Raw genomic sequence first — 56,778 nt, 5'->3', positions numbered from 1 at the left:
GGCGGTGCGGTCTATTCGCCCGCGATGACCGACTTCATCTTCATGGTGCGCGACACGTCCTACATGTTCGTGACCGGCCCCGACGTGGTGAAGACCGTGACGAACGAGGTCGTCACCGCCGAGGAACTGGGCGGCGCCAGCACGCATACCAAGAAATCCTCGGTCGCGGATGGCGCCTTCGAGAATGATGTCGAGGCCCTGTCGGAAATCCGCCGCCTGTTCGATTTCCTGCCGCTGAACAACCGCGAAAAGGCGCCGACCCGGCCCTTCTTCGACGATCCGAGCCGCATCGAGCCCAGCCTCGACACGCTGATCCCCGACAACCCGAACCAGCCCTATGACATGAAGGAGCTGATCGCCAAGGTCGCGGATGAGGGGGATTTCTACGAGATCCAGAAGGATTTCGCGGGCAACATCATCATCGGCTTCATCCGGCTGGAGGGGCAGACCGTCGGCGTTGTCGCCAACCAGCCGATGGTGCTGGCGGGGTGCCTGGACATCGACAGCTCGCGCAAGGCCGCGCGTTTCGTGCGCTTCTGCGACGCTTTCGAGATCCCGATCCTGACGCTGGTGGACGTGCCGGGCTTCCTGCCGGGGACGGGCCAGGAATATGGCGGCGTGATCAAGCACGGGGCGAAGCTGCTTTTCGCCTATGGCGAGGCGACGGTGCCGAAGGTCACGGTCATCACCCGCAAGGCCTATGGCGGGGCCTATGACGTCATGGCCTCGAAGCACCTGCGTGGCGATTTCAACTATGCCTGGCCCACGGCGGAAATCGCGGTGATGGGCGCCAAGGGCGCGGTCGAGATCCTCTATCGCAGCGAATTGGGCGACCCCGACAAGATCGCGGCCCGCACGAAGGACTACGAGGACCGCTTTGCCAACCCCTTCGTCGCCGCCGAAAAGGGTTTCATCGACGAGGTGATCCAGCCCCGTTCGACGCGCCGCCGGGTGGCGCGGGCCTTTGCCTCGCTCAGGGGCAAGCGGCTGAGCAATCCGTGGAAGAAGCACGACAACATCCCGCTGTAAGCGACACCGACCATGCGCCCCCACCCCAAGCACAAATGCGTGAATGATGCAGCCGCGCCACAGCCTCGCCGGGGCGACCTGCCCGGCCGTGGCGGCGACTGTCTGAAATCGGGGCGCGCCGCTATCATGCCGACCGGGCCGGTTCGAACCGAAACCGGCCTCAACCCGAGCAGCAGGGCGCCACGCCGCCCGCATCACAGGAGTGCATGTTCATGTCGAAGAAAATCATCCTCGGCCTCGTTCTGGTTTCGGCCTTCGCGGCCTGCCAGCGTCAGCAACCCGATGTCTTCGTGCCGACCGCGCCCGCAGCGCCCGTCGCCAATCCGGTCACGACCGAGCCCGTCTTCCGCGGCAAGTTCTGATACGATCTGCCCGATCAGACCGTGCGGGCGGCCCGTCTGCCCGCACGCAGAAACAGCCCCCGCAGGACACATCCTTGGGGGTTATCCATGCTGAAACACCGTGGTTTTCCGGGCCGCCTGCCCGGCACCGACTTTCAATTCGTGATCCGGCGCGAGAATCGCAAGGCCGGGGCTACGCCCATCACCCGCCGCGAACGGTTCAAGGACCGCAGGCCCGCCGACAAGCGCGCCGACGAGGGCTTTCTGGCGGCGCTCATCGAACATTTCGGCGACCAGCCCTTTGAGCGCGGCAATCTGGATGCCGGGCGCCTGTCCTGGCTGATCGGCCGCGAGGTCAAACCCGTGGGCGAGTTCGACCCTGCCGATTACGACCAGCTTCTGCAGGTCGATATGGCGGTGGCGCAGGCATCCTTTCCGCAATTGTTCCAAAGCGACGACCCCGAGGACGGGGATGACGACGACTGGTCCGACGATTGGGACGATGACACTGACGCGGATGACGACGACGAGGGCGACCGCTGATGCGCGAAACGCTGCTGATGGGAACCGCGTCACGGGCATGTCAGTTTGACCTTCGCAAAGGTCATGCGATAACGCACGCCCATCAACAACCGGTCCCGCAGCGGATCATAACAACAGGCAGCATATCATGCAAAAATCCGTTCTCTTCCGCATCGGTGGCGTCTCGGCCCTGGTCCTCGGCCTGGCGGCTTGCGACCCGAACATGCAGACCGGTCTCAGCCCCGATGCGCAGCGTGCGGCCGGTGGTGCCGTTGCAGGTGCGGTCGTCGCCCGCGCTCTCAACGAAGACGTCGCAACCGGCGCGGCGCTCGGTGCTGCGGGCGGGGCGCTCTGCGACGATCTGGGCGTGTGCCAGCGTCGCTACTGATAGCCTTGCAGCCGCACAGGGAACCACCGCGTCCCCTGCGCGCCAGACAGGATTAGAGCCATGTCCAAGATTCTCGCCATTGCCGCCGTCATCAGCGCGACCGCTGTCGCCGGCTGCACCCAGAACATCAACCCGACGGATGCCGACCGCGCCATCATCGGCGCCGCGACCGGCTACACCGTGCAGACCGTCCGCGGCCGCGGCGGCAGCGACCGCCTGCGCGGCGCGGCCATCGGTGGCGCGGCAGGCGCGCTCTGCGACGATTTCCGTCTCTGCCAGTGATGATCTGACGCGCGGCGCTTGCCGCGTGCCAAACAGGATTGAGACCGTCCCCGGCCTTGCGGCCAGGGGCGGTTCTTTCATGTCGACCGGTCGGGAGGGGCCATGTTCAAGAAGATTCTGATCGCCAACCGGGGCGAGATCGCCTGCCGCGTCATCAAGACCGCGCGCCGCATGGGCATCGCCACCGTCGCCGTCTATTCGGATGCCGACCGCAATGCCCTGCATGTCAAGATGGCCGACGAGGCCGTCCATATCGGCCCTCCGCCCGCCAACCAGTCCTATATCGTGATCGACAGGATCATGGAGGCGATCCGCCAGACCGGCGCCGAAGCCGTGCATCCGGGCTATGGCTTCCTGTCCGAAAACATGAAATTCGCCGAGGCGCTCGAGGCCGAGGGCGTCTTCTTCATCGGCCCGCCCTCGGGCGCGATCGAGGCGATGGGCGACAAGATCACCTCGAAGAAGATCGCCGCCGAGGCCGGCGTCAGCACCGTTCCGGGCTATATGGGCCTGATCGCGGATGCCGACGAGGCCGCACGGATCAGCACCCAGATCGGCTATCCGGTGATGATCAAGGCCAGCGCGGGCGGCGGCGGCAAGGGCATGCGGATCGCCTGGTCCGAGGACGAGGCCCGCGAAGGCTTCGAATCCTCGAAGAACGAGGCCGCCAGCAGCTTTGGCGACGACCGCATCTTCATCGAAAAATTCGTGACGCAGCCGCGCCATATCGAGATTCAGGTTCTGGCCGACAAGCACGGCAACGCGGTCTATCTGCACGAACGCGAATGTTCGATCCAGCGCCGCAACCAGAAGGTCATCGAAGAGGCCCCCTCGCCCTTTCTCGACGAGGCGACGCGGGCGGCGATGGGTCAGCAGGCCGTCGCGCTGGCCAAGGCCGTGGGCTATTCCAGCGCCGGCACCGTCGAGTTCATCGTGGACGGCGACCGCAATTTCTATTTCCTCGAGATGAACACCCGGCTTCAGGTCGAACATCCCGTGACCGAATTGATCACCGGCGTCGATCTGGTCGAGCAGATGATCCGGGTCGCTGCGGGCGAGCCGCTGCCCTTCGCGCAATCGGACCTGAAGATCACCGGCTGGGCGATGGAAAGCCGCCTCTATGCCGAGGATCCCTATCGCAACTTCCTGCCCTCGATCGGGCGGCTGACGCGCTACCGGCCCCCGGCCGAGGTCGCCTCGGGGCCGATGCTGGCCAATGGCAAATGGCTGGAACAGGCCCGTCAGGGCGATCAGGCGGTCCGCAACGATACCGGCGTCTATGAGGGCGGCGAGATCAGCATGTTCTACGACCCGATGATCGCCAAGCTCTGCACTTGGGCGCCCTCGCGCCCTGAGGCGATCGAGGCGATGCGTCTGGCGCTGGACGAGTTCGAGGTCGAGGGGATCGGCCACAACCTGCCCTTCCTGTCGGCGGTGATGGACCATCCGCGCTTCGTCTCGGGCGAGATCACAACGGCCTTCATCGCCGAGGAATATCCCGAGGGCTTCCAGGGCGCGACCCTGCCCGACGCGGACCTGCACCGCATCGCCGCCGCTGCCGCCGCGATGCACCGCGTGGCCGAGATCCGGCGCACCCGCATCACCGGGCGGCTGGACAACCACGAACGCCATGTCGGCGAAAACTGGGTCGTGTTCATCGGCGATCAGGAACATCCCGTCCGCATCCGCGCCGACCGCGACGGCTCGACCGCCAGCATCGCGGGACAGGATCTGCGCGTCGAAAGCGACTGGAAGCCGGGGCAGAGCCTTGCGCGACTGATGGTCGATGACCGCCCGCTGGTCCTCAAGGTCGAGCGCATCGCGGCTGGCTACCGGCTGCGGACGCGCGGCGCCGATCTGCGCGTGCATGTGCGCCGCCCCCGCGCGGCCGAACTGGCGCGGCTGATGCCGGTCAAGCAGGCGCCCGACACGTCGAAACTGCTGCTGTGTCCGATGCCGGGGCTGATCGTGAAGATCAACGTGGCCCCCGGCGACGAGGTGCAGGAGGGTCAGGCGCTGGCCACCGTCGAGGCGATGAAGATGGAGAACATCCTGCGCGCCGAGCGCAAGGGCGTCGTCAAGTCGGTCAATGCCGAGCCGGGCCAGAGCCTCAAGGTCGATGAGATCATCATGGAGTTCGAATGATCGGCCTGCTGCCGTCCCTGTTCCTTGCGGCTCTGCCCGCGCTGGCGGCGGGGGCGGGCGCGGTGCTGGCTTTGGGGGGCGAGACCTTCCCGGCAGGCCCGACACGGCTGCCGATGGTCTATGTGCTGACGCCGCTGGCGGTGCTGGCGGTGTTCCAGATCGTGTTCGGCGCGCTGACCGGGCGCTGGCGGGGCTGGCGCTTCTGGGCACTGGCCCTGCCGGTCAGCGCGATTCTCTGGGGGGCGGGGCTGATCCTGTTCCTCGACGGGCGCGCCGCGCCCCTGCCGCTGCTGGTGTCAGAGGCGGTGGCGCATCTGCTGGTCGCAGTCATCGCGCTGGTTGCGCTGGAGCGGATGCGGCTGTCATGACGCACCAGCCGCGCGCCGCCGTCTTCAATCGCAAGGGCCTGGCGCCGCGCCGTGCCAGGGCCTGGTGGATGGCACCGATGCTGCCCGGCCGCGCCTATCGCTGCGCCGCGCGGCCCGTTTCCTGGCGTCTCAGCGGAAAGCGGTCGATGGCGCGGGCGATCTCGCGCACGCTCCAGGGGAAGGGCTTGCGCTGCTTGACCTGCCCGTCCTTGTCCAACACCACCAGCGAAAAGCCCGAGGGGCGGAGTTGCTGCCGCCAGATACTGTTGGCGCGCGGATCGGTATCGACGATCACGATCACGTCGCGCTGGACCAGCATCGAGGCACCCTCGTTCAGCATCCGCATCTGGTCGGCCACCGCCGGATCGCCGGGCGTGTCGGCAAAGACCACGATGGGCCGCCGCGTCCACAGGAACTGCTCGGGCGTGACCTCGTCGAAGCCCACGACCTCCAGCGCGGGGGCCGTCTGCGACGACATGTCCCGGGTTTCGGGCAGGATTTCGGGGGCCGCGCGCTCGGCCACGGGCGGCAGGCGGGCGGGATTGCGCTGCTGGCCCCGGTCTGGGGCGGTGCTTTCGGCCTGGGGCAGCGCGTCCGGGTCGGGCGGCGGCGCGTCGCGGCCGGGTCCCATCGCGCCCAGAACCATGGCGAATATCAGGAATTTCAACTTCATCGGCACCTCATCCTTGTCTGAATATAGGGCAGGACGTGCCGTGGGAAAGGACGGATCATGACAAAACCCACGCTTCAGGATTGGCGCAAGCTGGCCGAGAAGGAGTTGAAGGGCCGCGATCCCGACAGCCTGACCTGGCAGACGCTGGAAGGAATCCCGGTCAAGCCTCTCTATACCGAGGCCGATACCGAGGGGCTGACCCATCTGGGCAGCCTGCCCGGCCTTGCGCCCTATACGCGCGGCCCCCGCGCCACGATGTATGCGGGCCGGCCCTGGACGATCCGGCAATATGCGGGCTTCTCGACGGCCGAGGAATCGAACGCCTTCTATCGCAAGGCGCTGGCGGCGGGGCAGCAGGGCGTCTCGGTCGCCTTCGATCTGGCGACCCATCGCGGCTATGACAGCGACCACCCGCGCGTCGTGGGCGATGTCGGCAAGGCGGGCGTGGCCATCGACAGCGTCGAGGACATGAAGATCCTGTTCGACGGCATCCCGCTGGACAAGGTGTCGGTCTCGATGACGATGAACGGCGCGGTGATCCCGATCCTGGCAAACTTCATCGTCACGGGCGAGGAACAGGGCCATGACCGCGCGGTCCTGTCGGGCACGATCCAGAACGACATCCTCAAGGAGTTCATGGTCCGCAACACCTATATCTACCCGCCCGAGCCTTCGATGCGGATCATCGCGGACATCATCCAGTATACTTCGGACGAGATGCCCAAGTTCAACTCGATCTCGATTTCCGGCTATCACATGCAGGAGGCCGGGGCGAATCTGGTGCAGGAGCTGGCCTATACGCTGGCCGACGGGCGCGAATATGTGCGCGCGGCCATCGCGGCGGGCATGGATGTGGACGCCTTTGCGGGGCGGCTGTCCTTCTTCTTCGCCATCGGCATGAACTTCTTCATGGAGATCGCCAAGCTGCGCGCCGCCCGCCTGCTGTGGCACCGCATCATGACCGAGTTCGAGCCGAAGAAACCCGGCAGCCTGATGCTGCGGACGCATTGCCAGACCTCGGGCGTCAGCTTGCAGGAGCAGGACCCCTACAACAACGTCATCCGCACCGCGTATGAGGCGATGTCGGCGGCGCTTGGCGGCACGCAGTCGCTGCACACCAACGCGCTGGACGAGGCCATCGCCCTGCCGACCGAATTCAGCGCCCGCATCGCGCGGAACACGCAGCTGATCCTGCAGGAGGAGACGGGCATCACCCATGTCGTCGATCCGCTGGCGGGCAGCTATTACATCGAGAGCCTGACCGCGCAGCTGGCGGACGAGGCCTGGAAGCTGATCGAGGAGGTCGAGGCGATGGGCGGCATGACCAAGGCCGTGGCCTCGGGCATGCCCAAGCTCAGGATCGAGGAGACCGCCGCCCGCCGTCAGGCGCTGATCGACCGGGGCGAGGATGTGATCGTCGGCGTCAACAAGTACCGCAAGGACAAGGAAGACCCGATCGACATTCTCGATATCGACAATGTCGCCGTGCGCGAGGCGCAGATCGCGCGCCTGTCTCGCATCCGCGCCAGCCGCGACGCGGGCGCGGCCCAGGCCGCCTTGGCCGAGATCACCCGCCGCGCCCGCGAGGGCGGCAACCTGCTGGAGGCCGCCGTCGAGGCCGCCCGCGCCCGTGCAACCGTCGGAGAGATCAGCATGGCGATGGAAGAGATCTTCGGCCGCCACCGCGCCGAGGTGCGCACCCTGGCGGGTGTCTATGGCGCCGCCTACGAGGGCGACGAGGGCTTCGCCCAGATCCAGCGCGACGTCGAGGCCTTTGCCGAGGAAGAGGGCCGCCGCCCCCGGATGCTGGTCGTCAAGATGGGCCAGGACGGGCATGACCGGGGCGCCAAGGTGATCGCCACGGCCTTTGCCGATATCGGCTTTGACGTGGATGTGGGCCCGCTGTTTCAGACCCCCGAGGAAGCCGCGCAGGACGCCATCGACAATGACGTGCATGTGGTGGGCATCAGCTCTCAGGCGGCGGGTCACAAGACGCTGGCGCCCAAGCTGATCGAGGCGCTCAAGGCGCAGGGTGCGGGCGAGATCCTGGTGATCTGCGGCGGGGTGATCCCGCAGCAGGATTACGATTTCCTGCGCGCGGCGGGGGTCAAGGCGATCTTTGGCCCCGGCACCAACATCCCGCAGGCCGCCGCCGAGATCCTGACCCTGATCCGCGACGCACGCCGCGACTGATGGCGCAGGTTGCGTCCCGCGACGCCTTGGGGGGCCTTCGGCGGCCCCCAAAACCCCCTGCCCCGGACCCGGCGCGGACCGGGTCGCCCATAGGCCTGCGTCATGCCTCTGCCCCGCGCGCCTGACCGGCTGTCCGACGAGATGGCCGTGGCCCTCGGCCATGCGGTGTCGGGCTTCGGCTTTCTGGAAGAGGCCCTGAAGCGGGCGATCTTTTCGCTGTCGCGTCAGGGCCTCGGCGAAAGCGCGGACGAACGGGCGCTGACCCGCTGGCTGCGGCGCATGGAGGAAATTGCCGATGACAGCCTTGGCACGCTGATCGACAGCTTCATCGCCGCCGCGCGGCAGGCGGGCGTCGATGACTGGCGCGATCTGGAGGCCGAGCTGAACCGCATCCGGCTGCTGCGGAACCTGCTCTGCCATGCCTCGTGGCGACCGGGGCAGCGCGGCGGGCAATGGTATCCGGGCTTCATCAACACCCGCGGCGAGCGCTATCCCGATGACATGGGGACCGCCGATCTGGAGGCGATCCATGCCCAGACCCTCGCCCTTGCGCGGCGAGTCGTGTCGATCATGCGCGCCACCGGGATCGACGGGCGCTGGCTGGGCTATCCCGACGGCCGTTCCGAGGGTGGCGACTGAAAGCCACAACCGCACGGCCTTTGCCGCTTCGCGCGTTGCATGAAGGGCCAAGCCGCGCTAACACCCGCGAAATCTGGAAGCGAGGAAGCTCATGTCGTCCCCTCTCCGCCTGGGTATTGCCGGGCTTGGCACCGTCGGGATCGGTGTCGTCAAGATCGTGCAGAAACATGCCGACCTGCTGGCGCTGCGGGCGGGACGGCCCATCACCATTACCGCCGTGTCGGCCCGCGATCCGCTGAAGAACCGCAGCGCCGACATCTCGACCTACCGGTTCGAGACCGACCCCGTCGCCGTCGCCACCGCCGATGACGTGGATGTCTATGTCGAACTGATCGGCGGCGAGAATGGCGCGGCGCGCGACAGCATCGAGGCCGCGCTGCGCGCGGGCAAGGATGTGATCACCGCGAACAAGGCGCTTCTGGCCGTGCATGGCGCGGAACTGGCCGCGCTGGCTGAAAGCCTGGGCCGCGTGATCCGCTTCGAGGCGGCCGTGGCGGGCGGCATCCCGGTCATCAAGGCGATGACGGAATCGCTGGCGGGCAATGCCATCACCCGCGTCATGGGCGTGATGAACGGCACCTGCAACTACATCCTGACCCGGATGGAAAGCGCGGGCCTGCCCTACGAGGCCGTCTTCGAAGAGGCTCGCCAACTGGGCTATCTGGAGGCCGATCCGACGCTGGACGTGGGCGGCATCGATGCCAGCCACAAGCTGGCCATCCTGTCCTCGATCGCCTTCGGCACGCGGATCGATTTCGGTTCGGTCGAGATCGAGGGGATCGAGCGCGTCAGCATCGACGACATTCGCCGTGCCCGCGATCTGGGCTACCGTATCAAGCTGCTGGGCGTCGCTCAGATGACCGCACGCGGGCTGGAACAGCGCATGTCGCCCTGCCTTGTGCCCGCGGACAGCCCGCTTGGCCAGCTGGTCGGCGGCACGAACATGGTCGTGATCGAGGGCGACAGCGTGGGCCAGATCGTGCTGCGCGGCGCGGGTGCGGGCGAAGGCCCGACCGCCAGCGCCGTCCTGTCGGACTTGGTCGAGGTCGCGCGCGGCGTGCGCCTGCCGGTCTTCGGCCAGCCCGCCGAGACGCTGGTTGCCGCCCTGCCCGCCCGCACCGCCGTGCCTGCGGCCTATTACATCCGGCTGGAACTCCAGGACAAACCCGGCGCGCTGGCCAAGGTGGCCACGGTTCTGGGCGATGCGGGCATCTCGATCGACCGGATGCGGCAATACGGGCAGCACAGCCCCGCCAGCGTCCCGGTTCTGGTCGTCACCCACAAGACCACGCCCGAGGCGATCGACTTCGCGGTTGAGGCCCTGCCCAGGACCGGGGTTCTGGTCAGCGACCCGGTCGAGTTGCGGATCGAGGAGGTCTGAGGCCGCAAGGCCCCGACCTGTCGGACATGAGAAAGGCGCCGGAGGTTCCCCTCCGGCGCCTTTGCCGTTTTCACGACGCTCAGCCCAGACGGTAATTCGGGCTTTCGCGGGTGATCTGCACGTCATGGACGTGGCTTTCCTTGAGGCCCGCGCCGGTGATGCGGACGAACTGGCAATTGCGGCGCATCTCGGGGACGGTGGCGCAGCCGGTATAGCCCATGGCCGCGCGCAGGCCGCCGACAAGCTGGTGGATCACGTTGCCAGCCGGGCCCTTGTAGGGGACCTGCCCCTCGATCCCTTCGGGGACCAGCTTGTCGGTGGCGGCGTCCTTCTGGAAGTAGCGGTCAGCCGAGCCGCGCGCCATCGCGCCGAGGCTTCCCATCCCGCGATAGGATTTGAAGCTGCGGCCCTGATAGAGGATCACCTCGCCGGGGCTTTCATCCGTGCCGGCGATGGCGCTGCCCACCATCGCGCAGCTTGCGCCCGCCGCGATGGCCTTGGCGAAATCGCCCGAGAACTTGATGCCGCCATCCGCGATGACCGGTACGTCACCGGCCGCGCCCGCGGCGTCCATGATCGCCGTCAATTGCGGCACGCCCACGCCCGCCACAATCCGGGTGGTGCAGATGCTGCCCGGCCCGATCCCGACCTTGACCGCATCGGCCCCGGCCTCGATCAGGGCGCGGGTCGCCTCGGCGGTGGCGACATTGCCTGCCACGACCTGAACGTCGGGGGCGAATTCCTTGACGCGCTCGACCGCGCGGGCGACGCCCGCCGAATGGCCATGCGCGGTATCGATCACGACCATGTCCACCCCGGCCTCGATCAGGGCACAGCTGCGCGCGAAGCCCTCATCCCCCACGGTCGAGGCTGCCGCGACGCGCAGGCGGCCCAGATCATCCTTGCAGGCCAGCGGGTTCAGCACGGCCTTTTCGGTATCCTTCAGCGTCAGAAGGCCGGTCAGCTTGCCCGAGGAATCGGTGACAAGCAGCTTCTCGATCCGGCGGGCCTTCATCAGGCTGATCGCCTCGGACCGGTCGGCGGGCTCGTGCAGGATGGCAAGGTTCTCGGCCGTCATCATCGCGCGCACCGGGGTGCGGTCATCGCTGGCAAAGCGCATGTCGCGGTTGGTCACGATGCCCAGGACGCGGCCATCCTCGTCCACGACCGGAAAGCCGGTGACGTTGTAGCGGTCCTGAAACGCCTTGGCGTCGGCCAGGGTCTGATCGGGGGTCAGCGTGATCGGGCTGTAGACGATGCCGCTTTCGAAACGCTTGACGCGGCGCACCTCGGCGGCCTGCTGGTCGATGGTCAGGTTGCGGTGGATCACGCCCATGCCGCCCGCCTGCGCCATGGCGATGGCCATGCGGCTTTCCGTGACCGTGTCCATGGCCGAGGACAGAAGCGGGATGTTCATGCGGATGGTCCGCGTGACATGCGTGGTCACATCCGCCGTCGAGGGCATCACCGTCGAGGCGGCGGGAACCAGAAGCACGTCGTCGAAGGTCAGGGCCTCACGAATCTGCATGGGAGATCATCCTTGCGGCAATGTCGTTTGGCAGTTTCCCCTTTCACGGGCGGGCGCATTTGTCCAGCCCGCCTGAAGCCGTTGCGACGATGTCACGGCAAGGCATTGACGGTTACGTGAACGTCACGTCATCTGCTGACGGGAATTGATTGTGCGACTCCCGCTGCTAGGCTCATTTCGGGGCAAGTAGGCTTGCCAAGGGAGGATGACATGAAAAAGACCATCGGCGGCCTTGCCGCACTGATGCTGACCACCGCGCCGGCCTTTGCCGGTGGTATCGAGCGCGCGCCGCAATCGCTGGCCGTGCTGTTCGAGCCGGGCAACTACGTCGAACTGAGCTTCGGCGGCGCCAACCCGACCGTCAGCGGCCGCGACGTGGCGGGCTTTCCGACCGGCGATGTGGCGCAGGGCTACGGCTTCGTGGGTCTGGGCTACAAGCAGCAGATCAACGAGAACCTGTCGGCGGGCCTGATCATCGAACAGCCGTTCGGGGCCGATGTGCGCTATCCGACGCAGCCCGGTGTGCCGAACCCGGCCGTTGACGGATCGGTCGTGCTTGGCGGGACCTTCGCCACGGTGAACTCGACCACGGTGACGGCGCTGGCGCGCTACAAGCTGGACAACAACATCTCGTTCCATGGCGGGATCCGCGCCTCGCGCGCCGATGCCGAGGTCGGGCTGAACGGCGCGGGCTATGGCGCCATCTCGGGCTACAACGTCCGGATGGATGCGGCCTGGGGCACGGGCTACGTGATCGGCGCCGCCTACGAGATCCCCGAGATCGCGGGCCGCATCTCGCTGACCTACAACAGCAAGGTCACGCATGAATTCGACACGCGCGAGAACATCAACCCGGGCGCTGTGACCACGACCTCGGTCGATACGCCGCGTTCGATCACGCTGGAGGGCCAGACCGGGGTGGCAGCCGACACGTTGGTCTTCGGCTCGATCCGGTGGGTGAAATGGTCGGAATTCCTGGTCGAGCCCGCCCGCTTCACCGCAGCGACGGGAAATGGCCTCGTTTCGCTTGAGGATACCACCACCTACACGCTCGGCGTGGGCCGCCGATTCACCGATAATTGGTCGGGCTCGGTCTCGGTCGTCTACGAGCCCGAAAACGACGACCTCGTGTCGCCGCTGGCGCCGACCAATGGGCGCAAGGGGATCACGTTGGCGGCCGTCTACACGATGGACAATTTCAAGGTCACCACCGGTATCAATTATTCGAAGCTGGGCGATGCCCGTCCGCAGACCGCCGGCCAGCCGCGCGCGCAGATGGAAGACAGCGATCTCTGGGGCATCGGCATCCGGGTCGGCTACAGTTTCTGATCGCGTTGATCTGATCCGAAAGGACGGCCCTGCCCTCGCGGCGGGGCCGTTTTTTCGTTTCGGGCGGCGGACCTTGCCGGGGGCGGTGGCCGGGGGAGTTCGCTCCCCCCGGACCCCCTGCGGGGGCGCACCCCTTGACCATCCGCGCTGCAGAGGGGGGTCCGGGGGGCTGGCCCCCCGGCGGTCGCGGGACGCAGGGACCCGGCCGCAGGGGCGCGCCCACCCCTTTTCTTGGCACGCCCGCGCGGTTAGCTAGAGGGCAGGCGGCGAAAGGGGCGGCGGATGATCTATGGCAGCGCGGATGAATGGCACTCTGCGCCCTCGAAGCGGATCGTGCTGTTCGGGATGTCGGGCCTTGGCAAGACCTATCTGGCGACGATGCTGCGCGAGACGGGCGACTGGTTCCATTACAGCGTCGATTACCGCATCGGCACGCGCTACATGGGCGAATACATCGCCGACAACTTCAAGCGCGAGGCGATGAAGGTCCCCTTCCTGCGCGAATTGCTGATGTCGGACAGCGTCTACATCGCCTCGAACATCACCTTTGACAATCTGGCGCCGCTTTCGACCTATCTGGGCAAGCCCGGCAGCCCCTCGCGCGGGGGTCTGCCCTTCGATCAGTATTGCCTGCGCCAGGACCAGCACCGCCGGGCCGAGATCGCGGCCCTGCTGGACACGCGCCACTTCATGGACCGCGCCGCCCAGATCTACGCCATCCCGCATTTCGTCTGCGACAGCGGCGGCTCGATCTGCGAGGTGGTGGACCCCGACAACCCCGACGACCCGGTCCTGACCGCGCTGGAACGCGACCTGCTGATGGTCTGGATCAAGGGCAGCGACGCCCATACCGCCGAACTGGTGCGCCGCTTCGACCGCGCGCCCAAGCCCATGTATTACCAGCCGCAATTCCTGGAGCGCGCCTGGATCGACTATCGCGTCGAGAAGGGCCTGACCGAGGACGAGGTCAATCCCGACGATTTCATCCGCTGGACCTATGCCCGCGCCCTGGCCCACCGCCAGCCCCGATACGAGGCGATGGCGCGCCGCGGCGTCACCATTCTGGCCGAGGAAGTGGCCGAGATCCGCAGCCCGGCCGATTTTGACGACCTGATCGCCCGCGCCATCGCGCGCAAGAAAGACTGAGCCATGCCGATCACCCTGAACGAGAACCTGCCCGCCTATCGCATCCTGTCCCAGGAAGGCGTCATGGTCATGTCGCCGGGCCGCGCCGCGACCCAGGACATCCGGCCCCTGCGGATCGGCCTTCTGAACCTCATGCCGAAGAAGATCCAGACCGAGAACCAGTTCGCCCGGCTGATCGGCGCCACGCCCCTTCAGATCGACTTTCAGCTGATCCGCATGTCGGATCACGAAAGCCGCAACACCGCCGCCGACCATCTGGAAAGCTTCTACCGCCCCTTCCGCGAGGTCGAAGCCACGGGCGAGAAATTCGACGGCCTGATCATCACCGGCGCACCGATCGAGCACCTGCCCTTTGACCAGGTCACCTACTGGGATGAACTGACCCGCGTCTTTGCCTGGACGCAGACGCATGTGCATTCGACTTTTGGCGTCTGCTGGGGCGGAATGGCGATGGCGTGGCATTTTCACGGCCTGCCCAAGCACATCCTGCCCGCCAAGGCCTTCGGCTGCTTCCGCCACCGGAACCTGGCCCCCGCCTCGCCCTATCTGCGCGGCTTCTCGGATGACGTTCTGGTCCCCGTCAGCCGCTGGACCGAGGTGCGACAGGACGATGTCGATGCCCGCCCCGCGTTGACGACGCTGCTGGCCAGCCCCGAGGTCGGGCCCTGCCTGCTGGCCGATCCGGGGCACCGGGCGCTCTATGTGTTCAACCATTTCGAATATGACAGCACCACGCTCAAGGACGAATACGACCGCGACGTGGCGGCCGGTAAGCCCATCGAGGTGCCCGCGAACTACTACCCGGACGACGACCCCGCGCAGATGCCCGCGAACCGATGGCGCAGCCACGCGCATCTGCTCTACGGTAACTGGATCAACGAGATCTACCAGACGACATGGTATGACATGTCCCGCATCGGAGAGACCCAGCCATGACCCGCCCCGCCCCCATCGCAGAACTGCCGCTGGTCGGGCGGATCTCGGATTATCTGGAAAACGACGCGCCCGCCGCGCTGCGTCAGGCCGTGACCGAGAGCGGGCGCCGCGAGATCCTCGACGCATCGTTCCCCTATCAGCGGATGATGGACAAGGCGGAATACGAGGCCGCGATGGAGCGGTTGCAGCTGCAGCTTGTGCGCATGATGCATGACGTGATCGCCACGAAAAAGCGCGTCGTGGTCCTGTTCGAGGGGCGCGACGCGGCCGGCAAGGGCGGTGCCATCGAACGGGTGCGCGCCAATCTGAACCCGCGTTCGGCCTATGTCGTGGCCCTGCCCAAGCCCACCGACCGCGAGGCCGGGCAATGGTATTTCCAGCGCTATGTCGATTGGCTGCCCGCCTCGGGCGAGATCGCGCTGTTCGACCGCAGCTGGTACAATCGCGGCGTGGTCGAACGGGTCTTCGGCTTTTCCTCCGAAAGCCAGCGCGAGGCGTTCTTTCGCCAGCTTCCCGGCTTCGAGCAGATGCTGATCGATGACGGCGTGATCCTGGTGAAACTGTGGCTGAACGTCGGCCGCGCTGAACAGTTGCGGCGGTTCCTTGCGCGCGAATGCGACCCGCTGAAGCAGTGGAAGCTGAGCCCGATCGACGTGGACGGACTGTCCAGGTGGGACGATTACACCCAAGCGATCCGCGACACGCTGGACCGCTCGCATTCCGACATCGCGCCGTGGACGGTCGTGCGGGCCGACGACAAGCGCCGTGCCCGGATCGCGGTGATCCAGTCGGTCCTGCACGCCGTCGATTTCGCGGGCCGCGACCTGTCCGCCATCGGCACCCCCGACCCCGCCATTCACGGCGGCCCCGAGATGCTGCGCGGCTAGCCCCTCTTGGCGGCTCAGGGCGCGCATGGCAGAACGGAGCCGTTCAGCCAGAGAGGGGGAGAACATGGAACTCGCACAAAGCCGCGCCATCGTGACCGGGGGCGCCTCGGGTCTGGGTCTGGCCACCGCGCGCCATTTTCGCGAGGCGGGGGCCGAGGTGATGATCCTCGACATGGCAGAAGCCGGACAGGCCGAGGCTGACCGCATCGGTGCGGGCTTCCAGCGCACGGACGTCACCGACGAGGCCAGCGCCGAGGCCGCCATCGCAGCCTCGGTCGCGCGGATGGGGGGCATCGACATCTGCCTGAATTGCGCGGGCATCGCCACGGGCGAGCGCGTGCTGGGCCGCGAGGGGCCGCACCGGCTGGACAGCTTCCGCCGCACCATCGAGATCAACCTGATCGGCAGCTTCAACATCATGCGCCTGGCCGCCGCCGAAATGGCCCGCAACGGGCTCGACGAGAACGGGGTGATCGTCAACACGGCCTCGGTCGCGGCGTTCGACGGGCAAAAGGGTCAGGCGGCTTATGCGGCCTCGAAGGCGGCGATTGCGGGGATGACGCTGCCGCTTGCGCGCGATCTGGCCAGCCAGCGCATCCGCGTCTGCGCCATCGCGCCGGGCATCTTCGGCACGCCCATGCTGCGCGGCCTGCCGCAAGAGGTGCAGGACAGCCTGGCCGAGGAGGTGACCTTTCCCAAGCGTCTGGGCGAGCCCGAGGAATATGCACGCCTTGCCGCTTTCATCGTTGCCAGCGGCTATCTGAACGGCGAGGTGATCCGCATGGACGGCGCGCTGCGGATGCGCTGATACACGGCCACGCGAGCCGCTTGCGCGCCTTGGTTCGCGCGGCTAGCCTCTGGCAAACTGCAACAGGAAGGCCTGCTTTTCATGCGTCTGCTGACAACCACCATTCTGGCCGTCTCGGCCCTTCCCGCCTTTGCCGCCGATCCCGAACTGACCGTCTTTGACTGGGCGGGATTCGAGGTCCCCGAGATCTTTCAGGCCTATGTGGACAAGCACGGCCAGTCGCCCACCTTCGCCTTTTTCGGCGATGACGACGAGGCGTTCCAGAAGGTCTCGTCGGGGTTCCGCGCCGATATCGTCCATCCGTGCAGCCAGATGGTCGGCAAATACCGCGACGCCGGCCTGATCGAGCCCTGGGACACCAGCCGCATCCCGAATTTCGACAAGATCGACGAGCGTTTCCTGGACAGCGAGGTGTTCCGCGACGATTCCGGCGTCTGGTTCATCCCGACCGATTGGGGCGCAACCGCCATCGCCTACAACACCGAAACCGTCCCGGCCGAGGACGTGGCCAGCCTTCAGGTCTTCGTGGACCCGGCCTATCAGGGGCGCACCTCGCTGCCCGACAGCGCGGATGACGTCTGGGCGCTTGGCTATCTGGCGACCGGCACGGCGGATTGGACCAACGTCACCGACGAACAATTCCAGGCCGCCGCCGACTGGCTGCGTCAGGCCCATCAGAATGTCGCGGCCTATTGGTCCGACCCGTCCGAACAGGCGCAGCTGATGGCCTCGGGGCTGGTGGATGTGGCCTGGTCGTGGAATGACGGCGTCGTCTATCTGCAAGGCGACGATTATCCCGTGGGCTTTCAGCGCGCCGCCGCCGAAGGCTCGTCAACCTTCTTCTGCGGTTTCGTGAACGTGAAGAACGGGCCGGGCAGCGAGGACAAGCTTTATGACTTCATCAACGCCTGGCTTGAGCCTTCGGCGGGTCGCGCGCTGCTGGACGCGATCGGCTACGGCCATACCTCGGTCGAGGCCATGGCGACCATCGCAGACGATCCGGCCGTGATCGAGGGGCTGGGCGATCTGGACGTTCCGGTTCTGGCGCAGACCCCGAACGACCCGCAGCAGCGCATCCGCCAGCTGGCCGAATTCGAGCGGATCAAGGCCGGGTTCTGATCCCGGAACACGACCGGACGGGGGCGGGGGCGCAGGCCACCGCCCCTTTTTCATGGGGCGCAGAGTTGCACGCGTTTCATGATCTTCTCCAGAAGTATGAATTTGCGGACAGGGGCGCGTGCAGTTATATCACGGGCTTCAATCACGAGGCCTGCCCCATGTCCCTGACCCCGTCCCCCGTCTTCAAGGCGCTGAACGACGCCGCGCGCGACCGCATCCTGATCCTCGACGGGGCGATGGGCACGCAGATCCAGAACCTCGGTCTTGGCGAAGAGGACTATACCGGCCACGGGTCGGGCCATGCCTGCCGCCACCACACGGATCACCCGCAAAAGGGCAATAACGACCTGCTGATTCTGACCCAGCCCGAAGCGGTCGAAGAGATCCATTATCGTTACGCCATCGCGGGCGCCGACATCGTCGAGACGAACACCTTTTCCGCGACCACCATCGCGCAGGCCGATTACGGGCTGCAACAGGCCGTGACCGACCTGAATGTCGAGGGCGCGCGCGTCGTGCGCCGCGCGCTGGACCGCGCCACGGCCCAGGATGGGCGCCCCCGCTTCGTCGCGGGCGCCATCGGGCCGACGAACCGCACGGCCTCGATCAGCCCGGACGTGAACAACCCCGGCTACCGCGCGACCAGCTTCGAGGAATTGCGCGCGGCCTATCTGCAGCAGGCGCGCGGCCTGATCGCGGGCGGCGCCGACATCCTGCTGATCGAGACGATCTTTGACACGCTTAACGCCAAGGCCGCCATTTTCGCCTGCCAGCAGGCGATGGAGGAACACGGCCTTGCGCTGCCGCTGATGATCTCTGGGACGATCACGGATGCCTCGGGTCGGACGCTGTCGGGGCAGACGCCCACGGCCTTCTGGTATTCGGTGCGCCATGCCCGGCCCTGGACGATCGGCCTCAATTGCGCGCTTGGCGCCGAGGCGATGCGCCCGCATCTGGCGGAACTCTCGGGCGTGGCCGAGACGCTGATCTGCGCCTATCCGAATGCCGGCCTGCCCAACGCCTTCGGCCAATATGACGAGGGGCCGCAGGACACCGCCCGGCAGGTCGCCGAATTCGCCCGCGAGGGCCTTGTGAACGTCGTGGGCGGCTGCTGCGGCACGACGCCCGACCATATCCGCGCCATTGCCGAAGCCGTCGCGGGCTTCGCCCCCAGAAAGGTGCCCGCCTATGCCTGACCGTCTTCTGCGCCTCTCGGGTCTGGAACCCTTCACGCTGACGCCCGACATTCCCTTCGTGAACGTGGGCGAGCGCACGAACGTCACCGGCAGCGCGCGTTTCCGCAAGCTGATCAAGGAACGCGACTACGCCACCGCGCTGGAAGTCGCCCGCGATCAGGTCGAGAACGGCGCCCAGATCATCGACATCAACATGGACGAGGGGCTGATCGACAGCCGCGCCGCCATGGTCGAGTTCCTGAACCTCGTCGCCGCCGAACCCGACATCGCCCGCGTGCCGATCATGATCGACAGCTCGAAATGGGAGGTGATCGAGGCCGGGCTGCAATGCGTGCAGGGCAAGCCGGTCGTCAACTCGATCAGCATGAAGGAAGGCGAGGACCAGTTCCGCCATCAGGCCCGCCTGTGCCTGGCCTATGGCGCGGCGGTCGTGGTCATGGCCTTCGACGAACAGGGCCAGGCCGACACCGCCGCCCGCAAGATCGAGATCTGCCAGCGCGCCTACAACATTCTGGTCAACGAGGTGGGCTTCCCCCCCGAGGACATCATCTTCGACCCCAATATCTTCGCCGTGGCGACCGGGATCGAGGAACACGACAATTACGGCGTCGATTTCATCGAGGCCACGCGCTGGATCCGCCAGCACCTGCCCCATGCCCATGTCTCGGGCGGGGTCTCGAACCTCAGCTTCAGCTTCCGTGGCAACGAACCCGTGCGCGAGGCGATGCATGCGGTGTTTCTCTATCACGCCATCCAGGCGGGGATGGATATGGGCATCGTCAATGCCGGCCAGCTGGCGGTCTATGACCGGATCGACCCCGACCTGCGCGAGGCCTGCGAGGATGTCGTCCTGAACCGCAAGCCCCGCGCGGGTGGCACCGCGACCGAACGCCTGCTTGAGATCGCGGAACGCTTCCGGGGCGACGGCGCGGGCGCGAAACGCGAAAAGGACCTGTCCTGGCGCGAATGGCCGATCGAAAAGCGCCTTGAACATGCGCTGGTCAATGGCATCACCGAATATATCGAGGCCGACACCGAGGAAGCCCGCCAACAGGCCGAACGCCCGCTGCACGTCATCGAAGGCCCGCTGATGGCGGGGATGAACGTCGTCGGCGATCTCTTCGGCGCAGGCAAGATGTTCCTGCCGCAGGTGGTGAAATCGGCCCGCGTGATGAAACAGGCGGTCGCCGTCCTTCTGCCCTATATGGAGGAGGAAAAGCGCCTCTCGGGCGGCGAGGGGCGCGAGACGGCGGGCAAGGTGCTGATGGCCACGGTCAAGGGCGACGTCCATGACATCGGCAAGAACATCGTGGGCGTCGTGCTCGCCTGCAACAATTTCGAGGTGATCGACCTTGGCGTGATGGTGCCGCCGCAGAAGATCCTGCAGGTCGCGCGCGACGAGAAGGTCGATATCATCGGGCTTTCCGGCCTCATCACCCCGTCCCTGGACGAGATGGTGCATCTGGCCAGTGAGATGGAGCGCGAGGGCTTCGACATTCCGCTGCTGATCGGCGGTGCGACAACCTCCAAGATCCATACGGCGGTCAAGATCGCGCCGCGCTACACGCGCGGCCAGACGGTCTATGTGACCGATGCCAGCCGCGCGGTGGGCGTGGCCTCGGCGCTGATGTCGCCCACGCAGCGCGCCGATTACGTCGCGGGCATCCGCGCGGAATATGCCGACGTGGCCGAACGCCATGAACGGTCCGAGGCCGCGAAAAGCCGCCTGCCGTTGGCCGCCGCCCGCGCCAATGCCATCCGCCCGGACTGGGCGGCCTATGCGCCGGTCGCGCCTTCCTTCACCGGCACCCGCGTGATCGACGATTGGGACCTGGCGGAAATCGCGCGCTACATCGACTGGACGCCCTTCTTCCAGACATGGGAGCTGAAAGGCGTCTATCCCCGGATCCTCGACGACGAAGCCCAGGGCGCCGCCGCCCGCCAGCTTTTCGCCGAGGCGCAAGAGATGCTGTCGCGCATCATCGAGGGCAAGTGGTTCCGCCCCCGCGCGGTGGTGGGTTTCTGGCCCGCCAATGCCGCAGGCGACGATATCCGTCTGTGGTCCGACGCCGACCGCACCACGCCCCTGGCCACGCTGCACACGCTGCGCCAGCAGGTGACCAAGCGCAACGGCCGCCCGAACGTGGCGCTGTCCGATTTCGTGGCCCCCGAGGGCATCGCCGATCATGTCGGCGGCTTCGTGGTGACGGCCGGCCCTGAAGAGGCCGAGATCGCCGCCCGCTACGAACGCGCCAATGACGATTACGGCGCGATCATGGTCAAGGCGCTGGCCGACCGCATCGCCGAAGCCATGGCCGAGATGCTGCATGAACGCGTCCGACGTGACTACTGGGGCTACGGCGCGGACGAGGCCTTCACCCCCGAGGAACTGATCGCGGAACCCTACAAGGGCATCCGCCCGGCCCCGGGCTACCCGGCCCAGCCTGACCATACCGAAAAACTGACGCTGTTCCGGCTGCTCGATGCCGAACAGGCGACGGGCGTGACGCTGACGGAAAGCATGGCGATGTGGCCCGGCTCATCGGTCTCGGGCCTCTATATCGCCCATCCTGACAGCTATTATTTCGGCGTCGCCAAGATCGAGGAAGACCAGGCCCGCGACTATGCCGCCCGCAAGGGCTGGAGCCTGGAGGAAACCGAACGCTGGCTGGCGCCCGTCCTTAATTACGACCCCGCCCGGCGTGCGGCTGAAGAGGCGGCCTGACGCCCCTTTGCCTTGGAAAAATATCCTCGGGGGGTGCAGGGGGGCAGACAGCCCCCCTGCCCTTGCCCAAGGGGCACTCAGTCGGCGCTGCTGCGCGAATAGACATCCTCGTAGCGGATGATGTCGTCCTCGCCCAGATAGCTGCCGGTCTGCACCTCGATAAGCACCATCGGCACCTTGCCCGGATTCTCCATCCGGTGAATGGCGCCAAGCGGCACATAGATCGACTGGTTCTCGGTCACCAAGGTCACCGTGTCATCCACCGTTACCCGAGCCGTGCCCGACACGACGATCCAGTGTTCCGACCGGTGGACATGGCTTTGCAGCGACAAGGCCGCGCCGGGCTTCACCACGATGCGCTTGACCTGAAAGCGGTCGGCCAGGGCCAGCGTCTCGAACCAGCCCCAGGGGCGGTGATCGCGCGGAAAGGCCTCGGCCTGCTTGGCGCGGCGCGTCTTCAGCGCGCTGACCGCGTGGCGCACATCCTGCGCACGGTCCTTGTCGGCGACCAGAACCGCATCGGACGTTGCAACGACCATCACGTCGCGCAGGCCGATGCCCACCACCTCGACCTCGTCGCTGTCCGAACGCAGCAGCACGTTCTCGCAGTCGATGGCGGTGGCATGGGCTTCGGCCAGAACACCATTGTCCGAGGGGTTGCGCGACAGGCCCTCGCGCCAGACGGCATCCCAGCCGCCCAGATCCGACCAGCGGCCCGAATAGCGCACCACGCTTAGATTGCCGGCCTTTTCCATCACGGCATAGTCGATGGAATTGTCCTCCAGCCCCTCCCACGGGCCGCGCGCAAGGCGCAAGAAGCCCAGATCGCGTTGCGCACCATCCACGGCGGCCTGCACCGGCTCCAGATACGCAGGCGCGTGCTGGCGGAAGGCGTCGATCATCGCATCGGCGCGGAAGAGGAAGATCCCGGCATTCCAGAGGAAATTGCCCGCCTCGACCATCTGCGCGGCCCGCACGGCATCGGGCTTTTCGACGAAACGCGCCAAAGGCTGCGGACCCTCGCCGTCCGAGGCGAGTTCGAGATAGCCGTAGCCAGTCTCGGGGCGGTCGGGCGTGATGCCGAAGGTCACGATCCGCCCCGCCTGCGCGGCGACCGCACCCTGCGCCACGGCGGCGCGGAAGGCCGCCGCATCGGGAATCACGTGATCAGAGGGCGCGACCAGCACCAGACCCGAAGGGTTCCCGGCCGCGACCATCAGCGCAGCGGCCAGGATCGCGGGGGCGGTGTTGCGGCCGGTGGGCTCTATCACGATGGACCCGGCCTCGATGCTCGCCTGTTCAAGCTGTTCGGCCACGATGAAGCGGAAATCCGAATTGGTCATCACCATGGGCGCGGCGAAATCATCGCCGCAAAGGCGCCGGGCCGAGGCCTGAAACAGCGTCTCGTCGCCGACAAGCTGCGCGAACTGTTTGGGGAAGCTCTTGCGCGAGACGGGCCACAAACGCGTGCCGGACCCGCCCGCCATCAAGACCGGAGTAATCTGAACCATGACAATCCTCTTGGCGCGCAGCGCCGCCTTTTCATCTGATGCGGGCAGCATCCGCCCGCCTGCGGCCAGTCAAATGACGAACCGCGCCCGGCGTCAACCCGTCGGGCCATCCTTGGCGCCCTCAACAGCCCGATTGCCACGCATTTGCAGCGTTTTCCCCGCCTTCATTACCCGCCCGCCTTCATCGCCCGCCCGCCTTCATCGCCCGCCCGCCTTCATCGCCTGTCCGGCGACATAGGTCTGGGCGACCGCGCGATCATCGCCCATGATCTGGAGGATGAACAATTCCTCGGCCAGGGTGGTCGCGCGTTCGGCCCGCAGCGCCATGGCGGGCGTCGCGCGCGGGTCCAGCACCACCAGATCGGCGGCGCTGCCCGGCGTCAGGGTGCCGATTTCGGCCTCGAGGCCAAGGGCAAGCGCATTCCCGCGCGTGGCCCAGTGAAAGGCCGCCAGCGGGTGCAGCTTCTGGCCGCGCATCTGCAGGACCTTGTAGCCCTCGTTCAGGGTCTGAAGCATCGACCAGCTTGTGCCGCCCCCGACATCGGTGGCGATCCCGCTGACGATCCCCGCCGCCCGCAGGCCGTCTGCATCGAACAGCCCCGAGCCCAGAAACAGGTTCGAGGTCGGGCAAAAGACCGCGCGGCTGCCCGTCTCGGCCATGCGCGCGATCTCTCGCGGCTCCAGATGGATGGAATGGCCCAGCAGCAGACGCGGCGACAAGAGGCCGTGGCTTTCGTAGATGTCCAGATAGTCGCGCGCCTGCGGATAGAGGCTCAGCGTATAGGCGATTTCGTCCAGGTTCTCGGACAGATGGGTCTGGATGTGGCAATCGGGATGCTCTGCCGCAAGCGCGCCCGCCGCCGCCAGTTGCTCTGGCGTCGAGGTGATCGCGAAGCGCGGCGTGATCGCGTAACGCTGGCGTCCCTTGCCATGCCATGCCGCGATCAGCGCGCGGCTGTCGTCATAGGACGACTGCGCCGTGTCCTGCACCGCCGGGATGGCGTTCCGGTCCATCATCACCTTGCCCGCGCTCATCGCCATGTTGCGGGCATGGGCGGCGGTGAACAGCGCATCCGCGCTGGCCTTGTGGCTGGAGCAGAAGGCAACGGCGGTGGTCGTTCCATGCGCCGTCAGCTGGTCGAGAAACAGCCCCGCCATCCGCGCGGCATGGTCGGGGTCCGCGAATTCGGCCTCTGCCGGGAAGGTATAGGTGTTCAGCCAGTCCAGAAGCTGCGCGCCCCAGCTTGCGACGACCTGAAGCTGCGGAAAGTGGATATGCGGGTCGATGAATCCCGGCAGGATCAGATGCGGGCGGTGGTCGATCTCCTCCAGCCCCTCACGAGCCAGATCGGCGTGATCGCCCACGGCCAGGATGCGGCCGTCCTGCACCAGGATCGCGCCGTTTTCCCAGTAGCGGTGATTGTCGGTGGTCTCGGCGGGGTCTGCATGGAAATCGAGGACGCGGCCCCGGATCAGCTGTTGCATGGGTCTGTCTTTGCTGGGGTCGTGGTCAGCCGCGCCATGAGTTCGGCGGCGGTGAAGGCGGCGATGATCTCGGGGCGCTTGTCGCGCGAGAACCCGGCTCCGATGGGACAGGTCAGAGCGGAGGGATCGACGCCGCGCCCTGCCGCGAAACGGCTGAATTGGGCGCGTTTCGTGGCGCTGCCGATCATGCCGATATAGGCCAGATCGGCCCGCGCCAGCGCCTCGGTTGCCAGCAGGAAATCCAGCGCGTGGTCATGGGTCAGGATCACCACCGCACTGCCGGGGCGGGCGGCGCGGATCTCGGCCTCGGGGAATGCGGTCAGGAGCGTCGGGCCGGTGGCGCGGGTCAGTTCGGCCTCGCGGCTGTCGATGAGGAGCGCGTTGACTGGCAGGGGCGCCAGCGCGCGGGCGAGGGCGCGGCCGACATGACCCGCGCCGAAGATCAGCACGTCGGGATGATCCTGCGGGGTGGGCGCGTTGCGGTCCAGTTCCAGCACGACCCGGCCGCCGCAGCATTGCCCGATCTCGGGGCCGAGAGGGATGTCCATGCGCGCCGCACCTTCGCCCCGCGCCAGCATCTGCCGGGCGCGGTCGATGGCCATGTATTCAAGCTGCCCGCCGCCGATCGTGCCCTGGATGGCATCAGGGGTCACGATCATCTCGGCCCCTTCGTCGCGCGGGGTCGAGCCGCGCGCCGCGATGACGCGGACCCGGATCATCCGCGCAGCCGCTCGGCCGCCATCAGCACGCGCTCGGGCGTGGCGGGGGCGTCGATCCGCGCAGGTTCCCGGTAATCGGCCAGCGAGGCCACCGCCATATTGATCGCCTCGAAGACGCTGATGCCCAGCACGAAGGGCGGCTCGCCCACGGCTTTCGATCGTTTGATCGTGCGCTCGGCGGCCTCGGACCAATCGGCCAGAGCCACATTGAAGATGCGCGGCCTGTCCGAGGCCAGCGGCACCTTGTAGGTCGAGGGCGCATGGGTCCGCAGCCGGCCCTGCGTGTCCCACCACAATTCCTCGGTCGTCAGCCAGCCCGCGCCCTGGACAAAGGCGCCCTCGACCTGGCCGCGGTCCAGCGCGGGGTTCAGGCTGCGGCCCACATCATGCAGGATGTCGGCCCGGTCGATCACGTATTCCCCCGTCAGCGTATCGACCGAGACCTCGGCCACCGCCGCGCCATAGGCGAAGTAATAGAAGGGCCGGCCCTGCCCCGTCGCGCGGTCCCAGTGGATCTTGGGCGTCTTATAGAAGCCCGCCGCCGACAGATGGATGCGCGCCAGATAGGCCGCGCGGATCACCTGATCGAAAGGGATCATGTGATCGCCCGCCCGCAGATGGCCCGGCGCGAAGGCCACCTGATCGCGTGCGACCTGCCAGCGTTCGGCCACGAAATCGACCAGCCGCGCCTTGATCTGCTCGGCCGCGTCCAGCGCCGCCATGCCGTTCAGATCGGTCCCCGACGAGGCCGCCGTGGCCGAGGTGTTGGGCACTTTCTCGGTCGTGGTGCGGGTGATCTTGATGCGGCTGATGTCGCATTGGAACGCCTCGGCCACGACCTGCGCGACCTTGGTGTTCAGGCCCTGGCCCATCTCGGTGCCGCCATGGTTCAGCTGGATCGAGCCATCGGCATAGACATGGATCAGTGCGCCCGCCTGATTGAAGGCGGTGTTGGTGAAGCTGATCCCGAACTTGACCGGCGTCAGCGCGATCCCCTTGCGGATGACGCCATCCTGCGCGTTCCAGTCCAGCACCGCGCGGCGGCGGGCCTGATAATCGCTGGTCGTCTCCAGCTCGGCGATCAGGCGGGGCAGGATCTGGTCCTGCACCGGCTGATGATAGGGCGTCAGCTGGCCGTTTTCGTAAAGGTTGCGCTTGCGGACCTCCAGCGGGTCGAGGCGCAGCGCATAGGCGATTTCCTCGATCACGCGTTCGGCCATGATGCAGCCCTGCGGCCCGCCAAAGCCGCGAAAGGCCGTGTTGCTGACCGTGTTCGTCTTCATCGGATGGCTCGATACGCGCACATCGGGGTAGTAATAGGCGTTGTCGGCGTGAAACAGCGCCCGGTCCGTGACCGGGCCCGACAGATCCGCCGAGAAACCGCAGCGCGCGATGAAATCGCCCTCCAGCGCGGAGATACGGCCCTGATCGTCAAAACCCACCTGATAATCGATGACGAAATCATGCCGCTTGCCGGTCGCGCTCATGTCGTCGTCGCGGTCGGGCCGGATCTTGACCGCCCGCCGCCAGCGCCGCGCCGCGACCGCCGCGATGCAGGCAAAGAGGTTCATCTGCGTTTCCTTGCCGCCGAAGCCCCCGCCCATGCGCCGCACATTCACCACGATTGCATGAGAGGCCACGCCCAGCACATGCGCGACCATGTGCTGCACCTCGGAAGGGTGCTGGGTCGAGACATGCAGAACCATGTCTTCGTCCTCGCCGGGGATGGCCAGCGCGATCTGACCCTCGAGGTAGAAATGGTCCTGCCCGCCCACCGCCAACCGCCCGTCGATCCGGTGGGGCGCGCGGGCCAGCGCGCCCGCCGCATCGCCCCGGCGCAGGGTCAGGGGTTCGGTGACATAGGCGCCACCCGCCTCGCGCGCGGCGACCGGGTCAAGGATCGCGGGCAGCGGGTCATAGCTGATGCGCGCCTTGTGGGCGGCGCGGCGGGCCTGATCGCGCGTCTCGGCGATCACCGCAAAGACGGGCTGACCCCAGAACTCCACCAGCCCGTCAGCCAGGATCGGATCATCGCCCCGCCCCGAGGGCGAGACATCGTTCACACCCTCAAGATCGGCTGCCGTAAGGACGCCCAGAACCCCCGGCTGGGCCAGGGTCACGGCGAAATCCATCGCCGTGATGCGCCCATGCGCGCAGGTCGAAAGGCCCAGATAGGCATGCAGCGTGCCGACGGGTTCGATCAGGTCGTCGGTGTAATCGGCCCGGCCCTTGACATGCTTCACGGCGCTGTCATGGGTCATGTCCTGATGCGCCTGACCGCGCAGCACGGGGCTGTCATCCTTCATGGCTCAGGCCTCCTCGGGGTGGCGCAACCGCAGGGGCAGGCCGGGTTCGGATTGCTCCAGCCAGAAGCGGCGGATCAGGTTGCGCGCGACGGTCGCGCGGTATTCGGCGCTGGCGCGCATGTCGGACAATGGCTGAAAATCATGCGCCAGCGCGCGGCCGGCCGCATCGAACGAGGCTTCGGCAAAGGGCTGGCCCAGCAGCGCGGCCTCGGCCAGGGTGGCGCGGCGCGGCGTGCCCGCCATGCCGCCAAAGGACAGCCGGGCGCGGGTGATGCGCCCCTCCTCAACCCGGATCGCAATGCCGGCGGCGACCGCGGTGATGTCGCTGTCGCGGCGCTTGCTGATCTTGTAGGCGGCGATGCGGTCGCCCGGCTCGGGCAGAGGGATCAGCACGGCCTCGACGAATTCGCCGGGCTGGCGGTCCTGCCGCCCGTATTCGACAAAGAACGCCTCCAGCGGGATCTCGCGGCGGGCATCGCCCCGGCGCAGGACCAGCCGCGCGCCAAGCGCGATCAGCAAGGGCGGCGTGTCCCCGATGGGCGAGCCATTGGCGATATTCGCGCCGATCGTGCCGGCATTGCGCACCTGCCAGCCACCGATCCTCGACCAGTATTCGGCGGCCTGCGGCAGGTGGCGGGCGATCAGCGGCATCGCCTCGGAATAGGTGACGCCCGCGCCAAGGCGGATCATGCCATCCTGAACCTCGATCTCCTTCATCAGATGGCCGATGAAGATGGCGGGGCTGATGTCGCGCATGAACTTCGTGACCCACAGGCCGACATCGGTCGCCCCCGCGACCAGCGTCGCGCCCGGCTCCTCCAGCAGGGCTGCGGCCAGATCATCCGTGTCGGCCGGGATCAGCGCCCGGTCGCCCCCGCGCGCAAGCGAAACGCGCGCCCCCCGCATCGACCTCAGGCGCGCGGCCACCGCCAGACGCTCGCGCGCCAGCGCGTCCTGCGTCTGGCCGCCAGCCGCCCCCACCGCCAAGGCCGCCCGGATGATCGGCGCATAGCCCGTGCAACGGCAGATATTGCCCTGAAGCGCGGTCTCGATCTCGGCCTCGCCCGCGTTCGGGTTCGTCATCCACAACCCGTAAAGCGCCATGACGATACCCGGCGTGCAGAACCCGCATTGGCTGCCGTGGTGATCGACCATCGCCCGCTGCACCGGATGAAGCCCGCCATCGGGGCCGCCGAGATGCTCGATCGTCACGATATGGGTCGCGTGGCAGGAGGCCATCAGCCGAATGCAGGCATTGATCGGCTCGTAGATCAGGCCATCCGGCGTCAGCCGCCCCGACAGGACGGTGCAGGCGCCGCAATCACCCTCGGCGCAGCCCTCCTTGGTGCCGGTCAGCCGCCGCGTCAGCCGCAGGTGATCCAGCAGCGTGTCAGAGGCGCCGACCTCGGTCAGGGCGATCTCGGTATCGTTCAGAAGAAAGCGCAGCTGGGTCATTCTGGTCCGTCCTTGCCTGCCCCCGATGCTAGGCCCGATCTTGCAGGGGGGAAATCGCCCGTGGCATAGAAGACTTTACACGATCCATTGAAAGCGGGCCAAGCACATGTCCTATCTGGAAAGCCTGCGCGTCTTTGTTCGGGTGGTCGAACTGGGCTCGATCACCGCCGGAGGCAGGGATTTGCGGCTTTCTCCGGCAGTTGCCTCCAATCGCATCAAGGATCTTGAAAATCGCTTTGGGCTGCGGCTTCTGAACCGCACCACCCGCAAGCTGACGCCAACCGAGATCGGGCGCGCCTTCTATGACCATGCCCGCCGCGTGATCGAGACGCTGGACGAGGCCGAGGCCCTCGTCTCAAGCTATTCGGGCAAGCCGCAGGGGGTGATCCGGCTGACCGCGCCCCTGGGTCTGGGGCGGCGGCTGATCGCGCCGCTGATCCCGGTCTTCTGCGCCGAAAATCCGGGCGTCGAGATCAGGCTGCGCCTGTCCGACCGCAACGTCAATATCGTCGAGGACGCGATCGACCTGGCCTTCTTTCTGGGCGAGCCTGCCGATTCCGCGCTGAAATGGCGCAAGATCGCGGATTGCCCACGCCTGCTGGTCGCCGCACCCGCCTATCTCGCGGCGCGGGGGATGCCCGAGGGGCCGGACGATCTGTCGGATCACAATTGCCTGCTGCTGCGCTATCCGCGCAGCCCGGAATATTTCTGGGTGCTTCAGACCGAGGACGGCCCCCGCAAGCTGGGCTTGCAGGGGCGGTTCGACACGGATGACGGCGATGTGCTGCGCGACTGGGCGCTAGGCGGGCATGGCATCGCCAACCGCCCGCTTTACGAGGTGGCCGATGATCTTGCGGCGGGGCGTCTGGTCGAGGTCCTGCCGCAGAACCGGCCCCTGCCCGCGCAATTCGGCTGTCTGACACCGCATCGCCGCCTTCAGGACCCCAAGGTGCGGATGTTCGCCGATTACGCGACCCGCGAATTGCGCCCGCTGTTTCAGGAATGATCCGGGCGGGCCGTGCCGGGGCTTGGGCGGCGCAACCGTGCCGGACACGCCTCGAACGGCCGTTCTGCGGCGACGGGGTACCCACAGCCTGCAAGCCGCGATCAGAGACCCGCCACCCCGAAGGCGCCGACCTCGCGGAACCAGCCCATGATCTGGGCGCGCTCATCAGGCTGCATGTCGGTCAGGTTGGCGGGCGGCATGGCATCGGTCAGGCCCGATTGCACATAGATCTCGCGCGCGGCGCGGGCGATGTCGGCGGGGGTTTCCAGCACCACGCCCTTGGGCGGGACGCGGATGCCGTCCCAGACCGGCTCGCGCGCATGACACATCGAGCAGCGCCCGATCACGGTCTGCGTCACCGCGTCAAAGCCGGGGGCGTGGGCAAAGCGCGCCTCGACCGGGGTCAGGGGGCGGGCCATCGCGTCGTCATAGCTGTCCTGGTTCACGCCAAGCGCGGACAGCCACATCACCCCGATGAACAGCATCACCGTCACCGCCCAGGTCCACCATTGATAGCCCTTGCGGGCATGCATGGTGTTGAAGAAATGCCGGATCGTCACGCCCATCAGGAAGATCAGCGCCGCGATCAGCCAGTTGTATTCGCTGGCGAATGCCAGCGGATAATGGTTCGACAGCATCAGGAAGATGACGGGCAGCGTCAGGTAGTTGTTATGCGTCGAACGCAGCTTGGCGATCTTGCCGTATTTCGGATCGGGCGCGCGCCCGGCCTTGAGATCGGCCACCACGATACGCTGGTTCGGCATGATGATCAGGAAGACGTTCGCGGTCATGATCGTCGCCGTGAAGGCGCCCAGATGCAGCAAGGCCGCACGGCCCGTGAAGATCTGATCATAGGCCCAGCCCATCGCCACCAGCGCCACGAACAGCAGAAGCATCAGCACCGTCGGGCGGTTGCCCAGAGGCGATTTGCAGAGCCCGTCATAGATCAGCCAGCCAAGCGCCAGCGATCCGGCCGAGATCGCGATCGCCTGCCAGATCGCCAGATCGGCCTTGGAGGGTTCGATCAGGTAGAGGTTCGCCCCCGCCCAATAGGTCACCATCAGAAGCGCCGCGCCCGACAGCCAGGTCGAATAGCTTTCCCATTTGAACCAGGTCAGGTGCTCGGGCATCCGCTCGGGCGCGACCAGATATTTCTGGATGTGGTAGAAGCCCCCGCCATGGACCTGCCATTCCTCGCCATGGGCGCCCTTGGGCAGATGCGGCGCCTTTTGCAGGCCCAGATCCAGCGCGATGAAATAGAAGCTGCTGCCGATCCAGGCGATGGCGGTGATGACATGGATCCAGCGGACCGCAAAGGCCAACCATTCCCACAGGATGACGGTTTCCGGGATCATTTCAGCTGCCCCGATAGGTCGAATAGCCGAAGGGCGAGACCAGCAACGGGACGTGGTAATGATTGTCCTGCGACATGCCGAAGCGGATCGGGATCACGTCCAGAAAGCGCGGTTCCTCGGGCGGGATGCCGGTGGCGTCCATCCAGGCGCCTGCGTGGAATTCCAGCTCGTAGCGGCCGGTGGCGAAACCTTCGGCCGGCAGGATCTGGCGGTCGGTGCGGCCGTCCGCATTGGTGATCAGCCGCGCAAGCTCGGTCCGGGTGGCACCGTCGAGGCGGTAGAGAACCACCTCCATCCCCTCGGCCGGGCGGCCGCGTGCGGTGTCCAGAACATGGGTCGTCAGATAGCCCGGCATCCATTCCTCCGTCGGCAGGTCCTGCCCCTTGATACCCCATGCCGCCCGCCATTCGAGGGGCGGCATGGGCAAGGCAGTCTTAACATCCCGTTTATAATCACGCGCAAGCCCCGGCGGTGCTAGTGCCGCCCCTCGCGCGGCTTCAGCCCCTTGCCATGACCCTTGAGCCCGCCCGAGACCTGTTCGGTGGCCTCGGCGGCCAGTTCGCGGGGCAGGACAAGGTTCAGCACGATGGCGATCAGCGCCGCAGGCAGGATGCCCGAGGCGCCCAGGATCCGCAGCGTCTCGGGCAGGTGCTGCAGCGCATCGACCCCGCCCGGCGCGGTTCCCATCGCCTCGAGCTGCAGGCCAAGGCCCACCGACAAGGCGACGGCAAAGATCACCATGTTGCGCCGGTTCCAGTCCACATCCGACAGCATCGAGATCCCCGCCGCGACCACCATGCCGAACATGACGATGACGCCGCCGCCCAGAACCTCGATCGGGATGGTGCGGATCAGGCCGCCGATCTTGGGGACCAGCCCGCACAGGATCAGGAACAGCGCGCCAAGCGTCACGACATGGCGGCTCATCACGCCGGTCATGGCGATCAGGCCGACATTCTGGCTGAACGAGGTGTTGGGCAGCCCGCCGAACACGCCCGCCACCGCCGTGCCGATCCCGTCGGCATAGGTCGCGCCCTCGATCTCGCGGTCGGTCGCCTCGCGGCCCGCGCCGCCCTTGGTGATGCCCGAGACGTCGCCCACCGTTTCCACCGCCGAGACAAAGGCCATCAGGCAAAAGCCGATCACCGCCGCGGCAGAGAACTCGAACCCGTAGCGGAACGGCATCGGCAGCGCGAAAGCGGCCGCCTGGTTCCACGACCCGGTGATCGCCGCGACCGGCAGCTTGCCCGTCATTAGGCAGAAGGCATAGCCCGCCGCAATCCCGATCAGCACCGCCGAGATCGACAGCATTCCGCGTGCGAAGAATTTCAGCGCCAGCGTCACCACGATCACGACCAGAGCCGCCGACCAGCTGGCCCAATCCCCATAGGCCGCCGAGCCCTGCGCCTTGAGCGGCACGCCCCCGGCCGCGTATTCGATGCCGACCTTGACCAGCGCCAGGCCGATCATCGTGACGACCAGCCCCGTCACCAGCGGCGGCAGCGCAAAGCGGATGCGCCCGATCACCAGCCCAAGCGCCGCGTGGAACATCCCGCCCAGCAGAACCCCGGTGAACAACGCCGCCAGCCCGTCAACCCCCTTGCCCGCGACCAGCGGGATCATCACCGGGATAAAGGCGAAAGACGTTCCCTGCACGATGGGCAGCTTCGCGCCCACTGGCCCGATCGTCACCGATTGCAGCAGCGTGGCCACCCCCGCGAACAGCATCGACATCTGGATCAGATACAGCATCTCGGGGAAATCGGGGCTGTTCGAGCCAAAGCCGAACCCCGCCGCCCCCGCCACGATGATGGCGGGCGTGACATTCGCCACGAACATGGCCAGGACGTGCTGGATGCCAAGCGGCACCGCCTGCCACAGGGGCGGCATATAGTCGGGGTCGCGCAGCTGTTCGGCCGTGCCGATGCCAGAATGGGTCATTCACTGTCCTCCCTTGTGCGGGACCGCCGCGCCGTCGCGCCTGCCCCTCAGTCTGGGTCGGGACCGATGCCCGCCCCATTGTTTTCGCACGGCCCGGCCGACCGGTCCGCCCCTTGCCGCCCGGACGATCACCGCCACACGCGAAAGCCCGCCAATCGGTCAGACCGATGACTTGACCTTGGACGCGGGGGCGTCGAAACTGCAGGCATCTCCTCCGGTGCACAGCATTCCCAGCCGTGGCCTGCGGCGCAATGTCACATTTTTGTGGAATATCTTTCCATATCGTGGCATGAATTAACCAAACCATCTGTTTTCAACGCATTGACCCAGGCCGGCCGTGATTTTCTGCCGAACGGCTATGCTATCTCAACGGAGTGACGAAAATGGCCGAAGCCATCCGCCGCAGGGGCCGTCCGCCCAAAGCCACGCCCGAGGCCCCCGCCACCGTGCAGGCGCTGGAACGGGCGCTCGACATGCTGGACCTGCTGGCGGCGCGGCCCAACCTGACGCTGAGCGAGGTGGCCGAACGCGCGGGCCAGCCCCCCTCGACCACCCATCGGATCCTGCACACGCTGGCCTCGCGCGGCATGGTCGAAAGCGATCCGGCGACGCAGGGCTGGAATATCGGCCCGGCCAGCTTTCGGCTGGGTTCGGCCTTCATGCGTCGCTCGGGGCTGGTGGAGCGCGCACGCCCGATCCTGCGCGGCCTGATGGAACATACCGGAGAGACCGCCAATCTGGGCATCCCCAACGGCGACGCGGTCCTGTTCATCAGCCAGGTCGAGACGACCGAGACGATCCGCGCCTTCTTTCCGCCCGGCACCCGTTCGCCCCTGCACGCATCGGGCATCGGCAAGGCGCTGCTGGCCTTCGGCCGCCCGGCGGTGCTGGACGCGATGCTGTCGGGGCCGGGCCTTCAGCGCTTCACCGACCAGACGCTGACCGACCCCGAGGCGCTGCGCGCCGATCTGGCCCGCATCCGCCATCGCGGCTTTTCGCTGGATGACGAGGAAAAGACCCGCGGCATGCGCTGCATCGCCGCCCCCGTCTTCGACCTGACCGGAGAGGCCGTCGCGGGCATCTCGGTCAGCGGCCCCGCGCATCGCATCCAGCCCGAGCACGTCAAGACGCTCGGCGCGGCCGTCACCGCCGCCGCCGCCGCCCTGACCGAGGCGATGGGCGGCCACCCCCCCGAAGCCCAGGGCTGACCATCTGCCCGTCCTGCGGGCAGCGCGATTGTCGCCGTTTCCTTGATAGTGAATTCCGCCCCTGCCCGCTTGCCCCGGGCAGCGCGGCGCGCTTTGCTGGCCGGTGACAGACCCACCGGAGGACGACATGCGCTACAGCCGCGACCTGCGAGGATACGGCCCCACGCCCCCCGACCCGAAATGGCCCGGCGGCGCGCGGATCGCGGTCCAGATCGTGGTGAATTACGAAGAGGGCGGCGAGAACAGCATCGAACATGGCGACGCCGCCTCCGAGGCCTTCCTGTCCGAGATCATCGGCGCCCAGCCTTGGCCCGGCCAGCGGCACTGGAACATGGAATCGATCTACGATTACGGCGCCCGCGCGGGGTTCTGGCGGCTTTTGCGCCTGCTCGAGGGCATCCCCGTGACATGCTACGGCGTGGCGACCGCGCTGGAACGCAACCCCGAACAGGTCGCGGCCATGCAGGCGGCGGGCTGGGAGATGGCGACCCACGGCCTGAAATGGATCGATTACCGCAACGTCCCGCGCGAGATCGAGGCCGAACACATCGCCCAGGCCATCGCCCTGCACACAGCCGTCTGCGGCGAGCGCCCGCGCGGCTTCTATCAGGGCCGCACCTCGATGAACACGGTCGCGCTTGGCTGCGAGGAAGGGGGCTTTGAATACCTCGCCGACACGATCGCGGACGAACTGCCCTATTGGCATGTCCATGAAGGCCGCCCCCAGCTGATGGTGCCCTACACGATGGACGCCAACGACATGCGGTTTTCCTCGGGTCAGGGCTTCGGGACGGGCACCGATTTCTTCGACTATCTGCGCGACAGTTTCGACATGCTCTACGCCGAGGGCGCGTCGGGCGCGCCCCGGATGATGTCGGTGGGCCTGCATTGCCGCCTTGCGGGCAGGCCGGGCCGGGCGATGGCACTGAAACGCTTCCTCGACCACGCGCGCAGCCATGATGGCGTGTGGTTCGCCACCCGCCTCGACATCGCCCGCCACTGGGCGCGGGTGCATCCCTTCCAGCCGCAGCCGCGCCCCTCGCAGATGCAGCGCGACGACTTCCTGGCCCGCTTCGGCGGCGTCTATGAACATTCCCCCTTCATCGCCGAACGGGTCTGGTGCGCCGAGATGGGCGCCGCCCATGACAGCGCCGAGGGTCTGGCCGCGCGCATGGCACAGATCTTCCGCCAGGCCTCGGACGACGAACGCCTCGGTGTCCTGCGCGCCCATCCCGACCTTGCGGGCAAGCTGGCCCAGGCCCGCCGCCTGACCGCCGACAGCACCGCCGAACAGGCCAGCGCGGGGCTCGACGCCCTGACCGATGCGGAACGCGCGGAATTCACGCGCCTGAACGACGCGTACATGGCGCGCCACGGCTTTCCGTTCATCATCGCGGTGCGCGACCACGACAAGGCGGGGATCCTCGCCGCCATGCATGCGCGGCTGGACAGCGACACGGCCACCGAACGCGCCACCGCCGAGGCTCAGGTGATCCGCATCGCCAGCCTTCGCATCGCCCAGATCATCACCGAGGCCCGGACATGACCCTCTCACCCTATGCCGGTCCGGTCGCGGGCCTGCCCCCCCAGACCGACCTGACCACCGACACGGCCATCTTCACCGAGGCCTATGCCGTCATCCCCCGCAGCACGATGCGCGACATCGTCACCAGCGCCCTGCCGGGCTGGACAGGAATGCGGATGTGGATCATCGCCCGTCCGCTGACCGGCTTTGCCGAGACGTTCAGCCAGTACATTGTCGAACTGGCGCCCGAAGGCGGCAGCGACAGCCCCGACGACGACCCCGAAGTGCAGCACGCGATCTTCGTGACCGAGGGAAGCCTCTCGCTGGATGTCGGCGGGCAAGGCCACGAACTCGAACCCGGCGGCTTCGCCTACATCCCCCCCGGCACCGCATGGCGCGTCGCCAATTCGGGCCGCGACACGACCCGCTTCCACTGGTGGCGCAAGCGTTGGCAACCCGCCCCCGGCACGACACGCCCAGACCCGATCATCGCCCGCGAACAGGACATCGCGCCCGCGATGATGCCCGGCACGAACGGCGCCTGGGGCACGACCCGCTTCATGGACCCGGCCGACCTGCGCCACGACATGCACATCACGCTGGTGACCTTCGAACCGGGCGGCTCGATCCCCTTCGCCGAAACCCATGTGATGGAACACGGCCTCTTCGTCCTCGAGGGCAAGGCCGTCTACCGCCTCAACCGCGACTGGGTCGAGGTCGGCCCGGGCGATTTCATGTGGCTGCGCGCCTTCTGCCCGCAGGCCTGTTACGCAGGCGGTCCGGGCCGCTTCCGCTACCTGCTCTACAAGGACGTGAACCGCCACGCCCCCCTCTGGCCCACTGGCTGAGCGCCCCTTCTTCTTCACGAAAATATCCCGCAGGGGGTCCGGGGGGCGCGAAGCCCCCCGGCGGTCGCGGGACGCAAAAGCCGCGTCAGATCTTCGTCGCGCCCACCGCCGGAGTCTTGATCGTCGCACGCAACCGCGCCTCGCGCCAGGTGATGTAGCTGATCGCCGCGATCATCATCGCCCCGCCGAGGATCACCCAGCCGTCCAGCGGCTCGTGAAAGACAAAGACGCCGACAAGGCTCGCCCAGACCAGTTGCAGGAAGGTGACGGGCTGCGTGACAGTCAGCGGAGCGGCGGCAAAGGCGCGGGTCATCGTGTAATGGCCAAGCGTGGCGAAAAAGGCGACCAGCCCCAGCCACAGCACCTGCGACAGGGTGGGCGGCACCCAGACCATCAGCGCCAGAGGCGCCAGGCCGATGGCCACGGTCAGCGACATCATCGCCACCACGACCGAGGCCGGAACCCGCTCGGACAGGCGCTTGGCGACCAGATAAGACGCGCCGAACGCGACCGAGGCCAGGATCTGCGACAGATGCCCGGGGTCCAGTTCGCGCAGGCCCGGCCGCAGGACGACCAGCGCGCCCAGCAGCGCGACGCCCACCGCGGCGATGCGCCGCGCAGCCAGCCGCTCGCCCAGGAACAGCGCGGCACCAAGCGTCACGATGATGGGGTTGAGAAAGCCGATGGCCGTCACCTCGGCCACGGTGATGCGCGACAAGGCATAGAACCAAGCGACCACCGCCACGACATGCAACGCGCCGCGCAGGCCGAACATGCGCCAGACGACAGGCTCGAAACCGCGCCGCATGGCAGGCAGGATCACCGGCACCAGCACCACAAGTCCGATCACGAAACGGATGAAGGCCGCCTGCGGCGCGGGCAGCGCGCCCTCCAGCCCCCGGACGATTGCGTTCACCGCGACAAAGCAGAGCCCCGTCGCGACCATCCAGCCGATGCCGACCAGATCACGGCGAGTCGTGGCGTCGAGTTGCATATGCTGCAAATGACGCCTTTCCCGCCATCGCACAAGGGGGAATGGCCGCCCGCCCTCAGCGGTTGCCGGGCAGGAAGCGCGCCGCGCCCTCGGCCGCGCGTTGCAGGGCGCGCGACTTGTTCACGGTTTCCATGAACTCGGCCTCGGGGTCGCTGTCATAGACGACGCCGCCCCCGGCCTGGATGTAAAGCGCGCCGTCCTTGACGACACCCGTGCGCAGCGCGATGCACATGTCCATCTCGCCATTGGCGGCGAAATAGCCGACCGCCCCACCATAGACGCCGCGCTTTTCAGGCTCCAGCTCGTCGATGATCTCCATCGCGCGGACCTTGGGCGCGCCGGAAACGGTCCCCGCGGGCAGGCCCGCCAGCAGCGCCGACAGCGCGTCCTCGCCGCCCCGCAGCTCGCCCACCACGTTCGAGACGATATGCATGACATGGCTGTAGCGTTCGATCACGAATTGCTCGGTCGGGCGCACGGTGCCGGGGCGCGCCACGCGGCCCACATCGTTGCGGCCCAGATCCAGCAGCATCAGATGCTCGGCCAGTTCCTTCTGGTCCGACAGCAGATCGGCCTCCAGCGCCTTGTCCTCGGCCTCGTCGGCGCCGCGCGGGCGGGTGCCCGCGATGGGCCGGATCGTCACCTCGCCGTCGCGCAGCCGCACGAGGATCTCGGGCGAGGCGCCGACGATCTGGAACCCGCCCATGTTCAGGTAGAACATGAAGGGCGAGGGATTCGTGCGCCGCAGGCTGCGATAGAGCGCGAAGGGCGGCAGCGGAAAGTCCATCCGCCAGCGTTGCGACGGCACGACCTGAAAGATGTCGCCCGCGCGGATGTAATCCTTGGCCTTCTCGACCGCGGCCAGGTAATCGGCCTTGGCGAAGTTCGAGATCGGCTCGCCGATCCGGGCCTCGTCGCCCAGGGCGCGCGGCTCTTGCGGGACGCGGTCCAGCGATATCAGCGCGTCCATCACGCGCTCGGCGGCGCGGGCATAGGCGGCGCGGGCATTGCCGCTGCCGTCATGCCATGCGGGCGCGCAGAGCGTCACCTCGCCCTTGACGCCGTCCAGAACGGCCACGACCGAAGGCCGCATCAGGATCGCGTCGGGCAGGTCCAGCGGATCGGGGTTCACGTCGGGCAGATGCTCGACCAGCCGGATCATGTCATAGCCCAGATAGCCGAACAGCCCCGCCGCGACGGGCGGCACGCCTTCGGGCATGGTCTCGATCCGGCTTTCGGCGATCAGCGCGCGCAGGCTGTCCAAGGCCGGGCGGTCGTCATCCTGCCAGGCGTCCGAAAAGCGCGCCTCGCGGTTCAGCCGGGCGCGGCCGTCGCGGCATTGCCAGATCAGGTCCGGCTTCATGCCGACGATAGAGTAGCGGCCGCGCAGCTCGCCGCCCGTCACCGATTCCAGCATGAAGCTGTGGGGCGCGGCCTCGGCCAGTTTCAGCATCAGGCTGACCGGCGTGTCCAGATCCGCCGCCAGCCGGATCGTGACAAGCTGGTTGCGCCCCGCCTGCCATTCGCGCTGGAAGGCGTCGAAATCGGGGGAAAGCTGCATCACTGGACCTGCGTGTTGATGGCGTTGATCGCGGCCTGGTTGACCTCGATCCGGTGCTGACGCTGAACGTAGCGGGCGAAATAGTCGAAGATGTCGTCCTGCAGCGACTGCCCGATCCGCGCGGCGACCCGGTCCTGAACGGCCAGCGCATCGGCGCTGGAGAGGTCCGCATCGCCAACCGCATCCAGACGCACAAGGATCACCCGGTCGCCCGCATCGACGATCTCGACCTCGCCGGGTTCGTCGATGGCAAAGGCTTCCAGAAGCGCGGCCTGAGGCAGGTTCGGCAGCCAGGAATTGCGCACCATCTGCGTTTCCGAGGTCCAGGGATCGGCAGGCGCCTCGGCGGCATCCCCGGTTGCGTCGGATGCGCTGTCGGCGGGCAGCGTGGCGGCTGTTTCGGGGGCGGGTTGCAGGGCGCGCATCGGCTCGACCACGGCATCGGCCAGGGCCGCGACCTGAAGGTTCTCGGCCAGTTCCAGAAGCTGGCGCTGCAATTCGGCCTGGCGCCAGTCGGCCAGAACCTCGTCGCGGGCCTCGGCAAAGGGGATCAGCGCGGGGGGGATCACCTCGTCCAGACGCAGCGTATAGACGCCGCCATCGACCAGCTCGAACAATTCGGGAAAGTCGCGTTCGGTGATGGTCTCGGCGCGCTCGCGGAAATCGGCATAGGCGGCGATGCTGTCCTCGGCGGCTTCAAGCCCCGGATGCCATTCGATCCGACCGGCCTGCATCTCGGTCTCGGCGGCCAAATCCTCGATCGTGGCGCCACCGGCGAGCAGGTCCTCGAATTCCAGAACGCGGTCCTGGATCAGGCGCGCCGCACGGCTCAGCGCGGCCTCGTCGCGCAGGCCCTCGCGGGCCTCTTCGAAGGGGACATCGACCGGATCGAGGATCGCGTTCACGGAAAACAGCGCCCAGCCCAGATCGGTCTGAAGGGGGCCGACGACCTGATTGCCCGGCGCGGCAAAGACTTCGCCCCCGGCGCTGCCCAGTTCGGCCTGCGTGACCGCACCCAGATCGACATCGTCCAGCGTCAGGCCGCGTTGCAGCACGAAGGCCTCGAAGGGCTGTTCGCCCGCCTCGATGGCCGCGGCGGCCTCGTCGGCCTGTTCCTGCGAGCCGAAGATCAGACGGCTCAGCAGTCGCCGTTCGGGTTGCTGGAATTCCGCGATGTTCTGGTCATAGGTCGCGCGCAGGGCGGCCTCGTCCAGTTCGACCTCGGGGGCCAGCATCTGCGGCGTCACCCAAGCGTAAGAGATCACGCGCGTCTCGGGCGCGGTGAAGCGGTCGGCATTGGCCGCGTGCCAGGCCTCCAGCGTCGCCTCGTCGGGTTCGGCGATGGGGGCGGGCAGATCGGCCTCGGTCAGTTCGCGCCAGCTGAAATCGCGGGCCTCAAGGACCCAACGCGTCGTCTGGTCGACCATCGGCGCGGGCGCAGCGACGCCACCGGCAACGGCGCGTTGCAGCAAAAGCCGCGCCTCGTCGGTGCGGATCGCGGCCTCGAACTCGGCCTCGGTCAGGCGCTCGCGGCGCAGCACCTCGGCATAGGCCGCGCGGTCAAAGCGGCCGTTCGGCCCGCGGAAGGCATCGGCGGCCAGGATCGTCTGGGCGACCCGCTCGTCGCCGACCGAAACGCCCATCACGCGGGCCTGTTCGGCAAGGGCGGCGGCGGTGAACAGGTTGGCCTGCACGGCCTGCGGCAGGCCCATCGCCTGTGCCTCGGACATGCTCAGCGGGCGGCCGGTCTGGCGGGTGATGGCCACCATCTCGCCACGCAGCGCGCGGGCATATTCGTCGGCGGTCACGCGGGTCTCGCCCACCTGCCCCACGGCGGTTGACCCACCCGAGAAGCTGGTCACGCCAAAGCCCCCGAGGCCCAGGACCATCAGACCCATCAGGATCCAGACGATCGTCGATTTGCCCTTTGCGCGCAGGTTGGCCATGGCTTGTCCTTGTGCTTGTCGTCGCTGCCGTCTTTAGGACGGCGCGGCCCCCGCGACAAGCCGTCAGCCGCGCAAGAGGCCAAGCCTTTCGGCAAGTTGACCGATCCCGGCCGCATCGACATTGGCGAATGCGATCCGCAGATGGCGCGCGCCCGAAGGGTCGTCATCGGGCGTGAACATCGTGCCGGGCAGCGCCAGAACGCCGATCTCGGCCACCATGCGGCGCGCCAGATCGGCCGAGCTTTCGGCGAAGGGATGTTCGATCCAGGCGAAATAGGCGCCCGCGCTTTTCAGCCGCCAGCCCGGCAGGGCTGACAGCGCCGCATCTGCCGCAGCGCGCCGCGCCAGGATCTCGGCCCGTTCGCCCGCCAGCCACAGCCCGAGGTTTTGCATCCCCCAGACCGCGCCGATCTGACCCGGCTGGCTGGGCGAGATGGCGACGGTATCGAGGAATTTCTCGATCTGGGCCAGCCGCGCGGGGCTCGTGACCAGCGCGCCGACGCGGTGCCCGGTCAGGCGGTAAGCCTTGGAAAAGCTGTAAAGCTGGATCGCCGTCTCGTCCCAGCCCGGCCGCGTCAGCAGGTCATGGGGCGCGCCCTCGCGGCTGTCGAAATCGCGATAGGTCTCGTCCAGGACCAGCGCGATGCCGTGGCGCTGCGCCAGATCGAAGAAGCGCCCGACCAGGTCGGCGGGATATTCCGCCCCCGAGGGGTTGTTGGGCGTGACCAGAACGATGGCGCGGGTCCGCGGCGTGATCAGCGCAGCCGCCCGGTCGGGATCGGGCAGCATGTCGTCTCCGCAGGCCAGCGGCACGGTTTCCACGCCGGCCATGTCCAGCCACATCTTGTGGTTGAAATACCACGGCGTCGGCAGGATGACCTGATCGCCCGGCCCGGCAAGGCTGGCCATGACCGCGCAGAAGGCCTGATTGCAGCCCTGCGTGATCGCCACCTGAGCAGGCGCGACCGCACCCCCATAGGCCGCCGAGAAGGCAAGCGCGACTTCCTCACGCAGATCGGCATTCCCCAGAACGGGACCATAAAGATGCGCCTCGGGCCGGTTCAGCAGGGCATCCGCCATGGCCTGCCGCAGCCCCTCGGGCGGCGGATCGACGGGGGCCGCCTGGCTGACATTCAGCAAGGGGCGGTCGGGTGCGAATTGCACGCCATCCAGCCAGCGGCGGGCCTCCATCACCGGGGGTGCAAAGGTGGCGGCGATCAGGGGATTCATGGGCTGCATCAGTCACGCTCCAGTCGGCGCAGGTCGCTGAGGTCGGGCGGCAGGGACAGATCCAGCGCGGGCGCATGCAGGCGGGGGATGGCGGTGGGCAGGACTGTTTCGGCTGCGGGATCAAGGGGGGCGGGATCAAGGGGGGCAGGTTCTGTCGCGGCGGGGGCTGCGGGCGCCTCGTCGCGGGGCGCGCGCAGGGTTGCGGCGGGGGCTGCGGGACGGTCGGGCGCAGCTGCGCCATCCAGCGCAGGCAGGTCCAGCGCGGGGCTGTCCGTGGCAGGCAAGGGCTGGCTGCGCGCGGGGGCGTCGGGATCGGGGGCGGTCTCGGGCGGCTCGTTGGCGCCGGTCGCAGCGACGGGCGCGGGTTCCGAGGCCGAGGGCGCGATGGCGGGCGCGGGCGCAGGCAGGGCGGCGGTGCCGCTGCTGGGCGCGGGCAGACGCGGCGGCAGATCGCCGCCCCGGCCGAATTCCGACCCGACGGGCAGATCCAGCGTCCCAAGCGCCGGGCCACCCTCCTGCGGCGCAGGCGCCTCGGGCGCGGCAACCGGCGGGGTCGCGGCTTCGGGCTGCGCCAGCGTCGCCTGGTCGGCCTGGCTGTCAGGTTGGAGTTGGGGTTGGGGTTGGAGTTGAGGCAACGGCATCACCAGTGCGCCCGCCGCCAGCAAGGCCGCGCCAACCGCCGCACCATGGATCACCCCGCGAAAGAACCCGCCTGCCATCTGCCCTTCATCCCGCGCCGCGGCGCTGTCTGTTCTGCTCAGCGACCGGGCAAGGCGAATGCCGCTCTTGACCCTTGGTCGCGCTTTGGCCCATCTATAGCCGACGCTTTCGCGGGGGGAAACCGCCCCCATGCCAAGGCCCCGAACTGCCTAAGACGGGTGCATCATGATCCTTCTGATCGACAATTACGACAGCTTCACCTGGAACCTTGTCCATTACATGGGCGAAGCCGGGGCCGAGGTCATCGTGCGCCGCAACGACCAGATCACCGTGGACGAGGCGCTTGAGATGGCCCCCGAGGGCATCGTGATCTCGCCCGGTCCCTGCGATCCGGCGCAGGCGGGGATCTGTCTCGACCTGATCCGGGCGGCGGCGGAACGCGGCATTCCGCTGTTCGGCGTCTGTCTGGGGCATCAGGCCATCGGCGAGGCTTTCGGCGGCCATGTCGTGCGCGCCAACCGCATCCTGCACGGCAAGGTCGATGCGATCAGCCATGACGGCACGGGGGTCTTCACCGGCCTGCCCTCGCCGCTGAACGCGACGCGCTACCATTCGCTGACCGTCCAGCCCGAGACGCTGCCCAATTGCCTGCGCGTGACCGCGACCTCGGATGACGGCACGATCATGGGCCTGATCCACGAGGCCCTGCCGATCGAGGGCGTGCAATTCCACCCCGAATCCATCGCCTCGGAATACGGGCACGAGATGATCCGCAATTTCCTTGACCGTTGCGCGGCACGGAAAGACGCCGCATGACCGACATCCGGCCCCTGATCGGCATTGCCGCCGAACGCGCCCTGACCGGCCCCGAGGCGACGCTGGCCTTTTCCGCCCTGTTCGACGGCGCCGCGACCCCGGCGCAGATCGGCGGCCTGCTGATGGCTTTGCGCGTGCGCGGCGAGACGGTCGAGGAAATCGCCGCCGCCGCAGGTGCGATGCGTGCGCGGATGAACCGGATCACTGCGCCTGATGGCGCAATGGACATCGTCGGAACGGGCGGCGACGGCAAGGGCACGCTGAACATCTCGACCGCGACGGCCTTTGTCGTGGCGGGTGCGGGCGTGCCGGTCGCCAAGCATGGCAACCGCAACCTGTCGTCGAAATCGGGGGCGGCGGATGCGCTGACGCAGATGGGGATCAACGTGATGGGCGGCCCGGCCGTGGCGCAGCAGGCGATCACGGGCGCGGGCATCTGTTTCATGATGGCACCGATGCACCACCCGGCGATGCGCCATGTCGGCCCGCCCCGCGCCGAACTGGGCACCCGCACGGTGTTCAACCTGCTGGGCCCGCTGACCAACCCCGCAGGCGTGCGCCGCCAGCTGACCGGCGCCTTCTCGACCGCCTGGCTGCGCCCGATGGCCGAGGTCCTGCGCGATCTGGGCAGCGAGGCCGCCTGGCTGGTCCATGGCAGCGACGGCACCGACGAGATCACCATCGCGGGCGAAACGCAGGTCGTCGCGCTGAAGGATGGCCGGATCGAGGAATTCACGGTGACGCCCGAGGATGCGGGCCTGCCGCGCCACCCGTTCGAGAAGATCATCGGCGGCGAGCCTGCCGAGAACGCCCGCGCCTTCCGGGCCCTGCTTGAGGGCGAGACCGGCGCCTATCGCGATGCGGTCCTGCTGAACGCGGCGGCGGCCCTGCTGATCGCGGGGCGCGTGCCCGATCTGCGCGCGGGGGCCGCGATGGCCGCGCAAGCGATCGACAGCGGCGCGGCGCGCGCCAAGCTGGCCGCTCTGGCCGAGATCACCGGCGCCCCCGAATCGTGACCCCGCCCGCCGCCTGGGCGCATCTGCCCTTTTTCCGCGCCGAATGGCCCCTGATCAGCGACCGGCTGGCCGCCCTGCCCGGCTTTCTGCCCGGACCCGGGCGCCTCTTCGCCGCGCTGGAGGCCACACCGCCCGAAAGGGTGCGTGTCGTGATCCTGGGACAGGACCCCTATCCGACGCCGGGCCATGCCAACGGGCTGGCCTTTTCGGTGGAACGGGGCGTGGCGCTGCCTCGGTCGCTGGCCAATATCTTCAAGGAATTGCAGGCCGATCTGGGCGGGGTTCCGGCGGATGGCGACTTGTCCTTCTGGGCGGAACAGGGGGTCTTGCTGCTTAACACGGCGCTCAGCGTGATGCCGAGTCAGGCGGGGGCGCATGCCGGCTGGGGCTGGGACCGACTGGCCCGGCAGGCCGTGGCCGAGGCGCAGCGCCACGGCCCGCTGGCCTTCGTGATCTGGGGCAACCACGCGCAGAAGGCGCTGGCCGGCCTGCCGCGCGCGGGCGATCTGACCGTCGCCAGCGCCCATCCCTCGCCGCTATCGGCGCGACGGGGATTTTTCGGCTCGCGTCCCTTCAGCCGGGTCAATGACTGGCTTGCGGCCTCGGGCCGGGAACGGATCGACTGGACCGGCTGATCCGCACCCCCTTCCCCCACGCGCCATCCGGGGCTAGAACCGGGGCATGAACATTCTCGACAAGATCAAGGCCTACAAGCTGGACGAGATCGCCGCCGCCCGCGCGGCCCGTCCGCTGGCCGAACTCGAGGCGCAGGCCCGCGCCGCAGATGCCCCGCGCGGCTTTGCCCGCGCCCTCGACCGCGCCGCAAAGACCGGCCCGGCGCTGATCGCGGAAATCAAGAAGGCCAGCCCCTCTAAGGGGTTGATCCGGCCCGACTTCGACCCGCCCGCCCTCGCCCGCGCCTATCAGGCAGGCGGCGCGGCCTGCCTGTCGGTGCTGACCGACGGCCCCAGCTTTCAGGGCGCGCCCGATTATCTGACCGCCGCCCGCGCGGCCTGCGACCTGCCCGCGCTGCGCAAGGATTTCCTCTATGACACCTATCAGGTGGCCGAGGCCCGCGCCTGGGGCGCCGATTGCATCCTGATCATCATGGCCTCGGTCGAGGACGCGCTCGCCCGCGATCTGGAAGACGCCGCGATTCATTGGGGCATGGATGTGCTGATCGAGGTCCATGACGCCCGGGAACTGGACCGCGCGCTGGAGCTGAAATCGCCGCTGATCGGGGTGAACAACCGCAACCTCAAGACCTTCGAGGTGACGCTGGACGTGACCCGCGATCTGGCGCCCCGCATCCCGGCCGACCGGCAGCTTGTCTGCGAAAGCGGCCTGTTCACGCCCGCCGATCTGGGCGCGATGATGCAGGTGGGCGCACGGCGCTTCCTGATCGGCGAAAGCCTGATGCGGCAATCCGACGTCGCCGCCGCCACCCGCGCCATTCTGGAGGTCGCCGCATGAGCCTGACGCATTTCGACCAATCCGGTCAGGCGCATATGGTCGATGTCTCGGCAAAGACCGCGACGCTGCGCGAGGCCGTGGCCGAGGGTCGCGTCCGCATGACGCCCGAGACGTTGGCCCTCGCCCAGGGCGGCGCCGCCAAGGGCGATGTGCTGGGCGTGGCGCGGCTGGCCGGGATCATGGGGGCCAAACGCACCGCCGATCTGATCCCGCTCTGCCATCCCCTGCCCCTGTCCAAGGTCTCGTTGGAGCTTGAAGCCGATCCGGGGCTGCCCGGCATCCGCGTCACTGCGACCGTCCGCACCACCGGGCCGACCGGCGTCGAGATGGAGGCCCTGACCGCCGTGACCACCGCCTGCCTGACGATCTACGACATGCTGAAAGCGGTCGAGAAAGGCATAGAGATTCAAGGCATAAGACTGCTTTCCAAGACGGGCGGCAAGTCCGGCCCCTATCGGGCCGCGCCGTGATCTCGGTTGCCGAGGCTCTGGCCCGCGTCCTGGCGCTGGCCCCCGCCCCGCGCCCCGAGACGATCCGCCTTGAGGCCGCCTATGGCCGCGCCCTGCTGGACGCCCCCCCGACCAGCCTGACGCAACCACCCTTCGACAGCGCCGCGATGGATGGCTACGCCCTGCGCGATGCCGACCTGCCCGGTCCGCTCCAGATCATCGGAGAGGCTGCCGCAGGCCATCCCTGGCACGGCACGCCGCGCCCCGGCACCGCGATCCGCATCTTCACCGGCGCGCCCGTCCCCGCCTTCTACGACCGCGTCGAGATGCAGGAAAACACCATCCGCGAAGGCGAGACCGTCACGGTCACGAACCCCTCGGCCGGGCGCCACATCCGCCCGCGCGGCGGGGATTTCGTCGCCGGCCACCGCCTTGCACCGGGCCGCAGGCTGTCGGCCCCCGATATCGGGCTGCTGGCAGCAATGAACATTCCGCAGGTCCAGGTGGCGCGCCGCCCCGTGATCGCGATTCTGCCGACCGGAGACGAACTGCTCCAACCCGGCGCGACCCCGGACGAAGGCCAGATCATCGCCTCGAACCACCTTGCCATCGCCGCGCTGGCCACCGAGGCAGGGGCCGAGCCGCGCCTGCTGCCCATCGCCCGCGACACGGCGTCCGACCTGCAGCGGGGTCTTGATGCGGCGCAAGGCGCGGATCTTCTTGTGACCATTGGCGGAGCCTCGGTCGGAGATCGGGACCTGATCGCACAAATCGCGCAGGATCAGGGGTTTGATCGCGATTTCCACAAGATTTCGATGCGACCGGGCAAGCCGCTCCTGTCGGGAATGCTGGGCAAATTGCCCTTGCTGGGACTGCCTGGAAATCCAGTTTCGGCAATCACTTGCGGCATCTTGTTCATGCAACCTCTGCTGCGGGCGATGCAGGGGATCGATCCCGGACCGAGCCGTCTTCGCGCCCGCCTGTCTCGCGCCCTTCCCCCCGAGGGTCCGCGCGAACACTACCTGCGCGCCAGACTGACGCCGGGCGATGACCTGCCCTGCGCCGATCCTTTCGACAGTCAGGATTCCGCCCTGTTGTCGATCCTTTCCTCGGCCGATGCGCTTCTGGTCCGCCCCGCTGGCGATCCCGCGCGCGAAGCCGGCGAGATCCTCGACTACATCCCCCTTGGCCCCTGACGATTAACGATTTCTTCACGCCGATCTGTTCAGTTTGTTGACGAGATTCGCACGTTGGGCTAGAACAATAACAGAACTTTGGGGAATTGCGGGCCATGCTGACGAAGAAGCAGATCCAGTTGCTGGAATTCATACAAAAGCGCATGGGCCGCGACGGCGTGCCGCCCTCGTTCGACGAGATGAAGGACGCGCTGGATCTGCGGTCGAAATCGGGCATCCATCGCCTTGTCACGGCGCTTGAGGAACGCGGGTTTATCCGGCGCCTGCCCCATCGCGCCCGTGCATTGGAAATCGTGCGCCTGCCGGACGCGCTGATGCCCCGCGACGAGGCTTCCGGCCAGACCGTCAGCCGGGCCGACGGGTTCAGCCCGCGTGTCGTACAGGGCAGCCGCGCGGCGCGTCCGCGCGGTGCGATGTCTGTCGTGGACAGCCCTGCCGTTGATCTGCCGCTGATGGGGCGTATCGCCGCTGGCGTGCCGATCGAGGCGATCAGCGAGGTCAGCCACCACGTCGCCGTGCCCGGAACGATGCTGACGGGGCGCGAACATCATTACGCGCTCGAAGTGACAGGCGATTCGATGATCGAGGCCGGGATCAATGACGGCGATGTCGTCGTGATCCGTGAACAGGATACCGCCGAAAACGGCGATATCGTCGTGGCCTTGGTCGATGGACAAGAGGCGACGCTGAAACGCTATCGCCGCAAGGGCTCGATGATCGCGCTCGAGGCTGCGAACCCTGCCTATGAGACGCGCGTCCTGCCTCAGGACCGAGTTCGCATTCAAGGTCGGCTGGTGGGGTTGATCCGCAGCTATTGAATGCAATCGATCGGGGGCAGGTCAGCCCCCGGCCAGAAAGCCCGGTCCAGCGCGCATCAGCAATTCGCCTGCCAGATCGTCGCCCATCGCCACGCCGTCAGCAATGCTGCCCTCTCGGCTCGCGCTGTGGACCTCGCCTCCGTCCGGCCGCAGGATCTCGCCTCGCAGCACCAGCCGATCGCCGGCCAGTTCAGCCAGCGCGGCGATCGGCGTCTGGCACGACCCGTCGAGGCGCGCCAGAAAGGCGCGCTCGGCGCGCACCCGCAACTCCGTCGGCCGGTCGTTGATCGGCGCCAGAAGCAGTGCGACCATCTCGTCATCGCGACGCCGCTCAACCCCGATGGCGCCTTGCGCCACTGCAGGCAGCATCTGCGTGGGCTCGACGGGGCTGCGCGCGATCTCGGTCAGACCCAGACGCGACAGCCCGGCCATAGCCAGAAACGTCGCGACCGCGATGCCGTCCTGCAATTTCTGCAGTCTGGTCTGAACGTTGCCCCGAAACTCGACCAATTGCAGGTCCGGACGCCGATGCGCCAATTGCGCGCGCCGCCGCAGGCTCGAGGAACCAACGACCGCACCGCGTGGCAATGCATCAATCGAGGCATGATGCGGCGAGATGAAGGCGTCACGGACATCCTCGCGCGGCAGGAAGCAATCGATCACCAGCCCCTCGGGTTGCTGGGTCGGCATGTCCTTCATCGAGTGGACAGCGATGTCGATCTCGCCTCCCAGCATCGCATCCTCGATCTCGCGGGTGAACAGGCCCTTGCCGCCGATTTCGCTGAGGGGACGGTCAAGGATGCGGTCGCCCGTCGTCTTGATCACCACAATGCGGAACGCATCCTCGGGCAGTCCGTGGGCGGCCATGAGCCGGTTGCGCGTTTCGTGCGCCTGGGCCAGCGCCAGCGCCGAGCCGCGCGTTCCGATCCTGAGGGGGCGGGTGGGGTCAGGGAAGCGTGTCATGCCCCCGCCATACCCGCCCGCCCCCAGCTTGACAACGCCCCGTCCCTCGCTTTGAAGGGGTGCAGGAGGCATCATGACCAAACTTCTGCTGCGTGCCCTGGCGGGTGAGACTTTGCCGACCCCGCCGATCTGGATGATGCGTCAGGCCGGGCGCTACCTGCCGGAATACCGCGCGACCCGTGCCCAGGCGGGCGATTTCCTGTCGCTCTGCTACAATCCGGAACTGGCCGCCGAGGTCACCTTGCAGCCGATCAGGCGCTTCGGCTTTGACGCGGCGATCCTGTTTGCCGACATCCTGCTGGTGCCGCAGGCGCTTGGCGCGGATCTGTGGTTCGTGACGGGCGAGGGCCCGCGGCTGAGCCAGATCCGCGAGGCATCGGACCTTGCCGCGCTGAAGCCTGCCGACGCGATCCACGAGCGACTGTCCCCGGTTTACGAAACCATCCGGATCCTTCGCCGCGAGCTTCCGGCCGAGACCACTCTGATCGGCTTTGCAGGCGCGCCGTGGACGGTGGCGACCTACATGGTGGCAGGTCGTGGCACGCCGGATCAGGCCCCGGCCCATGCGCTGAAGGATACGGATCGCGACACTTTCCTTCGGCTGATCGACCTGATCACCGAAGCGACGATCGCCTATCTGTCGCGGCAGATCGAGGCAGGCGCCGAGGTCGTCAAGCTGTTCGACAGCTGGGCGGGCAGCTTGAAGGGCCGGGATTTCGACGATTTCGCTGTCGAACCGGCGCGCCGGATCATTGCTGCCCTCAAGGCGCGCCATCCGGGCGTGCCGATCATCGCTTTTCCGCGCGAGGCCGGGCAACGATATATCGGCTTTGCAAAAGCGACCGGGGCGGATTGCGTGGCGCTGGACAATTCGGTGTCCGCCGAATGGGCTGCGGCCCATGTCCAGGTCGATGGATGCGTGCAGGGCAATCTGGCGCCGCAGCACATGGTCACGGGCGGGCCGGAACTGGTCGCAGAGGCGCAGCGGATCACGCGCGCCTTCCGGGGCGGACCACATATCTTCAATCTGGGCCACGGGATCACGCCGGATGCCGATCCCGACAATGTCGCGCGGATGATCGAGGCGGTCAGAACCGCCTGATCGACCGGCCAGCCGATCAGCGGGCAACCGCGCCGGGCCAACCTTCGGAGCGCAGGCGGTTCAGCACCTCGATCAATGTCCGGCGGTCGTCGAAGGGGCCGGCCATGATGACCATCGGCTGATCAGGATCGGCCCTCAGGCGGACGGCAGGCAGGCGCTTTGCCGCCAATGCCCGGATCGCGCGGTCAGCATCGTCAGGCCGGAAAGCACCGATCTGCACGTAGCGGGCATGAGCCGGAATCATCTCGACACCCGCAACCGGTGCTGCCGCGCGGCGCGTCGGTGCGCCGCCGGCCTGTCCGGCAGATGCCTCTGGCGCGCGGGCGTGTGTGGCAGCGGCGGCCGCGGGGCGTGGCGGTGCAGGGTCTGCAGGGGATGCCACCTGACGTGACGCGGGCGTCATATCGCCCAGCACCGCGCCGGGTGCAGGCGAGCGCGAGCCAGGGCAGAATCCTGTCGGGTCCGGCACCCCCCCCTCGACCGGATCGTCACCATAACCCAGCCGGCGGCAGAGATCACTCTGCACGCCGAAACCCTGCGCGGCACGCTGCTGCACCGCAAGGCTGGCCGCGATCTGTTCGCTGAGTGGCGAAGGGGCAGCCGGTGTCGGTGCGACCACGGGCGTGGGTTCGGCAAGATCCGCCTGACGCAATTCCTCGGCCAGCCTTTCTGCCAAGAGGGCGGCCGGATCGGCTGGAGGTTCGGGCGGTCCCATGAGCAGCACATGGCTGCTGTCAGGATCGAGGCGGCGCATTTCGATACTGGGTGGAAAGCCGCAGAGGGGTTCACCGGCGCTGCCGGTGCGCGCCTGCCAGCCGCCCTCGACCCGCTGAAAGACGCAGCCTTTTCCGTCGATATACTGAACGCCCGTGAAATTCCCGGGCGGCGGCGGGACCGGCGCGGCAAGGGCCGCAAGCGGGGCCAGCAACAGCGCCATCAGGACCGGAACACGCATCATGGGATCACCTTGCCGCAAACTGCGACAAGGATTAGCGCAAGGGCGTGAAGGCCCGGTTAACGGCCGCTATTTCGTGCCGAACATCCGGTCGCCCGCATCGCCCAGACCGGGCACGATATAGCCGTGGTGGTCCAGCCGCTCGTCCAGTGCGGCGGTGAAAATCGGGACGTCGGGATGCGCCTCGTGCATCCGCTGGACGCCCTCGGGTGCGGCCAGGAGGCACAGGAATCGCAGGTTTTTCGCGCCGCGTTCCTTCAGCATGTCGATGGCCGCGACCGAGGAATTGCCTGTGGCCAGCATCGGATCGACAACGATGGTCATGCGCGCATCCAGCTCGCGCGGGACCTTGCAGTAATATTCGACAGGCTTCAGCGTCTCGGGGTCGCGGTAGAGGCCGACAAAGCCCACCCGCGCGCCGGGAATCAGTTCGAGGATGCCGTCCAGCAGCCCGTTCCCCGCCCGCAGGATCGAGATCAACGCAAGCTTCTTGCCCTCGAGCGTGGGGGCCTCCATCTCGCAAAGCGGCGTCTCGATCCGGGTTGTGGTCAGTTCCAGCTCGCGCGTGACCTCATAGGCCAGAAGCAGGCTGATCTCGCGCAGAAGGCGGCGGAAACCGGCGGTGGACACGTCCTTTTGCCGCATGATCGACAGCTTGTGCTGCACCAGCGGGTGATCGACGACGGTCAGGTGCTGCATCAGGCAAAGTCCTTCATCAGGCGGTCGCGGGTGGCCTGGTCGCAGAAAGCGGCCTCCAGCGCCCAGAGATTGATCTGTCGGAATTCCGTATCGCCCCAGCCGAAGGTCGAGGCAAGCCGGTCGTATTCATCACGCATGGTGGTGTGGAAAAACGGCGGATCATCGGTCGAGACGGTGACGCGCAGCCCCGCATCGGCCAGCCGCGCGATGGGATGGGCGGCCCAGTCCGGCACGACCCCAAGCGCCACGTTCGAGCCGGGGCAGACCTCCAGCGTGATCTCGGCCTCGCGCAGGTCGCGCATCAGATCCGCATCCTCGATGGACTGCACGCCGTGGCCGATCCGGGTGCAGCCAAGCGCCAGCGCCTCGCGGATCGAGGCGGGCCCGCCCCATTCGCCCGCATGGCAGGTCAGGCCAAGCCCGGCCTCGCGCGCGCAATCATAGGACCAGGCGAAATCGGTGGCCTTGTGCATCTGCTCGGCCCCGCCCATGCCGAAGCCCGTGACCCAGCCCGTCCAGTCGGCCGAGGCGGTCTCGGCGGCGCAGCGCGCGGTCAGGCGGGCGCGTTCGGGGCCGAAATGGCGGATGATCGTCACGACGGCGCGGCTGTCGATCCCTTGGGCGCGGGCCTTGTCGGCCACCTCGGTCATGGCGGCCAGATAATCGCGCCATGCGGACAGATCGCCGCCGCCGCAGAACTCGGGCGAGACGAAGAATTCGGTGTAGATCACGCCTTCCTCGGCGCTGCGTTCCAGCACCTCGGCCAGCAGGCGGGCGTAATCGCGCGGGGTTTTCAGAACGGCGGTCGCCGCCTCGTAGCAGCGCAGGAAGCCCTCGAAGCCGTGATAGGCATAGGCGCCGCGTTCGTCGAAGACGCCGGTCAGGTCGGCGCCCTTTTCCTTGGCCAGCGCGCGGATGAAATCGGGGGGCGCGGCGCCCTCAAGATGAAGGTGAATCTCGGTCTTCTTCATAGAAAGGATGTCCCATGTGCGGCAGCGGGCAGGCCCAGATGGGCCAGCACCGAGGCGCCGATATCGGAAAAGCCGACCAGCCCGGCCCCGCCCCGCCCCGCGCCATGCACCAGGACCGGCACGCGTTCGCGCGTGTGGTCGGTGCCGTGCCAAGACGGGTCGTTGCCGTGATCGGCGGTGAAGACGGCCAGATCGCCCGGCCGCAAGGTCGCCAGAAAGCGCCCGGCAACCGTATCGAACCATTCAAGATGGGCCGCATAGCCCGGAATGTCGCGGCGATGGCCGAAAGCTGCGTCGAATTCGACGAAATTGGCGAAGGTCAGGCTGCCCGGCTCGGCTGTGCGGCCAAGGCGGATCAGGTGGTCGGCAAGGTCGGCATCCGAGCCCTTGTGCTGATGGGTGATGCCGCGATGGCTGAAGATGTCGCCGATCTTGCCCACCGCATGGGTGACGCGCGCTGCCCTGTGCGCGATGTCGAGGATCGTGTCGCCCGGCGGCGCGATGGCGAAATCGCGGCGGTTGGCGGTGCGCTGGAACGCGCCCGGCTGGCCGCGAAAGGGCCGCGCGATGACGCGGCCCACGCGCATCTGATGCAGCATCGGCGCCAGACCCCGGCACAGCGCGATCAGCCGGTCGAGGCCGAACGCATCCTCATGCGCGGCGATCTGCAACACGCTGTCGGCCGAGGTGTAGCAGATCGGCCAGCCGGTCCGCAGATGGTCGGCGCCGAAGCGGTCGATGATCTCGGTCCCCGAGGCGTGGCAATCGCCCAAGATACCATCACTCCCCGCCAGATCGCGGATGCGGGCCGTGACCTCGGGTGGAAAGCTGGGAACGGTCTTTGGAAAGTAGTGCCATTCCCACGGAACGGGGACGCAGGCGATCTCCCAATGGCCCGAGGGGGTGTCCTTGCCCTGCGAGATCTCGGTCGCCGCGGCCCAGAGGCCCGAGGGTTCGGCGTCCAGCCCCGGCGCATCCGCCCCCGAGGCCAGACGCAGCGCCGCGCCCAGCCCCAGAGCGTCCAGAACCGGCATCCGCAGGGGATGCGCGGCGGCGATATGGGCCAGCGTATTGGCGCCGGTATCGGGCAGGCCGTCATTGAAGAACAAGGCCGCGTCGGGGGCGCCGCCGATGCCCAGACTGTCCATCACGATCAGGAACGCGCGGTTCATGGGGCGATCCTTGCACGGACCAGCGGGCCGGGATCGGCGGCCTCGCCCAGATGATAGGCCGCGGCGACGGCGGCGGCGGCGATCTCGGCTGCGGTCTCGTCGGCGGCGTGGATCATGGCCAGCGGCCGGTCGGGGCCGACCGCCTCGCCCAGACGGGCCAGCGCATCCAGGCCCACGCGCGGATCAATCGCCTCACCGGCCCGCACGCGACCGCCGCCAAGGGCCACGACCGCATGGCCAAGCGCGGTCACATCAATCCGCGCGACATGGCCCCGGGGCGCAGGTACCGGGAGGATGACCGGGGCGCGGGCCAGATGCGCCTCGGGGCGGTCAATCAGGTCCGAGGGGCCGCCCTGCGCGGCGACCATGCGGGCAAAACGCTCGGCGGCGGCGCCGCTTTCCAGCGTCTCGGCCAGACCCTCGGCGCCTTGCCCGGCCAGTGTCAGCGCCTCGGCGGCCAAGGCCAGCGTCAGGTCGCGCAGCGCGCCACACTCGCCGCGCAGGACGCGGATCGCCTCCGCCACCTCCAGCGCGTTGCCGGCGCTGCGGGCAAGGGGCTGGTCCATGTCGGTGATCAGCGCCGCCGTCCGGCAACCCGCGCCATTCGCGGTCTCGACCAGCGCATGGGCCAGCCTTTCGGCGCTGTCGGCCTTCTTGAGGATCGCGCCCGAGCCGGATTTCACGTCCAGAACCAGCGCATCCAGCCCCGCCGCCAGCTTCTTGGACAGGATCGAGGCGGTGATCAGGTCGATGGATTCCACCGTGCCCGATTCGTCGCGGATCGCGTAGAGGCGGCGGTCGGCGGGCGCGAATTCGCCCGTCGCCGCGACGATGGCGCAGCCAACCTGACGGGTGATGCGGCGGAGATCATCCTCGGGCTGGTCGCAGACATAGCCGGGGATCGCCTCCAGCTTGTCCAGCGTGCCGCCGGTATGGCCCAGCCCCCGACCCGAGATCATCGGCACGAAACAGCCCCGCGCGGCCAGAAGCGGCGCAAGGATCAGGCTGACCGTATCCCCGATGCCGCCGGTCGAATGCTTGTCCACGACAGGGCCGGACAGGTCCCAATGCAGCACATGCCCCGAATCGCGCATGGCCCGCGTCAGCGCAACCCGGCCCGGCACGCCCAGACCCCGCGTCAGCACCGCCATGGCGAAGGCCCCCGCCTGCGCGTCGCTGACCGACCCGTCGGCCAGCCCCTGCGCGATCAGCGCGGCCCCCGGACCGTCAAGCCCGCGCCCGTCGCGCACCGCCGCAATCACCGGGCGCGGATCGGTCATGTCCGGGCCATGTGGCCGGCGTCAAAGCGGCCCGGCAAGAGGTCGCCGATCGTGGTCTCCAAAAGCGCGCCATCCGTCGTGGCCAGCGTGACCGGTACGTCGGCGCGCCCGAACTCGGCCAGTTTCTGGCGGCAGCCGCCGCAGGGCGGCACGGGGCTGGGGCTGTCGGCGATCACGGCGACCTCGACCAGTTCGGTCTCCCCTGCGGCCACCATCGCGGCGATGGCGCCCGCCTCGGCGCAGGTGCCCTCGGGATAGGCCACGTTCTCCACATTGCAGCCGCGATAGACCGCGCCCGACGCCCCGCGGATCGCCGCGCCGACCTTGAAGCGCGAATAGGGGACATAGGCGCGCTCGCGCACCTCGCGGGCAGCATCGACAAGGGACATGTTCAAGCCTTTCATCCGTATTCCCCGCAATTTGCGCCCGCATTGCGCGACGCGCAAGCCGCCAGCCGCGTCACGACCCCGGCAGAGGCGCGAA

The 56,778-nt window shown here is 67.7% G+C and carries 52 protein-coding genes (1 of these 52 cut by a window edge); 30 read left to right on the top strand and 22 right to left on the bottom strand.

The genetic code is table 11. From position 1 onward, the window contains the following. The 7 genes from ACTZWU_RS05270 to ACTZWU_RS05240 form a co-directional block, all read left to right on the top strand. Positions 1–1,029 carry the 3' portion of an acyl-CoA carboxylase subunit beta gene (locus tag ACTZWU_RS05270; RefSeq protein ID WP_444736301.1) on the top strand. It extends 504 nt beyond the left edge of the window, so the window shows 1,029 of its 1,533 coding nt (coding positions 505–1,533); the start codon falls outside the window, past its left edge; it ends in the stop codon at positions 1,027–1,029. A gap of 212 nt (positions 1,030–1,241) precedes the next feature. After that, positions 1,242–1,391, top strand: a complete 150-nt coding sequence (locus ACTZWU_RS05265) for a hypothetical protein (RefSeq protein WP_219829484.1) — start codon at positions 1,242–1,244, stop codon at positions 1,389–1,391. A gap of 87 nt (positions 1,392–1,478) precedes the next feature. Then, positions 1,479–1,913, top strand: coding sequence for a hypothetical protein (locus tag ACTZWU_RS05260; RefSeq protein WP_444736300.1), 435 nt, complete (start codon positions 1,479–1,481; stop codon positions 1,911–1,913). Positions 1,914–2,040: 127 nt separating this feature from the next. After that, complete coding sequence (locus tag ACTZWU_RS05255) at positions 2,041–2,280, top strand: hypothetical protein (protein WP_444736299.1); 240 nt, start codon at positions 2,041–2,043, stop codon at positions 2,278–2,280. A gap of 60 nt (positions 2,281–2,340) precedes the next feature. Then, positions 2,341–2,562: a hypothetical protein gene (locus tag ACTZWU_RS05250; RefSeq protein WP_304617472.1), complete on the top strand. Its 222-nt coding sequence runs from the start codon at positions 2,341–2,343 to the stop codon at positions 2,560–2,562. A 102-nt stretch (positions 2,563–2,664) separates the two neighbouring features. Then, entirely contained in the window at positions 2,665–4,707 is a 2,043-nt protein-coding gene (locus tag ACTZWU_RS05245) for an acetyl-CoA carboxylase biotin carboxylase subunit (protein ID WP_444736298.1), read from the top strand. After that, a complete protein-coding gene (locus ACTZWU_RS05240; RefSeq protein ID WP_444736297.1) occupies positions 4,704–5,075 on the top strand; it encodes a hypothetical protein in 372 nt (123 codons plus the stop codon). The genes ACTZWU_RS05245 and ACTZWU_RS05240 overlap by 4 nt, the downstream gene beginning before the upstream one ends. 94 nt (positions 5,076–5,169) lie before the next feature. Here the strand turns inward: ACTZWU_RS05240 and ACTZWU_RS05235 are convergent, their stop codons facing one another. Then, on the bottom strand, positions 5,170–5,748 hold the full coding sequence (locus tag ACTZWU_RS05235) for a DUF4174 domain-containing protein (protein ID WP_444736296.1): 579 nt from the start codon (positions 5,746–5,748) through the stop codon (positions 5,170–5,172). Between the two features lie 57 nt (positions 5,749–5,805). On the opposite strand from ACTZWU_RS05235, the gene scpA reads away from it, so the two are divergent. The 3 genes from scpA (at position 5,806) to ACTZWU_RS05220 (ending at position 9,961) form a co-directional block, all read left to right on the top strand. After that, positions 5,806–7,941 carry a methylmalonyl-CoA mutase gene (scpA, locus tag ACTZWU_RS05230; protein ID WP_444736295.1) on the top strand — a complete coding sequence of 712 codons (2,136 nt, stop codon included), beginning with the start codon at positions 5,806–5,808 and terminating at the stop codon, positions 7,939–7,941. Positions 7,942–8,043: 102 nt separating this feature from the next. Next, on the top strand, positions 8,044–8,580 hold the full coding sequence (locus ACTZWU_RS05225) for a hypothetical protein (RefSeq protein ID WP_444736294.1): 537 nt from the start codon (positions 8,044–8,046) through the stop codon (positions 8,578–8,580). A 91-nt stretch (positions 8,581–8,671) separates the two neighbouring features. Further along, on the top strand, positions 8,672–9,961 hold the full coding sequence (locus tag ACTZWU_RS05220; protein WP_444736293.1) for a homoserine dehydrogenase: 1,290 nt from the start codon (positions 8,672–8,674) through the stop codon (positions 9,959–9,961). A 79-nt stretch (positions 9,962–10,040) separates the two neighbouring features. On the opposite strand, the gene guaB is transcribed toward ACTZWU_RS05220, so the two are convergent. Next, positions 10,041–11,489 (bottom strand): IMP dehydrogenase, encoded by a 1,449-nt coding sequence (gene guaB / locus ACTZWU_RS05215; RefSeq protein WP_444736292.1) that lies wholly within the window; start codon positions 11,487–11,489, stop codon positions 10,041–10,043. 210 nt (positions 11,490–11,699) lie between these two features. On the opposite strand from guaB, the gene ACTZWU_RS05210 reads away from it, so the two are divergent. The 8 genes from ACTZWU_RS05210 to metH all read left to right on the top strand — a co-directional run bounded on the left by ACTZWU_RS05210 (position 11,700) and on the right by metH (position 21,635). Beyond that, positions 11,700–12,818 carry an OmpP1/FadL family transporter gene (locus ACTZWU_RS05210; protein ID WP_444736291.1) on the top strand — a complete coding sequence of 373 codons (1,119 nt, stop codon included), beginning with the start codon at positions 11,700–11,702 and terminating at the stop codon, positions 12,816–12,818. A gap of 282 nt (positions 12,819–13,100) precedes the next feature. After that, the gene (locus tag ACTZWU_RS05205) at positions 13,101–13,964 is read left to right on the top strand and encodes an ATPase (RefSeq protein ID WP_444736290.1); all 864 of its coding nucleotides are present in this window, start codon (positions 13,101–13,103) and stop codon (positions 13,962–13,964) included. A gap of 3 nt (positions 13,965–13,967) precedes the next feature. Then, positions 13,968–14,900, top strand: a complete 933-nt coding sequence (locus ACTZWU_RS05200) for a homoserine O-succinyltransferase (protein ID WP_444736289.1) — start codon at positions 13,968–13,970, stop codon at positions 14,898–14,900. After that, on the top strand, positions 14,897–15,787 hold the full coding sequence (gene ppk2 / locus ACTZWU_RS05195) for a polyphosphate kinase 2 (RefSeq protein ID WP_444736288.1): 891 nt from the start codon (positions 14,897–14,899) through the stop codon (positions 15,785–15,787). The genes ACTZWU_RS05200 and ppk2 overlap by 4 nt, the downstream gene beginning before the upstream one ends. Before the next feature lie 64 nt (positions 15,788–15,851). Continuing rightward, the gene (locus ACTZWU_RS05190) at positions 15,852–16,595 is read left to right on the top strand and encodes an SDR family oxidoreductase (RefSeq protein ID WP_444736287.1); all 744 of its coding nucleotides are present in this window, start codon (positions 15,852–15,854) and stop codon (positions 16,593–16,595) included. A gap of 81 nt (positions 16,596–16,676) precedes the next feature. After that, a complete protein-coding gene (locus tag ACTZWU_RS05185) occupies positions 16,677–17,714 on the top strand; it encodes an ABC transporter substrate-binding protein (protein WP_444736286.1) in 1,038 nt (345 codons plus the stop codon). A 158-nt stretch (positions 17,715–17,872) separates the two neighbouring features. Next, positions 17,873–18,910: a homocysteine S-methyltransferase family protein gene (locus tag ACTZWU_RS05180; protein WP_444736285.1), complete on the top strand. Its 1,038-nt coding sequence runs from the start codon at positions 17,873–17,875 to the stop codon at positions 18,908–18,910. Next, positions 18,903–21,635 (top strand): methionine synthase, encoded by a 2,733-nt coding sequence (gene metH, locus ACTZWU_RS05175; RefSeq protein WP_444736284.1) that lies wholly within the window; start codon positions 18,903–18,905, stop codon positions 21,633–21,635. Before ACTZWU_RS05180 ends, metH begins: the two co-directional genes overlap by 8 nt. Before the next feature lie 77 nt (positions 21,636–21,712). Here metH and ACTZWU_RS05170 read toward each other — a convergent pair whose 3' ends face one another. The 5 genes from ACTZWU_RS05170 to xdhA form a co-directional block, all read right to left on the bottom strand. Beyond that, positions 21,713–23,146 (bottom strand): mannose-1-phosphate guanylyltransferase/mannose-6-phosphate isomerase, encoded by a 1,434-nt coding sequence (locus ACTZWU_RS05170; protein WP_444736283.1) that lies wholly within the window; start codon positions 23,144–23,146, stop codon positions 21,713–21,715. Between the two features lie 198 nt (positions 23,147–23,344). Then, entirely contained in the window at positions 23,345–24,631 is a 1,287-nt protein-coding gene (gene guaD, locus ACTZWU_RS05165) for a guanine deaminase (RefSeq protein WP_444736282.1), read from the bottom strand. After that, a complete protein-coding gene (gene xdhC / locus ACTZWU_RS05160; RefSeq protein WP_444736281.1) occupies positions 24,619–25,350 on the bottom strand; it encodes a xanthine dehydrogenase accessory protein XdhC in 732 nt (243 codons plus the stop codon). The genes guaD and xdhC overlap by 13 nt, the downstream gene beginning before the upstream one ends. Then, entirely contained in the window at positions 25,347–27,656 is a 2,310-nt protein-coding gene (gene xdhB, locus ACTZWU_RS05155) for a xanthine dehydrogenase molybdopterin binding subunit (protein WP_444736280.1), read from the bottom strand. Before xdhB ends, xdhC begins: the two co-directional genes overlap by 4 nt. Positions 27,657–27,659: 3 nt before the next feature. After that, positions 27,660–29,111 (bottom strand): xanthine dehydrogenase small subunit, encoded by a 1,452-nt coding sequence (gene xdhA / locus ACTZWU_RS05150; protein ID WP_444736279.1) that lies wholly within the window; start codon positions 29,109–29,111, stop codon positions 27,660–27,662. 106 nt (positions 29,112–29,217) lie between these two features. On the opposite strand from xdhA, the gene ACTZWU_RS05145 reads away from it, so the two are divergent. After that, positions 29,218–30,117 (top strand): LysR family transcriptional regulator, encoded by a 900-nt coding sequence (locus ACTZWU_RS05145; RefSeq protein WP_444736278.1) that lies wholly within the window; start codon positions 29,218–29,220, stop codon positions 30,115–30,117. 101 nt (positions 30,118–30,218) lie between these two features. On the opposite strand, the gene ACTZWU_RS05140 is transcribed toward ACTZWU_RS05145, so the two are convergent. From ACTZWU_RS05140 to ACTZWU_RS05130, 3 genes are all read right to left on the bottom strand, one after another. Next, entirely contained in the window at positions 30,219–31,472 is a 1,254-nt protein-coding gene (locus tag ACTZWU_RS05140) for a urate hydroxylase PuuD (RefSeq protein ID WP_444736277.1), read from the bottom strand. A 1-nt stretch (position 31,473) separates the two neighbouring features. After that, entirely contained in the window at positions 31,474–31,827 is a 354-nt protein-coding gene (gene uraH, locus ACTZWU_RS05135; protein ID WP_444736276.1) for a hydroxyisourate hydrolase, read from the bottom strand. Between the two features lie 119 nt (positions 31,828–31,946). Further along, complete coding sequence (locus ACTZWU_RS05130; protein ID WP_444736275.1) at positions 31,947–33,413, bottom strand: uracil-xanthine permease family protein; 1,467 nt, start codon at positions 33,411–33,413, stop codon at positions 31,947–31,949. Between the two features lie 383 nt (positions 33,414–33,796). Between ACTZWU_RS05130 and bhcR the strand changes: the two genes are divergently transcribed. From bhcR to ACTZWU_RS05115, 3 genes are all read left to right on the top strand, one after another. After that, positions 33,797–34,621, top strand: coding sequence for an HTH-type transcriptional regulator BhcR (bhcR, locus tag ACTZWU_RS05125; RefSeq protein WP_444736274.1), 825 nt, complete (start codon positions 33,797–33,799; stop codon positions 34,619–34,621). A gap of 127 nt (positions 34,622–34,748) precedes the next feature. After that, the gene (gene puuE / locus ACTZWU_RS05120; protein WP_444736273.1) at positions 34,749–36,167 is read left to right on the top strand and encodes an allantoinase PuuE; all 1,419 of its coding nucleotides are present in this window, start codon (positions 34,749–34,751) and stop codon (positions 36,165–36,167) included. Next, positions 36,164–36,994, top strand: a complete 831-nt coding sequence (locus ACTZWU_RS05115) for a bifunctional allantoicase/(S)-ureidoglycine aminohydrolase (RefSeq protein ID WP_444736272.1) — start codon at positions 36,164–36,166, stop codon at positions 36,992–36,994. Before puuE ends, ACTZWU_RS05115 begins: the two co-directional genes overlap by 4 nt. Before the next feature lie 85 nt (positions 36,995–37,079). On the opposite strand, the gene ACTZWU_RS05110 is transcribed toward ACTZWU_RS05115, so the two are convergent. The 5 genes from ACTZWU_RS05110 to ACTZWU_RS05090 all read right to left on the bottom strand — a co-directional run bounded on the left by ACTZWU_RS05110 (position 37,080) and on the right by ACTZWU_RS05090 (position 43,444). Beyond that, a complete protein-coding gene (locus ACTZWU_RS05110) occupies positions 37,080–37,988 on the bottom strand; it encodes a DMT family transporter (RefSeq protein WP_444736271.1) in 909 nt (302 codons plus the stop codon). Positions 37,989–38,043: 55 nt separating this feature from the next. Then, entirely contained in the window at positions 38,044–39,549 is a 1,506-nt protein-coding gene (trpE, locus tag ACTZWU_RS05105; RefSeq protein ID WP_444736270.1) for an anthranilate synthase component I, read from the bottom strand. Then, positions 39,549–41,495, bottom strand: a complete 1,947-nt coding sequence (locus tag ACTZWU_RS05100) for a SurA N-terminal domain-containing protein (RefSeq protein ID WP_444736269.1) — start codon at positions 41,493–41,495, stop codon at positions 39,549–39,551. The genes trpE and ACTZWU_RS05100 overlap by 1 nt, the downstream gene beginning before the upstream one ends. Positions 41,496–41,558: 63 nt before the next feature. Then, positions 41,559–42,734, bottom strand: coding sequence for an aminotransferase (locus ACTZWU_RS05095; RefSeq protein ID WP_444736268.1), 1,176 nt, complete (start codon positions 42,732–42,734; stop codon positions 41,559–41,561). After that, entirely contained in the window at positions 42,734–43,444 is a 711-nt protein-coding gene (locus tag ACTZWU_RS05090; protein WP_444736267.1) for a hypothetical protein, read from the bottom strand. Before ACTZWU_RS05090 ends, ACTZWU_RS05095 begins: the two co-directional genes overlap by 1 nt. A 166-nt stretch (positions 43,445–43,610) precedes the next feature. Between ACTZWU_RS05090 and ACTZWU_RS05085 the strand changes: the two genes are divergently transcribed. From ACTZWU_RS05085 to lexA, 7 genes are all read left to right on the top strand, one after another. Then, a complete protein-coding gene (locus ACTZWU_RS05085) occupies positions 43,611–44,201 on the top strand; it encodes an anthranilate synthase component II (protein WP_444736266.1) in 591 nt (196 codons plus the stop codon). Beyond that, positions 44,198–45,217 (top strand): anthranilate phosphoribosyltransferase, encoded by a 1,020-nt coding sequence (gene trpD, locus ACTZWU_RS05080; RefSeq protein ID WP_444736265.1) that lies wholly within the window; start codon positions 44,198–44,200, stop codon positions 45,215–45,217. The genes ACTZWU_RS05085 and trpD overlap by 4 nt, the downstream gene beginning before the upstream one ends. After that, complete coding sequence (locus tag ACTZWU_RS05075) at positions 45,214–45,852, top strand: uracil-DNA glycosylase (protein WP_444736264.1); 639 nt, start codon at positions 45,214–45,216, stop codon at positions 45,850–45,852. The genes trpD and ACTZWU_RS05075 overlap by 4 nt, the downstream gene beginning before the upstream one ends. Before the next feature lie 46 nt (positions 45,853–45,898). Continuing rightward, complete coding sequence (gene trpC, locus ACTZWU_RS05070; RefSeq protein WP_444736263.1) at positions 45,899–46,690, top strand: indole-3-glycerol phosphate synthase TrpC; 792 nt, start codon at positions 45,899–45,901, stop codon at positions 46,688–46,690. Further along, positions 46,687–47,160, top strand: a complete 474-nt coding sequence (moaC, locus tag ACTZWU_RS05065; protein WP_444736262.1) for a cyclic pyranopterin monophosphate synthase MoaC — start codon at positions 46,687–46,689, stop codon at positions 47,158–47,160. Before trpC ends, moaC begins: the two co-directional genes overlap by 4 nt. Continuing rightward, entirely contained in the window at positions 47,157–48,335 is a 1,179-nt protein-coding gene (locus ACTZWU_RS05060) for a molybdopterin molybdotransferase MoeA (RefSeq protein WP_444736261.1), read from the top strand. Before moaC ends, ACTZWU_RS05060 begins: the two co-directional genes overlap by 4 nt. 95 nt (positions 48,336–48,430) lie before the next feature. Then, on the top strand, positions 48,431–49,153 hold the full coding sequence (gene lexA, locus ACTZWU_RS05055; RefSeq protein ID WP_444736260.1) for a transcriptional repressor LexA: 723 nt from the start codon (positions 48,431–48,433) through the stop codon (positions 49,151–49,153). 21 nt (positions 49,154–49,174) lie between these two features. Here lexA and hemC read toward each other — a convergent pair whose 3' ends face one another. After that, positions 49,175–50,116 (bottom strand): hydroxymethylbilane synthase, encoded by a 942-nt coding sequence (gene hemC / locus ACTZWU_RS05050; RefSeq protein ID WP_444736259.1) that lies wholly within the window; start codon positions 50,114–50,116, stop codon positions 49,175–49,177. Between the two features lie 73 nt (positions 50,117–50,189). Here hemC and hemE point away from each other — a divergent pair, with 73 nt between their 5' ends. Beyond that, on the top strand, positions 50,190–51,218 hold the full coding sequence (hemE, locus tag ACTZWU_RS05045; RefSeq protein WP_444736258.1) for a uroporphyrinogen decarboxylase: 1,029 nt from the start codon (positions 50,190–50,192) through the stop codon (positions 51,216–51,218). A 16-nt stretch (positions 51,219–51,234) separates the two neighbouring features. On the opposite strand, the gene ACTZWU_RS05040 is transcribed toward hemE, so the two are convergent. The 6 genes from ACTZWU_RS05040 to ACTZWU_RS05015 all read right to left on the bottom strand — a co-directional run bounded on the left by ACTZWU_RS05040 (position 51,235) and on the right by ACTZWU_RS05015 (position 56,684). Next, the gene (locus ACTZWU_RS05040) at positions 51,235–52,176 is read right to left on the bottom strand and encodes an SPOR domain-containing protein (protein ID WP_444736257.1); all 942 of its coding nucleotides are present in this window, start codon (positions 52,174–52,176) and stop codon (positions 51,235–51,237) included. A gap of 66 nt (positions 52,177–52,242) precedes the next feature. Further along, complete coding sequence (gene upp, locus ACTZWU_RS05035; RefSeq protein WP_444736256.1) at positions 52,243–52,872, bottom strand: uracil phosphoribosyltransferase; 630 nt, start codon at positions 52,870–52,872, stop codon at positions 52,243–52,245. Further along, complete coding sequence (locus ACTZWU_RS05030) at positions 52,872–53,852, bottom strand: adenosine deaminase (protein WP_444736427.1); 981 nt, start codon at positions 53,850–53,852, stop codon at positions 52,872–52,874. Before ACTZWU_RS05030 ends, upp begins: the two co-directional genes overlap by 1 nt. Continuing rightward, positions 53,840–55,015, bottom strand: a complete 1,176-nt coding sequence (locus ACTZWU_RS05025) for a phosphopentomutase (RefSeq protein WP_444736255.1) — start codon at positions 55,013–55,015, stop codon at positions 53,840–53,842. Before ACTZWU_RS05025 ends, ACTZWU_RS05030 begins: the two co-directional genes overlap by 13 nt. Further along, on the bottom strand, positions 55,012–56,295 hold the full coding sequence (locus ACTZWU_RS05020) for a thymidine phosphorylase (RefSeq protein WP_444736254.1): 1,284 nt from the start codon (positions 56,293–56,295) through the stop codon (positions 55,012–55,014). Before ACTZWU_RS05020 ends, ACTZWU_RS05025 begins: the two co-directional genes overlap by 4 nt. Beyond that, positions 56,292–56,684 carry a cytidine deaminase gene (locus tag ACTZWU_RS05015; protein ID WP_444736253.1) on the bottom strand — a complete coding sequence of 131 codons (393 nt, stop codon included), beginning with the start codon at positions 56,682–56,684 and terminating at the stop codon, positions 56,292–56,294. Before ACTZWU_RS05015 ends, ACTZWU_RS05020 begins: the two co-directional genes overlap by 4 nt. Between the last annotated feature and the right edge of the window lie 94 nt (positions 56,685–56,778).

Source organism: Paracoccus sp. NSM, from assembly GCF_052379855.1.
GTDB lineage: Bacteria > Pseudomonadota > Alphaproteobacteria > Rhodobacterales > Rhodobacteraceae > Paracoccus.
Note: the sequence above shows the minus strand (reverse complement) of the source record. Positions and strands in the feature narration are given on the sequence as shown.

Coding starts and splice junctions, on each gene's coding strand:
- ACTZWU_RS05265 (WP_219829484.1), top strand. CDS start 1,242: ATGTCGAAGAAAATCATCCTCGGCCTCGTTCTGGTTTCGGCCTTCGCG.
- ACTZWU_RS05260 (WP_444736300.1), top strand. CDS start 1,479: ATGCTGAAACACCGTGGTTTTCCGGGCCGCCTGCCCGGCACCGACTTT.
- ACTZWU_RS05255 (WP_444736299.1), top strand. CDS start 2,041: ATGCAAAAATCCGTTCTCTTCCGCATCGGTGGCGTCTCGGCCCTGGTC.
- ACTZWU_RS05250 (WP_304617472.1), top strand. CDS start 2,341: ATGTCCAAGATTCTCGCCATTGCCGCCGTCATCAGCGCGACCGCTGTC.
- ACTZWU_RS05245 (WP_444736298.1), top strand. CDS start 2,665: ATGTTCAAGAAGATTCTGATCGCCAACCGGGGCGAGATCGCCTGCCGC.
- ACTZWU_RS05240 (WP_444736297.1), top strand. CDS start 4,704: ATGATCGGCCTGCTGCCGTCCCTGTTCCTTGCGGCTCTGCCCGCGCTG.
- ACTZWU_RS05235 (WP_444736296.1), bottom strand. CDS start 5,748: ATGAAGTTGAAATTCCTGATATTCGCCATGGTTCTGGGCGCGATGGGA.
- scpA (WP_444736295.1), top strand. CDS start 5,806: ATGACAAAACCCACGCTTCAGGATTGGCGCAAGCTGGCCGAGAAGGAG.
- ACTZWU_RS05225 (WP_444736294.1), top strand. CDS start 8,044: ATGCCTCTGCCCCGCGCGCCTGACCGGCTGTCCGACGAGATGGCCGTG.
- ACTZWU_RS05220 (WP_444736293.1), top strand. CDS start 8,672: ATGTCGTCCCCTCTCCGCCTGGGTATTGCCGGGCTTGGCACCGTCGGG.
- guaB (WP_444736292.1), bottom strand. CDS start 11,489: ATGCAGATTCGTGAGGCCCTGACCTTCGACGACGTGCTTCTGGTTCCC.
- ACTZWU_RS05210 (WP_444736291.1), top strand. CDS start 11,700: ATGAAAAAGACCATCGGCGGCCTTGCCGCACTGATGCTGACCACCGCG.
- ACTZWU_RS05205 (WP_444736290.1), top strand. CDS start 13,101: ATGATCTATGGCAGCGCGGATGAATGGCACTCTGCGCCCTCGAAGCGG.
- ACTZWU_RS05200 (WP_444736289.1), top strand. CDS start 13,968: ATGCCGATCACCCTGAACGAGAACCTGCCCGCCTATCGCATCCTGTCC.
- ppk2 (WP_444736288.1), top strand. CDS start 14,897: ATGACCCGCCCCGCCCCCATCGCAGAACTGCCGCTGGTCGGGCGGATC.
- ACTZWU_RS05190 (WP_444736287.1), top strand. CDS start 15,852: ATGGAACTCGCACAAAGCCGCGCCATCGTGACCGGGGGCGCCTCGGGT.
- ACTZWU_RS05185 (WP_444736286.1), top strand. CDS start 16,677: ATGCGTCTGCTGACAACCACCATTCTGGCCGTCTCGGCCCTTCCCGCC.
- ACTZWU_RS05180 (WP_444736285.1), top strand. CDS start 17,873: ATGTCCCTGACCCCGTCCCCCGTCTTCAAGGCGCTGAACGACGCCGCG.
- metH (WP_444736284.1), top strand. CDS start 18,903: ATGCCTGACCGTCTTCTGCGCCTCTCGGGTCTGGAACCCTTCACGCTG.
- ACTZWU_RS05170 (WP_444736283.1), bottom strand. CDS start 23,146: ATGGTTCAGATTACTCCGGTCTTGATGGCGGGCGGGTCCGGCACGCGT.
- guaD (WP_444736282.1), bottom strand. CDS start 24,631: ATGCAACAGCTGATCCGGGGCCGCGTCCTCGATTTCCATGCAGACCCC.
- xdhC (WP_444736281.1), bottom strand. CDS start 25,350: ATGATCCGGGTCCGCGTCATCGCGGCGCGCGGCTCGACCCCGCGCGAC.
- xdhB (WP_444736280.1), bottom strand. CDS start 27,656: ATGAAGGATGACAGCCCCGTGCTGCGCGGTCAGGCGCATCAGGACATG.
- xdhA (WP_444736279.1), bottom strand. CDS start 29,111: ATGACCCAGCTGCGCTTTCTTCTGAACGATACCGAGATCGCCCTGACC.
- ACTZWU_RS05145 (WP_444736278.1), top strand. CDS start 29,218: ATGTCCTATCTGGAAAGCCTGCGCGTCTTTGTTCGGGTGGTCGAACTG.
- ACTZWU_RS05140 (WP_444736277.1), bottom strand. CDS start 31,472: ATGATCCCGGAAACCGTCATCCTGTGGGAATGGTTGGCCTTTGCGGTC.
- uraH (WP_444736276.1), bottom strand. CDS start 31,827: ATGCCGGGCTATCTGACGACCCATGTTCTGGACACCGCACGCGGCCGC.
- ACTZWU_RS05130 (WP_444736275.1), bottom strand. CDS start 33,413: ATGACCCATTCTGGCATCGGCACGGCCGAACAGCTGCGCGACCCCGAC.
- bhcR (WP_444736274.1), top strand. CDS start 33,797: ATGGCCGAAGCCATCCGCCGCAGGGGCCGTCCGCCCAAAGCCACGCCC.
- puuE (WP_444736273.1), top strand. CDS start 34,749: ATGCGCTACAGCCGCGACCTGCGAGGATACGGCCCCACGCCCCCCGAC.
- ACTZWU_RS05115 (WP_444736272.1), top strand. CDS start 36,164: ATGACCCTCTCACCCTATGCCGGTCCGGTCGCGGGCCTGCCCCCCCAG.
- ACTZWU_RS05110 (WP_444736271.1), bottom strand. CDS start 37,988: ATGCAACTCGACGCCACGACTCGCCGTGATCTGGTCGGCATCGGCTGG.
- trpE (WP_444736270.1), bottom strand. CDS start 39,549: ATGCAGCTTTCCCCCGATTTCGACGCCTTCCAGCGCGAATGGCAGGCG.
- ACTZWU_RS05100 (WP_444736269.1), bottom strand. CDS start 41,495: ATGGCCAACCTGCGCGCAAAGGGCAAATCGACGATCGTCTGGATCCTG.
- ACTZWU_RS05095 (WP_444736268.1), bottom strand. CDS start 42,734: ATGCAGCCCATGAATCCCCTGATCGCCGCCACCTTTGCACCCCCGGTG.
- ACTZWU_RS05090 (WP_444736267.1), bottom strand. CDS start 43,444: ATGGCAGGCGGGTTCTTTCGCGGGGTGATCCATGGTGCGGCGGTTGGC.
- ACTZWU_RS05085 (WP_444736266.1), top strand. CDS start 43,611: ATGATCCTTCTGATCGACAATTACGACAGCTTCACCTGGAACCTTGTC.
- trpD (WP_444736265.1), top strand. CDS start 44,198: ATGACCGACATCCGGCCCCTGATCGGCATTGCCGCCGAACGCGCCCTG.
- trpC (WP_444736263.1), top strand. CDS start 45,899: ATGAACATTCTCGACAAGATCAAGGCCTACAAGCTGGACGAGATCGCC.
- moaC (WP_444736262.1), top strand. CDS start 46,687: ATGAGCCTGACGCATTTCGACCAATCCGGTCAGGCGCATATGGTCGAT.
- lexA (WP_444736260.1), top strand. CDS start 48,431: ATGCTGACGAAGAAGCAGATCCAGTTGCTGGAATTCATACAAAAGCGC.
- hemC (WP_444736259.1), bottom strand. CDS start 50,116: ATGACACGCTTCCCTGACCCCACCCGCCCCCTCAGGATCGGAACGCGC.
- hemE (WP_444736258.1), top strand. CDS start 50,190: ATGACCAAACTTCTGCTGCGTGCCCTGGCGGGTGAGACTTTGCCGACC.
- ACTZWU_RS05040 (WP_444736257.1), bottom strand. CDS start 52,176: ATGATGCGTGTTCCGGTCCTGATGGCGCTGTTGCTGGCCCCGCTTGCG.
- upp (WP_444736256.1), bottom strand. CDS start 52,872: ATGCAGCACCTGACCGTCGTCGATCACCCGCTGGTGCAGCACAAGCTG.
- ACTZWU_RS05025 (WP_444736255.1), bottom strand. CDS start 55,015: ATGAACCGCGCGTTCCTGATCGTGATGGACAGTCTGGGCATCGGCGGC.
- ACTZWU_RS05020 (WP_444736254.1), bottom strand. CDS start 56,295: ATGACCGATCCGCGCCCGGTGATTGCGGCGGTGCGCGACGGGCGCGGG.
- ACTZWU_RS05015 (WP_444736253.1), bottom strand. CDS start 56,684: ATGTCCCTTGTCGATGCTGCCCGCGAGGTGCGCGAGCGCGCCTATGTC.